The following is a 41,321-nucleotide window of genomic DNA, read 5'->3' as shown; positions in this document are numbered from 1 at the left end:
GTAGGTGATGAAGCCCGACGCGTCCCGGACGCCGACGTCGCCGGTGCGGTACCAGCGGTCCTCCGCGGCAAGGCGGGATCCCTGGTCTTTGTAGCCGGTCATCAAGCCGAGCGGGCGCGGCGAAAGCGAGAGCGCGATCTCGCCCTCGTCCCCCGGCTCACCGGTTGAGGGGTCGAGAAGCTCCACCCGGTACCCGGGCAGCGGGCGGCCCATGGACCCGGGCCTGACCGGCTGCCCCGGTGGGTTGCCCACCTGGGCGGTGGTCTCGGTCTGGCCGTAGCCATCGCGCACCACGATGCCCCAGGCCTGCTCCACCCGCTCGATGACCTCGGGGTTCAGCGGCTCCCCGGCGCTCGCCGCCTCCCGGAGGCCCACCCGCCAGCCGCCCAGGTCCTCCTGGATCAGCATCCGCCACACGGTGGGCGCGGCACAGAGCGTCGTCGCCCCGCCCTCGACGACCGCGTCCAGCACCCCCGGGGCACGGAAGCGGCCGAAGTTGTAGACGAGGATGGTGGCCTCGGCGTTCCAGGGCGCGAACAGCGAGCTCCAGGCGTGTTTGGCCCATCCCGGTGAGGCCACGTTCATGTGGACGTCCCCCGGCTGTAGGCCGAGCCAGTACATCGTCGACAGATGGCCGACCGGGTAGGAGGCATGCGTGTGCTCGACGAGCTTGGGCCGTGCCGTCGTCCCCGAGGTGAAGTAGAGCAGCAGCGGGTCGGACGCCGCGGTCTCTCCCGACGGCGAGAAGGCGGCCGCCCCGCCCGCCGCATCGTCGTAGGGCTCCCACCCCGCCGCCGGTGCCCCGACCGCGATCCGCGTGTAGTCGCCCGGCACCTCGGCGAACTTGCCGCAGTCCTCGGAGCGGACGACGACGTGGCGGGCGGCGCCCCGGTCCACGCGGTCGCGCAGGTCGGCGGGCGCCAGCAGCGGGGTGGCCGGGACGAGGACCGCGCCGAGCTTGATCGCGGCGAGGATCGTCTCCCAGAGTTCGACCTGGTTGCCGAGCATGACGATGACGCGGTCGAAGCGCCGAATCCCCAGGTCGCGGAGCCAGTTGGCGACCCGGTTGGAGCGCGCCGCCAGCTCGGCGAACGAGAGCCGGGTCTCCCGGCCGTCCTCCTCGATCACCCGGAGGGCGGGGCGGTCGTTGCCGGCGGCCACCGTGTCGAACCAGTCGAGGGCCCAGTTGAAGTGCCCCAGCTCGGGCCAGCGGAACTTCCGGTAGGCGGCCTCGTAGTCGGTCCGCAGCTCCAGCAGGAGGTCGCGGGCCCGGAGGAAGGCGTCGTGCGGCGAGCTCGTCACCCTAAGCCCGCGGCCAGGTCCGCGAGGAGGGCCTCGACCGCCTCGATGCCCACCGGCAGGCGGATGAGGTTCTCGGACACCCCGAACGGAGAGCCAGCGATAGTGGCATGGGTCATCGCGGCGGGGAGCTCGATCAGCGACTCGATCCCGCGGAGCGATTTGCCGAGGAAGAACAGGCTCGTGCCCTTGACCCCGCCGAGGTCCCGGCGCACGTGGATGGCCCTGGTCTCGAACCTCACGCCCGAGTCTCCATGACTGCTCACCATACTCAATCGGGTACCGGGCGTTCTCGCGGGCGGAAGGAGGGCCATGCCGCACGACTGGGACGCTTCCACCGGAACCGTAGGCCCACCGAGATAGCCCAGGCTGTCCGTTGAGCGATTACCCTCTGAGCCCAGACCCCCGTTCGCAGAGACAATTGCAGTTGGCCCGTGCTCGGACCCCCAAGGCCATTGACCCGCCCAGACCGCTCGGCACCGCTTTACAGCTGATGGACGCCCAGCCTCGCCGCCTACTCTCCGGGCCGGTGGTGATCACGGACCACGCCACGTAGGCACAAGGCCAGATTCGGAGTCGCTACCCAGAGGAGGAACGCGGCGGCAGTGATTCGCACCAGGCCCCCGTTCCCGACAGCGACCGCTGCACTGGCGAGGAACCCCATCGCCCATGCCACAATCTCCAGAGCCAAATGACGCCCACTGAGCCCAATCTCGGGACGCCTCCAGATCCGACGCACTTTCACGGGCAACTCACACGGAGCCGGGGCTCAATCAGACGCAGTCGCAATGATCTCTCCAGCTTTCCCGATGGACTCCACGCGCTCCGCTACCTCCGGCGGACCCACTCATGACGGAGCGCCCCCTGGTCTTCGTGGAATCTATCGGTCCCTCAACCGTTGCGCTTGAGATTCTTGCGATCCATCTCGAAGCCTCTGAACCGGCCTCTGGCGTGGCGTTCCCTGATCCCCGGCCGGCCTTGACAGCGGAGCACCTCGGCGAGTCGTTGCAATGACCGCCTGAAGCCAAGGATCCTTGAACCAGCCATTCCCATCGCACCTGAGCTGGGGACATCGCAGGGGAAGCAGGAGAAAGGAGAAACACGGATGTCGCGTTGGCGGGGGCTTGGGTTGGGACGAGGCAAGAAGGTCGGCGCGTTCTTGGGTGTCGCCGGGTTCGCCGCCCTCCTCGCAGGAACCGTGGCCTATGCCACCATTCCTGAGTCGAATGGCGTTATTCGTGGCTGCTACCTGAACAAGGCCGGTGGAGCCCTTCCACCAATCATCGGGGCGAGCCAGGGCACCTTGCGGGTCGTCGACCCGTCCAAGGGGCAGGCTTGCGACTCCAACGAGACCGCCCTGTCCTGGAACCAGGTCGGACAGCGTGGTCCGGCAGGTCCGCAGGGTCCGGCCGGGCCCGGAGTCTCCGTGTTCCGGAGGAGCGGCAAGTTCGTGGCCGCCCCTGCTGCCAGCCGCGTCCTCGTGGAGTCCTGGGGCGGCGGGGGCGGCGGGGGGGGTCGGCTTTGGAAACAACGCCGGCGGCGGGGGCGGGGGCCAGGGTGGATATGTTCGAGCGCTTGTACCGGTCATGCCCGCCTCTGTCTATAGCGTGACGGTCGGGGCGGGAGGCGCCGGCGGTACGGAGGCGTCCCCGGATGCCGTGAACGGAAAGGCCGGGGAGACCAGTGTGTTCGCGTCTTCCGACGGCAAACCTCTCGTCACCGCGACTGGCGGGAGCGGCGGTGGCACGGCTGCTGGTCTTGGTGTCTGCAAGAACCCGACAGGGGGGGCTGGAGGATCAGGTACCGTCAACTCCTCCCTCCAAGTGATGGGCACGACGTTGCAGGCCGGTGCGCCCGGAGGGGTTGGTGAGCCGTGGCCGTTCTGCATCCCGAATCCTGGCTCCGGCGCCGGTGGCGCCGGGGGTGGTCCCGTTGGATTCGCAGGTGCGGGCGGGGCAGGTGGAGAGGCTGCCCAGCCATCGGCTCCCGGGTTGATGGGCGTACCGGGCATGATCGCGATCACACCGCTCGACTAAATCCCGGCCGGGAGCAGTCGATCACAGGGTGCGCGCGGCATGCACGCCCGAGTTGACTGGCGCCGTCGGCATGTCAATCGACCGGTTGCTTGCTGCTGCTTTTCCGCTACTTTGATCTGGCGAGACCTGGCGATGAGTTTGGGGCTTTCACCCCGTCTCCAGAATGGATGTTCCTCAGCACGACGAGTCCCAGTCCGAGGAGGCCGATGACAGCACACTCCCCTCTCGCCATCGAGGCCACCGGCCTCGTCAAGTCGTTCGGTGCGACCCGGGCCGTGGAGGGCGTGGACCTGGCGGTGCGCGCCGGCTCCGTCTACGGCGTGCTCGGGCCCAACGGCGCCGGCAAGACGACGACCATTCGCATGCTGGCGACCTTGATCCGCCCCGACGCCGGCAGCGCTCGGGTCCTCGGACACGACATCGTGGAGGAGGCCGACGCCGTTCGCGCAGCTGTGAGTCTCACCGGCCAGCTCGCGTCGGTTGACGAGGATCTCACCGGTCGCGAGAACCTGATCATGCTGGGGCGCCTCCTTGGACTGAGGCGTCCCGCGGCCAGGGACCGAGCCGCCGAGCTACTCGATGCCTTCGGGCTCACCGAGGGCTCGGGCCGGCTCGTCAAGCATTACTCGGGCGGGATGCGGCGCAGGCTCGACATCGCGGCCAGCATCGTCGTCACGCCGGAGCTGATGTTCCTCGACGAGCCGACGACCGGCCTCGACCCGCGCTCTCGTAACCAGGTCTGGGGCATTGTCCGGGCGCTTGTGGCGGAGGGCACCACGATCCTGCTCTGCACGCAGTACCTGGAGGAGGCCGACCAGCTCGCCGACCGGATCACCGTGTTCGACCACGGCCTGGTGGTCGCGGACGGCCGGTCCGACGAGCTGAAGCGGCGAGTCGGGGGGCAGACACTGCAGGTGCGGCCGAGTTCGCTCGGCGACCTCGACACCGTCGACCGCATCCTCGGCGAGTTGACCGGTTTCAAGCCGGCCCGCAACAACGACACCGGCCTGCTGACCGTACCGGCGTCCGACCCGATCCTGCTGTCCACTTTGGTCAGGAAACTGGACGACGCCGGGATCGTCGCCGACGAACTGGCCCTGCGCCTGCCCAGCCTCGACGAGGTCTTCCTCGCGCTGACCGGCAAGCACGAAACCGAGCCCCAGCCCGAAAGGAGCCTGGCATGACCACCATGACACTCGACGCACCCGCGTCACCGCGCTACATCACTCCGGCGAAAGCCTTGCAGCACGGGCTTTCCCTGGCTTGGCGAAGCATCATCAAAATCCGGAAGAACCCGGAGCAGCTCGCCGACGTCACCCTGATGCCGATCATCTTCCTGGTCATGTTCGTCTACATCTTCGGCGGCGCGATCTCCGGGAACACCGGTGAGTACCTGCAGGTCGTCGTGCCGGGGGTGATGGCGATGAACATCCTGCAGGCCAGTATGACCATCGGGGTGGCGCTGAACACCGACGTCAACAAGGGCGTGTTCGACCGGTTCCGAAGCATGCCGATCGCCCGGTCGGCACCGCTGGTCGGCGCCGTCATCGCCGACCTGGTGCGCTACGCCGTGTGCATGGTCGTCCTGATGGTCGTGGCGACGCTCATGGGCTACCGGATCCAGACCGACGCCATGTCGCTGGTGGTCACCATCGCCCTGCTGCTCGCGTTCGGGATGTGCTTCTGCTGGATCGCGGTGTTCGTCGGCATGCTGGTCAAGACACCGGGAGCGGTACAGGGCTTGATGTTCGTGGTCGTCATGCCGCTCACCTTCGGCAGCAGCGTGTTCGTCCCGTCGAGCACGATGCCCGGCTGGCTGCGGGCCTGGTCCGACATCAACCCGGTCAGCCTGATGGCCGGAACCGCACGCGGCCTGATGAACGGTGGCGCGGTGGCCGGCCCGCTGTTCGGGACACTGGCCTGGATGGCCGGTATCGTCGCGGTGTTCTTCCCACTCGCGATGCGGGCCTACCGGAGGCGTGTCTGAACTCGTGAAGCACCAGGCCGGTTCTCACCGGCCGGCACACTCACGAGCGTGGTACCTGAGGAAACACTATCCAAGGCCGGCGTCGCGCAGCAACCACCGCGCGGCGTCCTCTTTGGACAGGGCCGAGCCCCGCTCGAACAGCTCGCCGTAGCGCTGGTCACCCAACTCCGTGGTGAGTTCGGCGACCAGCGCACGCAGGTTCGGGTTTCCGTGATCGAACGCGCCACGCATGACCTGGCTGACCCCGAGCAGGGTCGCCGCGGCTTCGGAATCCTCCTGCAGATGGCGAAGCCGGCCGAGCAATTCTGCCAGCTCTGCCAGATCCGGCAGGTCCCGTCGGTCCGAAATGGACTGTACGGCTCTGGCGAACTGGGACGCGGCGTCGTCGAGCCTGCCCTCCGCCATGGCCAGCCTCCCCTCGTATCGCGCGACCCACTCGCTTGCCATCTCCGCCGAAAACGGAAGGCCGTGGATGGACACCCGCATCCGGCCGATCAGTTCACGGACGACGTCGAGCTCATCGGACATCAGGGCGAGTTCGACCTTGCCGAAGATGATCATGTTTCGCAGCTGCGGGTTCCTGCTTCGCAGGGCGACAGCGTCAGCCTCCACCAGCTCCCGGGCCGCCCCGGCCAGATCGCCGGCACGGGACCGCTCCATGGCCAATCGGCACCGCTGCTGGATCATGTCGTCCTCGGAACCGAGTTCGGCGGCCAGCGCCAACCCCCGCTGGTAGACGCGGATCGCCTCCTCGCCTTGGCCCGCATGGGAAAGCTCGTCCGCGTACATGGCCAGGGTCATCGCCATGCCCCACCGGTCACCGACGGCTTCGAACCCGGCCAGCGCGTCCTTGCGGGCCTGCTCGGCTCCGGCCCGATCGCCCGCGTCGCTGAGCAGGAAACCCTCGACCCAATGCGCCGCGGCCCGCGACCAGGCGTCGGTACCGGCAAGTGCCCGCCGCACCTCGCGCGCCGCCAGTTCCACATCCCGGGAGAAGAACGCCAACATCGGCACGGCGATGGTGAGACCCGGAAATTCGTCGAAGGCCCCCGTCCGGACACACTGTTCGATCAGTGCGGCCGTATCGGTTGTCGTCAGGCTCGGCACCATGGTGAAGTCCATCGCCTTGATGACAGCGAACCCGGCGGCCGCGGCGGGTGGCACCTGGTCGCCGAACGCGACGACGGCCGCGACGAACTCGTTGACCTGAGCGTGGTTGCCGCGGATCAGCCAGTACCACAACAACGAGCCGGTCAGCCGGTACGCCGTTTCGACATCCGACGAGTCGATGGCGCGGCGCAGGACGTCCACGAGGTTGTCGTACTCGGTGTCGAACCAGCTGATCACCGACATTTGCCCGCCGGTGCGAAGCAGCGGTTCGTTGGGCTCCACGAGGTCGACGTAGTAGCGCGCGAGGACGGCTTGAACCGCCGCCCGCTCGCCTGCCTCGCCGAGCCGCTCGTCGGCATAAACGCGGATCGTCTCCAGCATCCGGTACCGGGGCTCGCCGTGTTCGTCGGTCACCGCGTCCACAATGGACTTCTCGACGAGCGAACCGAGCACGTAAAGCACGTCTTCGACGGGGACCCGCTGATCCGCGCAGACCGCCTCGACCGCGGGAACCTTGGCACCGGCGGGAAAGACGGACAAGCGGCGAGCCAGCACTCGCTCCGGTTCGTCGAGCAGGTCCCAGCTCCACTCGACGACGGCACGCAGCGTGCGCTGGCGCGGCAACGCGGACCGGCTGCCGGACGTGAGCAGGCGGAAACGGTCGTCGAGCCGGTGGGCGATCTGGCCGACGGTCATCGAGCGCAGCCGCGCGGCGGCCAGTTCCAGCGCGAGCGGCATCCCGTCCAGCCGACGGCAGATCTCCGTCACGGGCACCAGGCTGGCTTCGTCGAGCAGAAAACCCGGCCGGACCGCCTTGGCACGGTCCATGAACAACCGCACCGCGCCCAGCCCGACGGCTTCCGCGACCGACATCTGGTCTCGGGGCACCTCCAGCGGGCCGAGCGGGCACAACGTCTCGCCGTCGATCGCCAGCGGTTCCCGGCTTGTGGCCAGGACACGCAGCCGCGGAACGCGGGTGATCAACTCGTGGACCAGCGAAGCGGCCGCGCCGACCAGATGTTCACAGTTGTCCAGTACCAGCACCGGTTCGCCCGCGGCGAACACCTCGACCAGCCTGTCCAACGCGTCGGCAGCCGTCCACCGCGCCGCGTTCGCATCGACAAGCCGGAGGTCCCGCAGGCCGAGCGCGGTCGAGACGGCAGTGACGAGGTCACTCGAATCCCGGACGCCGGCGAGGCCCACGAACCAAACGCGGCCGCGGTCGGCTACGGGCAGTCGCGCCGCGGTTTCGGTGGCCAGGCGGGTCTTTCCAGCACCGCCGGGCCCAACCAGTGTCACCAGGCGTGAGCCTTCGAGCAGTTCACCGAGCAGTTTGAGCTCATCCTCACGACCGACGAAGCTGGTCAGCCGTACCGGCAGGTGGTCCACCACGACCGGCTGCGGCACGGGTCTGGGCAGGTCGCCGCGCAGAACGCCGAGATGCGTCTCCTGGAGTTCGGCCGACGGATCGAGACCGAGTTCGTCGGACAGCGTCTCGCGAAGGCTGCCGTAGACCGCGAGCGCGTCCGACTGCCGCCCGGCCGCGGACAATGCCCGCATCCGCAGCCCCGCCAGCCGTTCCCTGAGCGGCGACCGCAAGCCGGCGGAGTCGAGGTCGGCGAGGACGTCACCGTGCCGGCCAAGGCTCAGTTCGGCCTCGAACCGGTCTTCCGACGCCCGTAGCCGCAGCTCAGCCAACCGCGCGGCCGGCACCTGTACGAACGGCGCGTCGAACACGTCCGCGAAGGCGTCTCCGTTCCACAACGCGAGCGCTTCGCGGAGGGTCTTGGACGCCTCGGCGTACTGGCCGGCCGCCAACTCGCCGCGACCACGCGCGGCCAGCACCTCGAAGCGGTGGACGTCGACCTGATCGACGTCGAGTCCGAGCCGGTATCCGGTCGCCGTGGTTTCGAGGGTCGCGCCCGCTTCGCGGAGAACCTTCCGCAGCCGCGACACCAGCGACTGCAACGCGTTGCTCGCGTCGGCAGGCGGCTGCGCGCCCCACAGGCCGTCGACGAGGGCGTCGCTGGACACCGCGCGGCCGGCGTCGAGCGCCAGCCTGGCCAGGAGCATGCGCAAGCGGGCACCGCCGATGTCGACCGGCGTGCCGTCGTCGTCCAGCAGCCGGACCGGACCGAGCACTGATACCCGCACCTGTCCAGCCTTCCAGACCGAGCGCACCGCCGAACGCGCAATGCGTCCGACCGGGCAGACTGAAGTGGGGACTTTAAGGACAAATCACCCATTACGCGCACAAGTGCCCAGCTCGCGCGTTACGTTGAGCCGCCTTCTGCAGCCGAGACTCACCCTGGGAGCAACCATGACAACCCGCCATCACCGGCGCCGCCTGACAACGGTCTTCGTGGCCGTTCTCGCCTGCGCCGGCCTCGGCACCGGTGTGGCCGGAGCCGACGCCGGGTTCAACCGCGGTACGCCTGGCGCCGACGGAGCCGGCGACAGCTACTACCCCCAGGACGGCAACGGCGGCTACGACGTCGCCGACTACAACCTGGCGATCAACTACACCCCGGCCACGAAGCAGCTGATCGGGACGCAGCGGATCTCCGCCCGCGCCACCCAGTCGCTGAGCTCGTTCGACCTCGACTTCAGCGGCCTGACCGTCGACTCGATCGACGTCGACGGCCGGCATGCCGCGTTCACCCGCACCGGCGACCACGAACTGGTGATCACCCCGTCCCGCGTGCTGCGCCGAGGCGAGGTCTTCAACGCCAGGATCCAGTACCACGGCGTGCCCGAACCGATCAGCGATCCGCTGCTGGGCGACAACGGGTGGCAGTACTCGGCGTCCGGTGGGGCGTTCGCCGCCGGCGAGCCGAAGTCGGCGTCGACCTGGTACCCGGTCAACGACACCCCGCTGGACAAGGCGACCTTCCACCTCGCGGTCACCGTGCCGGACGAGTGGGGCGTGATCGCGAACGGCCGCGAGCGCGGCACCACGAAGACCGCCAACGGCACCACCCACTTCTGGGCGGAGGACACCCCCGCGGTGCCGTACATGACCACGGTCGCGATCGAGAAGTGGCAGTTCGAGCGTTCGCGGCTGGCCAACGGCACGCCCGTCGTCAGCGCGTACGCACCGGGAACGCCGGACGCCACGAAGACCGCCGAGGCGAAGTTGCCGGAGATCCTGGACTTCCTGTCGTCGAAGTTCGGGCCGTACCCCGTCGACGCGGCCGGCGGGATCTTCCTGGCCGAGCCGATCGGCTTCTCGCTCGAGACGCTCAGCCGCCCGATCTACTCCGGCCGGGCCGGCAACGTCGGCACGATCGTGCACGAGAACGCCCACCAGTGGTACGGCGACACCGTGGCCGTCGACAAATGGAAAGACGTCTGCCTGAACGAATGCTTCGCGTCGTACGCGCAGTGGCTGTGGTCGGAAGCCAAGGACGGCAAGGACCTCAACGCGCGGTACCTCTCGCAGGTCGCCACGGCCTCGGACAACTTCTGGTCGGGCAAGCTCTACGACATGGGCCCGGGCAACGAGTTCACGGCCGTCTACGCCAAGGGCCCGCTGGCCCTGCACGCACTGCGCAACACCATCGGCGAGAAGGCGTTCGACTTCGTGCTGAAGACGTGGCCGGCCCTGCACCGCAACGGGAACGCGAGCCTGCCCGAGTTCCAGGCGTACGCGGAGAAGATCTCCCACCAGAACCTCAAGGGATTCTTCGACGCGTGGTTCTACGGCAACACCAAGCCCGCCCCCGCCTACCTCTACCCCGGCACCCTCAAGCCCACGGCGTAAGCGGGGAGGCGGGTCACGTCACGGACCCCTCCGGGTCACCCTCGTGGCGTTCAACGCCACTGGGGTGGCCCCGAGGGAACGCCGAGCGGCACCTGGTGGAGGCCGAAAGCGACGGCGCTCTCGGGCTGGTTCTGGGTGGTCGGCGCGATGCCGAGTTGGTGTGCCAGCAACGTCGCCAGCAGCGGCATCCGGCTCGGGCCGCCGACGAGGTAGATGCCGCCGAGGCGGGCCGGCGCCAGACCTGCCCGCTGGATCGTCGCGGCGAACAGCTCGGCGCTGCGTAGGAAACCGGGACGCACCAAGGCTTCCAGCTCGGCCCTGGTCACCGGGACGTCCGGGAACGGCTCGGGCATCGGGACGTCCGTGCGCAGGTGTCGGGACAGGCTTTCCTTGGCATCACGGACGTCCTGCAGCAGGGCCCGGCGCACTCGCCGGTCCGACACCGTCTTAGGGCGGAGGATGCTTTGCCACCGCGCGGGGTCCGAATGCGACACCTCGCGGCCGATGTACATCATCAGCGCGCGGTCGATGTCGAGGCTGCCGAGGTCCGGCAGGCCCGCTTCGGCGAGCACGGTGAGTCCACGCTCGCCGAAGCCGACCACGGCGCAGTCGAAAGTGCCGGCCCCGAGGTCGTAGACCGCGATCGGGGCCATCGAGCGAACGGCACCGGAAGAGTAGTGCGCCGCGGCCGCGACGGGCTCGGGGACGAGCACCGGCGCCACACCGAGCCCAGCCCTGACCGACGCATCCCTGAGGACGGCCTGACGCTCACCGCCCCAGTTGGCCGGATGGGAGATCCGGAGCTGCCCGGCCGGACGGCCCAGCCGACGCTCGGCCTCTTCGCCGACCCGCCGCAGCACCGCCGCGAACAGTTCGACCACCGGCACGTCGCCTTCGCCCAGCCGCAGCGAACCCTCGTCGATCCGGCGCTTGGGGTTCGGCTCGAACCGGCTCGGATCCAGCCTCGCGCGGCGCTCGGCGTCCCGCCCGACGACGATCGTGCCGTCCTTGTCGGCATACACGGCCGACGACATCGTCGCCGAACCGTCCACCTCGAGCACGCTGGCTTCCTGCCCGTGTGCCGCGATTGTCGCCACCGTGGTCGAAGTACCGAGATCGACGGCCAGGACGTCCAAGATGTTCCCCCTCAGGAATTTTGGCCATCGTCTCACACGGTCAAACAGGCCCTAAACGCCACGAAGGCGACTCCCGGATGGGAGCCGCCTTCGTGTTCGTACCTAGTGCTTAGTCGCCTTCGACCTCGCCCGAGTCATCGCTGCCGCTGGCGGCACCGATGCTCACCGGCGGGGCGTCGGGGATCTCGGTCGGCCTGACTTCACCGCGGAAGGTGAAGTGCGCCTGGTCGTCCTTGTCCTCGACCTCGCCGCTCCAGCCTTCGACGTCCACCAGGATGATCTGGCCCGGCGCAACCTCGCCGAACAGGATCTTCTCGGACAGCTGGTCCTCGATCTCGCGCTGGATCGTGCGACGCAGCGGACGGGCACCGAGCACCGGGTCGAAGCCGCGCTTGGCCAGCAGCGCCTTCGCCTTGTCGGTGAGCTCGATCTCCATGTCCTTGGCCTTGAGCTGCTTCTCCACCCGCTGGATCATCAGGTCGACCATCTGGATGATCTGGTCCTTGGTCAGCTGGTGGAAGACGATCACATCGTCGATCCGGTTCAGGAACTCCGGCCGGAAATGCTTCTTCATCTCCTCGTTGACCTTTTGCTTCATCTTCTCGTACTTCGCGACACCTTCGTTGCCGCTCGAGAAGCCGAGGCTCACGGACTTCGAGATGTCCGAAGTGCCCAGGTTCGAGGTGAAGATCAGGACGGTGTTCTTGAAGTCCACCGTGCGGCCTTGGCCGTCGGTGAGCCGACCGTCCTCCAGCACCTGCAGGAGCGTGTTGTAGATCTCCTGGTGCGCCTTCTCGATCTCGTCGAACAGGACCACCGAGAACGGCTTGCGACGCACCTTCTCCGTCAGCTGGCCGCCCTCTTCGTAGCCGACGTAGCCCGGAGGGGCACCGAAGAGCCGCGAAGCGGTGTACCGGTCGTGGAACTCACCCATATCGATCTGGATGAGCGCGTCGTCCTCGCCGAACAGGAAGCCGGCCAGCGCCTTCGACAGCTCGGTCTTACCGACACCCGAGGGGCCGGCGAAGATGAACGAGCCCGACGGACGCTTCGGGTCCTTCAGACCGGCACGGGTCCGGCGGATCGCCTGGGAGACGGCCTTGACGGCGTCTTCCTGGCCGATGATCCGCTTGTGCAGCTCGTCCTCCATGCGGAGCAGACGCGTGGTCTCCTCCTCGGTGAGCTTGAACACCGGGATGCCGGTCCAGTTGGCGAGGACCTCGGCGATCTGCTCCTCGTCGACCTCGGCGACGACGTCGAGGTCGCCGTCCTTCCACTGCTTCTCCCGCTCGCCCTTCTGGCCGAGGAGGGTCTTCTCCTCGTCACGAAGGCGGGCCGCACGCTCGAAGTCCTGAGCGTCTATGGCGGACTCTTTGTCCCGGCGGACGTTGGCGATCTTCTCGTCGAACTCGCGGAGGTCCGGCGGAGCGGTCATCCGGCGGATGCGCATCCGGGCGCCCGCCTCGTCGATCAGGTCGATCGCCTTGTCCGGCAGGAACCGGTCGTTGATGTACCGGTCGGCCAGGGTGGCCGCGGCGACCAGCGCGGAGTCGGTGATCGACACGCGGTGGTGCGCCTCGTAGCGGTCGCGCAGACCCTTGAGGATCTCGATCGTGTGCTCGAGCGACGGCTCGCCGACCTGGATCGGCTGGAAGCGGCGCTCCAGCGCGGCGTCCTTCTCGATGTACTTGCGGTACTCCTCGAGCGTGGTCGCACCGATCGTCTGCAGCTCACCGCGGGCGAGCATCGGCTTCAGGATCGAGGCCGCGTCGATCGCGCCTTCGGCCGCACCCGCGCCGACGAGCGTGTGCAGCTCGTCGATGAACAGGATGATGTCGCCACGGGTCTTGATCTCCTTGAGCACCTTCTTGAGGCGCTCTTCGAAGTCACCGCGGTACCGCGAACCGGCGACCAGGGAACCCAGGTCGAGGGTGTAGAGCTGCTTGTCCTTGAGCGTCTCGGGCACCTCGCCCTTGACGATGTTCTGGGCAAGGCCCTCGACGACGGCCGTCTTGCCGACGCCGGGCTCGCCGATCAGGACCGGGTTGTTCTTCGTGCGGCGCGAGAGCACCTGCATGACCCGCTCGATCTCCTTGCCGCGCCCGATGACCGGGTCGAGCTTGCCCTCGCGGGCGGAGACGGTCAGGTTGCGGCCGAACTGGTCGAGCACCAGCGAAGAGGACGGCGTGCCCTCACCGCGCCCGCTGCCGGACTCCTGGGGCTCCTTGCCCTGGTAGCCCGAGAGCAGCTGCAGCACCTGCTGACGCACCCGGTTCAGGTCCGCGCCGAGCTTGACGAGCACCTGTGCGGCGACGCCTTCACCCTCACGGATCAGCCCGAGCAGGATGTGCTCGGTACCGATGTAGTTGTGGCCGAGCTGCAGCGCTTCGCGCAGGGACAGCTCCAGCACCTTCTTGGCCCGCGGCGTGAACGGGATGTGCCCGCTCGGCGCCTGCTGGCCCTGGCCGATGATCTCTTCCACCTGCTGGCGTACGCCCTCGAGCGCGATGCCCAGTGATTCCAGCGCCTTGGCGGCGACACCCTCACCCTCGTGGATCAGACCCAGGAGGATGTGCTCGGTGCCAATGTAATTGTGGTTGAGCATCCTGGCCTCTTCTTGGGCCAGGACGACCACCCGCCTCGCGCGGTCGGTGAACCTTTCGAACATTTGCACTCCCTCGACTGCTGCGCCGGCGGTCCGATTCCGTCGTGCTTTCACCGCGATGGATTCAGCACCGTAGGACCACTGTAGTAGCCAACCGGCAGCACCGGCGTACCACTACGCCTGATTGCGGTCCGATCGCGGCCTGGTCGTTCTCCTCGTCCAGTACACGTCCATCATCCGGTTGCGCTGCATGTTTACGTCAAGAAGAACGTGGCGAGGAGCATCCGGATTCCGCCCGGCCGGCCTTGTCCGCTCACCGCGAACACTCGGGAAAACCCGGGAATCATCCCTTCGGCCACCCGATTGGCGGAATGCCGCACCTTCTGTAAGGTAAGGCAGGCCTAAGCACAACACGGACGTGCAGACGGACGCGCGGTCGCGCAGGTCACGAAGTGAGGAGGGCCGCCGTGAACCACCAGCGGTCCTTCCGTGACGCCCGTGACGTGGGCGACGGCCTCGCCGCGTCGCTCGGCCGGGTCGAGGGACTCCAGTCGCGCGGCGAACTCCGGTTCGACATGCCGGGCGGTGAGGGCTGGCAGCGGTGCTCTGACCTGCTGGAAGACCCCGCCCGCTTCGACACGTGGCGCAAGACGCTCGGCGGCTGGCTGCACGAGCGCCACGGAGACTCCCCGGCCCGCACCACCGCCGGATACGTCATGTCCTGGTACCTCCACGTCCCCGCGTACGTCGGAGCCCTGCTGCTGCACCACGAGCGGCGCGTGCCCTCGCTGCGGCCCGGTGAGCTGGCGTTCCGCCTCGGCGAAGACCGTCCGCACCCGGTCGCGATGGCCGTTTTGGGTGAAGCGTTCTACTGCCTTCCGACCGACCCAGGCTCGGCACTGCCCGAAGCCACCGTCGTCCCCGACGAACACGCCCTCGCCGCCGTCCTGCGCGCCCGCTACATCGCGCACGCCGCCGAGTTCGTCCGCGCGTACGCCCCGACCAGCCGGCTCGGCAAGCGGATGCTGTGGGCGGGCGCCACCGACGCGCTCGACAACTGCCTCTGGTGGGCAGGCAAGCAGGGCGGTACGGCGGAGACCGAAGGCGCCGGAGTCGCCGACGCGGCGCTCGTCCTCGGGACCCGCTACGCCCCCCTGACGTCGGCGTCGACCCTGCGCGTCGTCACCGACGCCGCCGGACACCGCGAGTGGACCAGGCGCCGCGAGAGCTGCTGCTTCTCGTATCTCCTGCCGTCCGAAGACCTCTGCGACGGCTGCCCCCGCACCTGCCCCAAGCCCTAGCGCACCCAGGCGGGGTCTCGGCCCGACAACGAAAGGGTGCGGTCGAACAGGGATGCCGAGACCGGGAGCGGCACCTCAGGCCCGAAGATGCCCATGCCCCTCGCCTGCTCGGCGATGCCCGCGACGCCGTCGTGGGTGGCGGACACGACGTCGCCGGGCACGGTGAGGTCGCGGCCGGTCGCCCGGGCCAGGTCCCAGCCGTGCAGCACGAACTCCATCAGGATCATCGCGCCGACCGTCGCCGCCGGGAGCCCGGCCATCGTCGACGTGCCCTGCCACGCCTCAGGCGCGCTGTAGGCGTCGACGAAGGCGTCCGCCTGCCGCACGAGTATCGACGCCCAATCGCTGTGCACCAAGTCGGCCTCGGCCTCTCCGGCCGGGGTCACGGCCGGCACGTCCTGCTTCCTCGCGGCGGCCTCGAGCGCGGGCCCCCAGTAGAGAAGGTGGTTCACCAGGCCTCGGACGTCGTACTCGGAACACGGGGTCCGGGCAGTCAGCTCGTCCGGCTCGAGCGTGCGGACAAGAACGGTGAACTCACGTGCGGCGGAGGTCAGCGCCGGGTACAGGGTCGAGTACAGGTCAGCCATGCGTTCATTACGACACGAAACGGGCGGGCTGTATTGCACAAAACCGTCACTTCCACACCCCATAATCTGCACCTATGGGCCGAATACCCCGGGGCGTGGTGAACCAGCGACTGGCCGAGACGAAGTTCTCCCTCTCGCGCCACGCGCCGGCGCCCGCACTTCGGCAGTTCGTCGACTACTACTGGATATTGCGCTGGGACCTGCGCGGACAGCCACCCCCACGAACAACGGGTACTGCCCAACCTCGCGGTGACGGTGAGCCTGTTCCGAAAAGCGGCCGGCGTATTCGGACCGGCCCATGTCCCGTTCCGCTATGTCGTCGAAGATCAAGACCAAGGTCTCGGCGTGCGGTTCCGGCCCGGTTGTTTCCGGCCATTCCTGCGGCGGCCGGTGTCCACCATCGTGGATCGACACATCGGACTGGATGAGATCTTCGGCACATCGGGGGCCGGACTCGTCGATTCTGTTCACGCCGCCCGCGACGAAGAAATGGTGGCGATAGCCGACGAGTTGCTGTGTGCGAATGTGCCGGTCGCCGGTGCGGCCACTCGGCGGGCGGCCGACGCGATGGAGATCATCGCGGCCGATCCCGCAATTATCCGGGTGGACCAGTTGAGTGCGCGGACCGGTGCGACCCCTCGCTCATTGCAACGACTGTTCGCCGAGCACGTGGGGACCGGTCCCAAGTGGGCGATTCGCGTCTATCGGATCAACGAGGCCGCGCAGCGGATCGCCTCGGCGGCCGAGCTCGATTACGCGCGATTGGCCGCCGAACTGGGCTATACGGACCAGTCCCACTTCACTCGTGATTTCACCGCGATCGCCGGAATCTCACCGGCCGGATACCACAGGCTGGGCGCTGAGGAACGGTGAACACCGGTGCCGACATGAATCTGTAACCTGCAGCTGTGCGCCGCCCATGAAAGAAGCCGCCGGGCGAATACCCGACGGCTTCCTGCAACTTGCGTTCTGTGTCCGGAAGTCAGTTCTTCTTGTGGTAGGCCTCGACGACCTCGGACGGGATGCGTCCGCGGTCGGAGACGGCGAAGCCGTTCTTCCTGGCCCAGGCGCGAATGGCCTGGTTCTGCTCGCGGTCGACGGTCGCCGGACGGGCGGCGGCCTTGGCGGTGGGCCGCACGGCGGCACGCTTGCGGCCACCGGCGCGGCGGGCGTGCTCGACGTACTGGGCGAGCGCGTCACGCAATTCTTCGGCGTTGTCGGTGGACAGATCGATCTGGTAGCTCACGCCGTCCAAACCGAACTCGACGGTCTCCTCGGCTTCGGTGCCATCGAGATCGTCGACGAGTGAGACGAGCACCTTCTGTGCCATCAGTTTCCTCCTGCTTGGGGCTTGCTCGAATGATCTGGGTACGGGGCATGCCCCGGGACAGAAGCCATTGCCTAAGACATTAATACCCCCTGTCCCACCATAACGCAAATCTCGATTGGGGTTACTTCGAGCGAACCTATAGGGGCCGGACCGGCATCGGCATGCTGCCGATAGCCCATTCCGGCATCTCCGGTTCGGCGACATTCCGTACTCGAGCGCACGCGGAAAATCTCCATCGGCCGAGCATCGGTTCCTATCACCTTCACCGCGGTCCCACTTCCGCGCCAATCGAAGCCGGCCCGATACTGCCTGGTCAGCGGGTATGTTTCGCATGGAAAATCACGAACAAATGACAACGGCGGCCGACCGGGGACCCACCGACCGACCCACCACCACCCGCTACGGGAAAGGTCCGGGGACCACCGGCCGGAGTAGCACGCGACGTTTCCAATGATCGTGATCGTTCGGAGATACCGACGGCGGACTCGCCCGAAAGACCGCCAATGGGCACCCCTACACACCACTACCGGGTAAGGGCCGATACGCTCAGCGATACATGCGGGGGCAGTTGGGGCGGCGGGGACCGGGGCTGATCAGGGTCCTCGAGCCGGGTATAGGGGGATTTCGGGCATACCCACCAAGGCGTTGCCGGACGGAAATTCACCGTATTACGGTGGGCCTGGTGAACGAACCCACGATGGAATCCGAACAGGAACTGCGGGCCAGGCGGGCGGGCTCATTCGGCGCGCAAGCGGCCGCCTACGCCGAGCACCGCCCCGATTACCCGGTAGCGGCATTGCGATGGGCACTCGACGCCGTCACGCCGGCACCGAAGATCGTGCTGGATCTGGCGGCCGGCACGGGCAAGCTCACCGCCGGACTCGTCGAGCTGGGGCTCGACGTCACCGCGGTGGAACCGGACACCGGAATGCTCGCGGAACTGTCGCGGCTGCTCCCCTCGGTCACCGCGCTCGAAGGCCAGGCCGAACGGATTCCGCTGCCGGACGCCTCCGTGGATGCCGTTTTCGTCGGCCAGGCGTTCCACTGGTTCGACGTGGACGAGGCACTCGCGGAAATAGCCCGAGTACTCCGGCCGGGTGGCGTCCTGCTCGCGCTGTGGAACCGCGACGACGAGTCGGTGCCGTGGGTCGCCGGGTTCAAATCGCTGACCCAGACCGCCGCCAGCGCGAGCTGGACGCGCCACGAGTCCGGGATGCCGGAGAGCCCCGCCTTCGGCCCGTTCGAGGAGTCGACCTTTCCCCACGCGCACCGGCGGACCGCGGAAACCTTGGTCGAAACCGTCTCCACGCAGTCGCACATGCTGGTGGCGGACCCCGCGGACGCGGCGGAAACCCGGCGTCAGATGGCGGAGTACCTCGCCGCACAGCCGGAAACCTCGGCGGGCGAGTTCGACCTCCCGCTCCAGACGATGTCCCTCCGCGCCACCCGCCGCTGACTGGGGGCGACTCTAGGGGTGGCTCCAAAGACCCCTCGGGGCCACCCTTGTGGCGTTCAACGCCAGTGCGGCGGCCGCCATCAGATGGCCCCGAGGGAACACCAGCCAGCTAACGCGAGCGGCGTTCGAAAACCAGCCGGAGGCCGAGCAGGGTGAGGTCCGGGACGTGCTCGCTGATGGTCTCGGACTCGCCGATCACGAGCGGGGCGAGCCCGCCGGTCCCGATGACCGTGACCGGCTCGCCGTTCGGGGCGAGCTCGGCGACGATCCGCTTGACCAGGCCGTCGACCTGGCCGGCGAAGCCGTACAGGATGCCCGACTGCAGGCATTCCACGGTGTTCTTGCCGATCACCGACCGCGGCGGCACGAGTTCCACCTTGCGGAGCGCGGCGGCCCTGGCGGCCAGCGCGTCCACAGAGATCTCGATACCCGGCGCGAAGGCCCCGCCGAGGAACTCGCCCTTGGCCGAAACCACGTCGACGTTGGTCGATGTGCCGAAATCGACGACCACACACGCGGTCTTGTACAGGTGGAACGCGGCGAGGGTGTTCGCCAGCCTGTCCGCGCCGACCTCTTTGGGGTTGTCGACGAGCAGCGGGACGCCGGTGCGAACCCCTGGCTCGACAACGACCTTCGGCACCCCCGCGTAGTACCGCCCGAGCATCGTCCGCAGCTCACGCAACACCGCGGGCACGGTCGACAGCGCGCTGATTCCCGTGACCTCGTCGGCGTGCGCACCGAGCAAGCCCCGGATGGTCAACGCGAGCTCGTCGGCCGTCATGCGCGCGTCGGTGCGCATGCGCCAGTCACCGATCAGTTCGGCCGTCTCGTCCTGACCGGTGTACAACCCGAGCACGATATTGGTATTGCCGACGTCGATGGCTAGGAGAAGGCCGGCGGGCACGCAGTGACCTCCGTGGTGGGTGGTGGCGGGAGACGGGTGGGCCAAGTCAGCCCTCTGCGTGCAGCAGTGCGTCGAGCCGGGCCGCGTCGACGGTCTCGGCGACCGGGAAGGTGGCCGTGTCGTCGTCGCGCGGGATGATGACCGTCCCGCTGAGCAGACCCGACCCCTCGGGGGCGTAGCCGGCGTCGGTGCCGTTCTCCTTGACGTGGTTCGACGCGTCGACGAAAACGATGCGCGGCTGGTATGCCGCCGCCTCGGCTTCGTCCATTTGGCCGTACGAAATCAGGATGACGAGGTCGCCCGGGTGCACCAGATGGGCCGCGGCCCCGTTGATGCCGAGCACCCCGCTGCCGCGTTCACCGGCGATTACATACGTCTCGAGTCTCGCGCCGTTGGTGATGTCCACTATGGACACCTGCTCCCCCGCGAGCAGGTCGGCGGCCTCCATCAGGTCCTCGTCGACGGTCACCGAACCCACATAGTGCAGGTCCGCCTGGGTCACTGTGGCCCGATGGATCTTCGATTTCAACATCGTGCGGTACATGATGGACTCTCCCTTATTCCCCTGCGTCCAAGTCTTCCGGCACCGCGCCGTGCTCGACGGCGGCACCGAGCAGCACTGGCACGTTGTCGATCAGCCGGGTGCTCCCCACCCGGGCGGCGATCAGCAACCTCGCCTCCCCATCGACGGGCGCCGGCCCGAGATCGGTTCCCCTCAACTCCAGATAATCCACCGCGACTCCGGGTTTCGCGGCGAGCGTGCGCCTCGCGGCATCGAGCACCGCTTCGGCCCCCTCCCGGCCGAAGTAGGCGCCCGCGGTCAGCGCGGCCGAAAGCACGACCGCGTCCTCCCGCTGTTCCGCCGACAGATAGACGTTGCGCGAGGACAACGCGAGTCCGTCCCGTTCACGCACCGTCGGCACCCCGACGATATGGGTGTCGATATCGAGGTCCTTCACCATCCGCTTGATCAGGACCAGTTGCTGGTAGTCCTTCTCCCCGAAGAAAGCGTAGTCCGGGCGGACGATGTTGAGCAGTTTGGCCACCACGGTCAGCATTCCGGCGAAATGACCTGGCCGGACCGCGCCTTCGAGCTCATCACCGAGCGGACCCGGGTGCAGCGTCACCGCGGCGCCCTCGGCGTAGAGGTCCCCGACCTTCGGCGTGAAGGCCAATTCCACGCCTGCCTCGGAAAGAGCGTTCAGATCGTCTTCCAGCGGCCGGGGATAGGCCTCGAAGTCTTCGCCTTTGCCGAACTGCAAAGGGTTCACGAAGATCGACGCGGCAACGACGACGTTCGGGATCCGCTTCGCCCGGCGCAGCAACTCCAGATGCCCGGCGTGCAGCGCGCCCATCGTGGGCACCAGCGAAATCTTCCGCCCGACGGCCCGTAGCGCACCGGTCACGCGGTGCATGTCGTCGGGCGGCTGAAAGGTGTTCAGCGTGCCACGCGTGAATTTCGGGGTGGTCATCAGGGTTCTTTTCCTTTGGCGGGCTCGTCGAGAAGCTCGGTGAGTTCTTCGGCGGCGTCGGTGCTGAGCAGCCCGGCGCCGGACGCCCGGGTGACCGTGCGTTTGGCCAATGCGACGTAACCGGGCACGACCCCGGGAGCGCGTTCGGCGAGCACCTCGAGGTGCTTGCGAACGGTACCGAGATCGCCACGGGCGACCGGGCCGGTGAGGGCGCGATCGCCGTGTCGCAGGACATTATCCAATGCTGCCGACAGCAACGGCGCGATGAGTCGCTCCGCATTGCCGATTCCGGCGTCACGCAGCAACTCCGCGCAGTCGGCGACCAGGGTCATCAGGTGGTTCGCGCCGTGGGTGAGGGCCGCGTGGTAGAGCGCCCTGGCCTCTTCCGGGACGCGCACCGGCTCGGTGCCCATCTCCATCGCGAGGGCCTCGCCGACGTTCCACGCGGCTTCGTCGTCCCCCTCGGCGGTGACCCCGACGCTGCAGGACTCCAGCCGCTCCAGGTCCTCCGGCCGACCCGTGAAGGTCATCACCGGGTGCAGCGCGAGCGGCAGCGCGCCGACGTCGATCGCGGGCCGGAGCACTTCGATTCCGTGTGCCCCGGAGGTGTGCACGACGATCTGGCCAGGACGCAGCGAATCCATCGCGACCAGCCCGCGCACGATGCCGGGCAACGCGTCATCGGGCAGCGCGAGCAGCACCAGATCGGCCCCGCGCGCGACCTGGTCGGGCGGCAGCAGAGGCACCCCCGGCAGCAACTGGTCGGCACGCCGGACCGACGCCGCGGACAGCCCGGACGCCGCTGTCACCGAATGACCGGCCCTGGCCAGGGCCGCACCCAGCACACTGCCCACCCGGCCGGCCGAAACCACCCCCACCGCGAGGCGGGCGGGCCGCGTCATCGCGGGCCTCGGGGAACGCTCATGGCAAAAGACTCCCTTACTCGTTCCAGTCCCGCTTACTCGGCACGGGTACCGGACGACGGCGCGACAGTAGCTCTCATGCCGGGTGCAAGGCGCGCTCCCGTGATGAGCTTCACCCGTAGTGAGTCACCCTGCCGGGGGTTAGCCCCCGTTTTCCGCCAGCCGGACGGCTTCGGCGCGTGACGCTCTGAGCACGTTCAGGAGTTCGTCCTGGCGGCGCTTGGCATCCTCGGTGTGGACGTCGTTGCGCCGCAGGAAGGCCAGCTCGGTGACGCTGGACTGGTACTGCCCGACCGCCCGCGCGGCCTGCCTGCCTGACTGTTTGCGCGCCTGTTTACGCCATTCACGGCGACCGGACAGGCTGGCCAGCAGCTCGACCTCCGACGGTGCGATCCAGCGCGCGGCGGCCATCTGCGGCAAGGCCGCCGCGACGATCCGCTGCTCGCGCCGCCGCTGCATCAGCACCACCGAGAACACCCCGATGAACAGCGGCACCATGATCAGGAAGTAGACGTTGAGGAAGGTCTTCGCGCCACCGAGGATGGCCGCGGCGTTCCACAGCGCGTGCAGGCAGACCGCGGCGAGATAACCCCCCAGCGGTGCCAGAATCCGGAGCTGCCGGCTGGATGTCTTGGCGGCGAAACCGATCCCGATCCCGGTCATCACGGCGAACAGCGGGTGGGTGAACGGCGAGAGCAGCCCGCGGAGGACAAACGCGGCGAGCACCCCGGAACTGGTGCCGTTGCCGAACCCGGACTCCGCGAACGCGCGGCCGAAGTAGTAGATGTTCTCGGTGAAGGCGAACCCGGCCGCGCTGAACCCGGCGTAGACGATGCCATCGACGATGCCGTCGAACTCCTCGCGGCGCCGCCACAGCACGATCAGCACGAACGCGCCTTTCGCGGCCTCCTCGACCAGCGGCGCGGACACCAGCGCGCTGAGCTTGTTGCCGTTGCCGCTGCCGAGGAGCAGGTCTCCGACGGCCTCCGCGGTGCTGTTGATCAGCAGCGCGGTGACGGTGGCGATGCAGGCGCCCCAGACGAACGCCAGCAGCAGCATCTTGGCCGGTTCCGGCTCCCAGCGGTCGATCCAGAGGAATGCGGCGACCACCAGCCCGACCGGGACCAGCGCCGCGACCACCCCGATGACCACGGCGAGCACGCCGACCTTCGCGGTGGCCAGACCGAACAGGAGCAGCCCGCAGAGCGCGACCACGATCAACGCGACCACCGGCAGCAGCACGGTGATCCGGCGTGGCAGGGGGCCGCTGTTGGGGCCCGTCGCTGTGGTGGTGGATCCCCTCACGAGCGGTCACCCTACGCAGGCAGTCCGACAAACCCGTCGAGCGCCCGCTTTAAGAGCTCGTTAATCCTCGGCCCGACGCCGGCGCCGAGGCGTCGATTCGCCTGCGCCGTGGGCGGCGAGAAGCTCGGTGACCGAACGCCCTGCCGCGTGCGAACCGGCTTCGGGCTCCGGCTCGGCGGCGCGAGCGCCGTGGGCGGACCGATAGCCGTTCGTGCCGTTGCGCGGAGCCGACTCGCCGACGTCCGGCAGGGAGTGGCTACCGCTCGGGGTGTGGGCCGACGAACCGTTCGTCGAATGGGTCGAACCGTTCGTCGCACCGTTGCCGGAGTGCCTTGAGCCGTTTTCGTAGGACGACTCCGGCTGCCAGGACGGCGGCTCGCCGTCGGGGCGACGGCGACGGCCACCACTGACCGGGGCGGCCGACTCGACGACCGGAGCGTCATCGTCCTCGGCGCGGCGACGGCGTCCACCGGGCCGCGACTGCCCCGAACCGGACGCCGAATTCAGCGTCGAATTCAGGGGCGTGTCGTTCGCCACAACCGGTTCCGGCGCGACGACATCGGGGGCCGAACGCGACACATCGGGCAGACCCAGCGCGTCACCACCACGGTGTGCGCCGTGGCGCGAGTTCAAGGTTTCGGCGACCGGCGCGGGCACCGGCTGGATGTCCCGGCGGCTGCCGAACGCGGCGCTGAGATCGCTCGCCGGACGCTCCCGGTGTCCGTTCCCGTTCGCACTGCCGTGGCCATAACTCTGGCCATTCCCGTTGCTGCTGCCATTGCCGTTGCTGCTGCCATTGCTGTGCCCGTTGCTCTGGCCATTGCTCCAGGCGGGCTGCCACTCGGGCTCGGCCGCGCGCAGCGGCTCCTGCTCGACCGGCTTCGAAGGCGTGGGTACGTAGCTGGCCGCGCGTCCGACCTGGTCGAGCGCGGGCCTGGTGAACTCCGGTTCCGAGCGCGGCCGGTCGGGCTGGCGCTCGACCTGGTCGGTCTTGCGGGTCGACGACACGGGTGCGGCCTTCGCGGCAGCGGGCTGCGGCGGCTTGACCGGAGACGGCATGGCGGGGGCGGCCGGCTGGCGGCGTTCCGGCGTGGGCCGGTCGGCGGGCTTCGCGGTCGTTGTCGGCGGATGCTGAACACGCTGTTCAACGGGCGCCTGCTGCCGTCGGGTGGCCTCCGCGCGGCTGTTGTCGGCCGCGGGTTTGATCGGGCGGGCGACCCCGGCGACGTCTCCCTGCGGGCGGCGGCCGTTGTCGTCGGGCTTCTTGACCCGGACGGCCGGAGTGATCGGGCTGTACTGCGTGGTCTGGCTGGCCGTCTGGTTCGCCTGGACCTTGCGGCGCTTGTCGTCCGAGGTGGGCGCCAGCACGCGGTCCATCAGTTCGGTGCGCGGCTCGGGCGGATCACCGGCGCGCTTGCCCGCGGGCAGCTGCGCGGGAGCCTGCTTCGCCTTGGCGTCCGACGAGGCGACCAGGCGGTGGTCTTCGCCGACCGACCGCATCCGGGTCGCCTGCGCGGTCAGCGCCACCCGCTCCAGCAGCACTTCGCCGCCGAACAGCGACTGGAGGCTGTCCCGCAACGCGACGACCTCGGCGCGCAAGGCGTCGAGCTCGTCGCGGGAGTCCTCGTCGGCCCGCTGCCTTGCATCACTCTCGATCTCGAGCTCGTACTCGCGCCGGGCGGCGATCTCGCGCTCTAGTTCCAGCTCGTAAACGGCCTGTGCCTCGGCGACGACGTCTTCGCCGTGCACCGCGTCCTTCCGGTACTTCGCTGCGAGGAAGCCGCCGATGACGGCCGCCCAGAGCGCGGCGATGATGCCGAGACGCAGCCAGCGGAGGTCGTTACTGAGCACCAGAGCGAGGGTTGCGCCGATGGCGAGTGTGAAGCCGACAACGAGCCACGGCCTGCCTGCTAGGCGGCCGCGCGAGTCGTCACCCACGCCAGTCATGCCCAACACCGTACCTTCTAGTAATCCGAACGAGACCTAGTCGGTACCTCGAGCGGTGACTTTCCGTCGTTAACCGGTCGATCGCGGGGGCTCGTCGCGTTCTCCGGTGTCCGGATTGCGGCAGCAGTGCTCGAGCCACAGCGCCGCCGCGACCAACACCGCCGCGGACACCGCGCCGACGATGGCGCTGCGGCTGTCGGCGGCGGCCGCGATGAGGAGGTCGCGCTTCGGCAGGAGGTACACCAGCGCCCCGCCCCAGGCGCCGAGCATCAGCGAGCCGAAGACCGAAGAGGCCTTCGCGAGCGCCACGCTCCTCGCCACCGGCAGGGCTGCCACCACCCGTCCGTCACGGATCTTGCCCCGTACCGAAACGGCGATGATGACCTCGACCACCGCGAGAACGAACAGCGTCGCGCCGGCGAGCAGCGGAAGTCCGGGCAGCGAGTCGTAGAAGGCCTGCAGGCCGAGTAGACCGATGCCGAAGCCGATCAGCCCGGCGATGACCAGGTCGCGGGGCCGGGTGAAATGCATGGACTCCAGGTTACCGATCACCGCCTGCGATAGTTGACTCTCCAGTGACTGGAGGGTTCATCATGAAATCCGTGGCTGTCGAGGTGGTTTTCACCATCGGGGAACTCGCGAAGCGGACCGGGCTGCCGGTCAGGACGATCCGGTTCTACTCCGATGGGGGACTCCTCCCACCCACCGAACGGACGCACGCCGGTTACCGGCTGTACGACACCCGGGCGATGGCCCGGCTCGAGCTCGTCAAGACGTTGCGCGAGCTCGGGCTGAGCCTCCCGGACGTGAAACGCGCGCTGTCGCGTGAAGCGAGCGTGTCGGACTTGGCCCGGCAGCACGTCGACGCGCTCGACGAGCAGATCCGGCGGCTCAAGCTCCGCCGGTCGGTGTTGCGTGCGGTCGCCAAACGGGGATCCGAACTGGAGGAAGTGAGACTGATGAACAAGCTGGCATCGATGTCAGACGAGGAACGCAAACGTTTGCTCGACGAGTTCTGGGACGAGATGATCGCGGGGCTGGACCTCAACTCGGAGTTCCTGGCCCGGATGCGCTCGGCCAAGCCCGAGCTGCCGGACGACCCGAGCCCCGAACAGCTCGAGGCGTGGATCGAGTTCGGTGAGCTGATCGGCGACCCGGAGTTCCGGGCGCTGATCAGGCAACTGAGCGAGACCAACGCCGAGAGCGAAGAAGAAGGACGCTCGATGGCGCCGAGCGACTGGGGAAGCTGGTTCGCGCGGGCTTCGGAAGCCGTCGACGCCGGGCTGTCACCGGACTCGCCGGAGGGCAGGTCGCTCGCCGACGACATGTCAGCGGCGTCGGCCCCTGAAGGCACCGACTCGCACGATCCCGCGTTCCGGCTCGACCTCGTCAAGAAGTTCAGCCGCGGCGCCGACCCACGCGCTGAGCGTTATTGGCACCTGCTCGGCGCGATCAACGGCTGGCCGCCATTCCCCAGCCAGGTCGTCCCCGCCCAGTGGATCGCCGACGCCGTCCGCGCTTCTGCCGGTTAGAAATTCGCGATCCGCCGCCGAGTTGCGGGTCAGAGGGCGAGGTCGGGGCGGAGGGTGACGCCTTCGCGGTCGGTGGCGGGGAGGGCCTCGAGGAGGGCTCGGACCGGGCCGCGGTCGAGGAGGACGGCGTCGGGCTCGATGTCGAGCCAAGGAACAAGGACGGTCGCGCGGTCCGCGGTCCCGGGATGCGGCAACAGCAACTCGGGATCCGCGGACCGTACGGCGTCCACCGTCACCACGTCGACGTCGAGGGTGCGCGGACCCCAGCGCAGCTCACGCACCCGACCGGCAGCCTGTTCCAAGGCCTGACCCGCGCGCAGCCAGGCCCAGTGATCCCGATCGGGATCGTCGACAACACAGACGGCGTTGAGGTAGTCGGGCTGGTCCTCCACGCCCCACGCCTTCGTCTCGTACACCCCCGACACCGCGACCAGCCGGTCACGGAGTCCGTCGACGGCGAGCCGGAGAAAACCGTGCCGGTCCCCCAGATTCGAGCCCAGTGAAAGGACAGCGCGGCTCATCGCTGACGTTCGCGGTGCACGGTCACCGCGACGTCGTCGAAGGTCAGCGTGATCGGCGCGGACGGCTTGTGGACAGTCACCTCGACGGCGTCGAGCCGCCCGTCCGCAAGCACCTCTTCGGCGATCTTCCCAGCCACACTCTCGATGAGGTCATACGGTTCGCCGGCCACGATCCCGGCCGCGAGCTCGGCCAGCTCGCCGTAGTTCAGTGTCTGCTTCAAGTCGTCCGACGCGGCCGCCGGCGCCAGGTCGAGCCACGCGGTGATGTCGATGACGAACTCCTGCCCGTCCCGCTTCTCGTGCTCGAGAACCCCGTGCCTGCCGAAAACCCGCAGCCCGGTCAGCGTAATCCGATCGCTCACTCCGCACCTCCCCGTTCCCAGGCGGTGGCCACGGCCACCGCGTCCAGCGACGCGCCGACTTCGTGCACGCGCACGCCCCACACCCCGGCCGACGCGGCCAGCGCGGACACGGTCGCGGTGGCTATGTCCCGGCCGTCCGACGGCCTCGGCTCGCCATCCGCGTCAGCCAGCAGCCGGCCGAGGAACCGCTTGCGCGAGGCCCCGACCAACACCGGAAAACCTAGCCGCAGCAACATATCGAGCCGTTGCAGCAGCGTCCAGTCGTGCGAGGCGTTCTTGGCGAACCCGAGCCCGGGGTCAAGCACGATCGCACTCTCGGCGACCCCGGCGGCAAGCGCCGCGTCCACTCTGGACAGCAACTCGGACCGGACTTCGGCGACGACGTCCGTGTACGAAGCGAGCGCGTTCATGTCCTTGCTGTGTCCTCGCCAGTGCATCAGCACCCAGGGCACCCCGGCCTCGGCCGCGATCTTCCCCATATCCGGATCGGCCCGCCCGCCGGAGACGTCGTTGATGATCCGCGCCCCGGCCTCGATCGCGGCGGCGGCGACAGCGGCTCTCGTGGTGTCGACAGACAGCCGGACGCCTTCGGCCGCCAGTTCGCGAATCACTGGCAACACCCGGGAAATCTCGGTTTCGACGTCCACTCTGGACGCGCCGGGCCGGGTCGACTCACCGCCGACGTCGATGATGTCCGCACCTCGCGCCCACATCGCCCTGGCATGCCCGAGCGCGGCGTCGACCTCGTGGTGCCTGCCGCCGTCCGAGAAGGAATCCGGGGTCACGTTGAGAACGCCCATCACCACGCACCGGCCGGGCGAGGGCAGCCCCGCGGCCGTCGCTGCGGTCACCGGCGGCCCTTGATGAGCTCGAGAGCTTCCGCCCGTGAGGTCGCCGACGCCTGCAGAATCCCCCGGACCGCGGACGTGGTGGTGCGGGCGCCGGGTTTGCGGATCCCGCGCATCGACATGCACAGATGCTCGGCCTCGATCACCACGATGGCACCGCGCGGCTGCAGTTTGCGCACCAACGCGTCGGCGACCTGCGAGGTCAACCGCTCCTGGACCTGTGGACGTCGGGCATAGAGGTCGACGAGCCTGGCCAGTTTGGACAGTCCGGTGACGCGCCCTTGGGGATTCGGGATGTACCCGACGTGCGCCACCCCGTGGAACGGGACCAGGTGGTGCTCGCAAGTCGAGTAGAGCGGGATGTCGGTCATCAGCACGAGTTCCTCGTGCGACTCGTCGAAGGTCTTGTCGAGCACCGAATCAGGCTCGGCGTACAGCCCCGCGAACATCTCCTGGTAAGCGCGAGCGACCCGGGCCGGGGTCTCGATGAGACCGTTCCGATCCGGGTCCTCACCACAGGCGATCAACAGCTCGCGAACGGCCCGCTCGGCCCGCTCGACGTCGAAGGCCGGCCGGTCACCCGGACTGGCCGGCTCTTCGCCGTTACTTCTTGTCTTCTTGTCCATCCGAGTCACGCCGGTGCTGCCCCTCGGTCGGTCCCTGGTCCTGCTGACCACCGGCCTGACCGTCGAACCACCCCTGCTCGTTCGGAGCCGGGTTGCCCGGAGGGCGCCAAGGCTGGCCGGGCGTCGTCGGCGAGGTCGCCGGCGTCCATCCCGGAGGTGCCCCGTAGTTCGGCGGGCCACTGGTGCCGCCGGCGGACGGACCACCCTGGTAGCCGCCGGACTGGCCCGTCGACTGCTGCCCACCGTAAGCCTGCGGCCAGTGCCCGGCACCATTCGGGCCACCGTTGGACCGTCCGCCGTTCGGGTAACCACCCGCGGGCGGCGGCGCGTACGGGTTCGCGTTCGGGTCGGGCGCGCTGTAGGGCGGGCCGCCCGGCAGGTCGCTGCCACCGGGGACGGTGCCGACCGGTGTCGGAACCGGCTGCAGCAGCGGCTTGGGCTCCGGCGGAGGCCACGGCTCGCCGCGTTCGATCGCCAGCTCGCCGGGGGTCTTGATCGGCGGCTTGTCCGAAGGCGTCCGCTCACCGAACTCGTTGAACACGGTGATGTGCGGGCGCTTCTCGACCGAGGTGAAGATGCGCTCGAGGTCCTTGCGGTTCAGGGTCTCCTTCTGGAGGAGCTCGATGACCAGCTCGTCGAGGATGTCGCGGTAGGTGCTGAGCACGTGCCACGCCTCGGTGTGCGCGGTCTCGATGAGCTTGCGCACCTCCTCGTCGATCTCGTGCGCGACCTCGTGCGAGTAGTCGGCCTGACGGCCCGCGGAGCGACCAAGGAACGGGTCGCCCTGTTCCTGGCCGTACTTGACCGCGCCGAGCTTGGCGCTCATGCCGTACTCGGTGACCATCGCGCGGGCGATCTTCGTAGCCTGCTCGATATCGCTGGAGGCACCGGTGGTGGGCTCGTGGAAGACGAGCTCCTCGGCCGTGCGCCCGCCCATGGCGAACACCAGCCTGCCGAGCATCTCCGAGCGGGTCATCAGGCCCTTGTCGTCCTCGGGGACGAGCAGGGCGTGCCCACCGGTGCGGCCGCGCGGCAGGATCGTGAGCTTGTAGACCGGCTCGATATCCGGCATCGCCCACGCGGCGAGCGCGTGCCCGCCCTCGTGGTACGCCGTGATCTTCTTCTCCTTCTCGGAGATGATCTTGCCCTTCCTGGCGGGTCCACCGACCACTCGGTCGACGGCTTCCTCCAGTGCGGCATCGGTGATCACGTGCCCGTTGTGCCGGGCGGTGAGCAGGGCGCCCTCGTTGATCACGTTCGCCAGGTCCGCGCCGGACATGCCGACGGTGCGCTTGGCGAGTGAATCGAGGTCGATGTTCTGCGCGAGCGGCTTGCCCTTGGAGTGCACGGCCAGGATCGCGCGGCGGCCGCGCATGTCCGGGGCCGACACCGGGATCTGGCGGTCGAAACGGCCCGGCCGCAGCAGCGCCGGGTCGAGGATGTCCGGCCGGTTCGTGGCCGCGATGAGGATGACCCCGCCGCGGGCGTCGAAGCCGTCCATCTCGACGAGCAGCTGGTTCAGCGTCTGCTCGCGCTCGTCGTGCCCGCCGCCGAGGCCGGCGCCGCGCTGGCGGCCGACCGCGTCGATCTCGTCGACGAAGATGATGCAGGGCGAGTTCTGCTTGGCCTGCTCGAACAGGTCACGCACCCGGGAGGCGCCGACACCGACGAACATCTCGACGAAGTCCGAACCGGAGATCGTGTAGAACGGGACGCCCGCTTCACCGGCAACTGCTCGCGCGAGCAGCGTCTTACCCGTTCCGGGCGGGCCGTAGAGCAGCACGCCCTTCGGGATCTTCGCGCCCAATGCCTGGTAACGCGCCGGGTTCTGCAGGAAGTCCTTGATCTCGAACAGCTCTTCGACGGCCTCGTCCGCACCGGCGACATCGCCGAACGTGGTCTTGGGCATGTCCTTGTTCAGCTGCTTGGCCTTGGACTTGCCGAAGTTCATCACCCGGTTGCCGCCGCCCTGGGCGTTGTTCATCATCCACATCAGCAGGAGCAGCAGGATGCCGAGCGGGACGATGAACACCAGCATCTGGGTGAACCAGCTCTGCTGGCTGACCGTGGTGCCGAACTTGATGGGCTGGTTGCCGGCGCTCTTGTTGGTCGCCTTGATCAGCACGTCGTAGATCTGCGGCGTGGCGCCGGCGGGGTACTGCGTGATGATCTGGTCGACCTGCTGGCCGTCGACGTCGATCTTGGTGTTCAGCGACAGCTTGAGGAGCTGCTCCTTGTCCTCAAGGTTCGCCTCTTTGACGTTGCCCGAGGTGAGCTGCTGCACAGCCTGTGAAGTGGGTGTCTGCGTATAACCACGATTGCTGTCAAACAGTGAGCTGAACGCCAGGTACAGCAAAACGGCGACAGCGATCCACAGCAGTGGGTTCTTGAGAAGGCGCTTCCGGTCCATACGACTCGGCCCTGGTGGCCTCGACCCTCCCTGTTTGGGCGGTAGATGTGATATCCGCCGTCACGATCTTGACAACTCGCGGTGCACTCGACACCCGTCCCACCAGGGTACCGCCCAGTCCGAGCGGCCACCCCGTGAGTCTCTCGCTGGTCAACGGTCGATACGTCCCGTGGGTTCCCAGCAGCCGTTTCGCCGTCGTGACACTTGGTGCCACCTCGGACGAGCTCAACCGGCCGACTACGGCGCGTCGAGCATTTCACCTGGTGAGAGCCTTGTTATCAAGGAAGCTACGGTTACCGGCCGGCAGAGACGGTGGCGACCATCTCACCGAGCCGGGTGCGCAGGGTCTTCGCATCAGCGGGTGAAATCGTCACCCATTCCCGGCCATCGGTACCGGCGCGGGAAAGACTGAGATAGCGGCCGGTCGCGGTGTCGAACCAGGCCAGCACGCGGGACCGCTGCTTGCCGCCGAGCCCGTTCCGGCTGTTCGCGGCGAGCTGACCGCCCCGCAGCCGAGGCTGGCCGGAGAGCTTGCCGTACGCCTCGCGGGGGTCGGCGGTGATCCGCTCGCTCAGCGAAGGGCGCGGGGTGCGCTCGGTGCGTTCACGACGCTTCGGCTTGCTGTCGGCCGGCGCCTCCTCCCGCTGGGCACCCGCCGACACCGGGACCCGGATCGGGGCGGTATGCAGGGCCTCGTCGAGCGGAAGGGTGATGGACGCCTCCGTGCCGCGGCGACCGGCGGGAAGGACGTCGACGACAGCGGAGACCAGCCCGTCGACCGGAGCCGACCGGAGCCAGATGCCGTTGACGTCCTGGATCGCGATAACCCCGGCGCGGCCGTCGGTGCCGGCGAGCACCGCGATCGGCGGCTGCCGGAACTCGGGGATGTGCTGGGCGTCGATCGACACCGTCGCGCGCGCGAGCAGCGTCATCCACTCCTCGATCTGCGGCTCGAGGCGGCCGTGGTGGTCGCGGAGTCCCCGCGCCTTGAGCTCGGCCTGGACCCGGTGCCGCAGCGACACCCGCTCGTCCTCCGTCGCGCCGTGCGACCGGACTTGCAGTGGGTACGGCAGCTCGCCGATTTCCATCGACTCCCACAGGAAGTCGAACGCGACCGGCGTGAAGAACTCCTGCGTGCCCACCCGTAACCCTCCAGATCGGTTCTCTCGCTCAGCGTAACGCCTGACGGGCCATGTCCGCCGCAGTGGTCGCCGTCAAAAGACCCCTCGGGGCCACGACATGGCGACCCTCGCAGTGCCGTTCAAGGCCACTGCGTGGAACTTTAGGGGGTCGGGGTGGTCGGTTCTGTCCAGAGCCGCAAGGACCGGGGCGAGTGGGTGCTGGTGACTGTTGGGGCTCCTGAAGGCAGTCTCGGTAGGGCAGGGATGTTGTGAAGGCCTAGTTGAGTGCGCCTTACGCAGTGAAGGTGGCCTTCACGTCACGTCACAGCGTCACACCAGCGCGGCGGCGTCAGCGGACGCCGGCGCCGGTGTTGGCGGCAGTGGCGAGCATCTCGCCAAGGCGGTGGCGCAGCGTCGCCGGGTCGGCGGGGGCGATGGTGATCCAGTCGCGCCCGTCGTGGCCGCGGGAGGCCTGGGTGAAGTAGCGCCCGGTTTCGGTGTCGAACCAGCTCAGCACCGGCGACCGGGACTTCCCGCCCATCCGGTTGCGCGCGTTGGCCCCGATCTGGCCACCGCGCAGGCGCGGCTGGGCGTGCAACCTGGCCAGCGCCTTGCGGTCTTCGTCGGTGCTGGCCCGGCCTTGGCTGTCCGCCGGGCCGCGGCGCTGCATGAAGTCCACGCCCGAGCCGGAGAGCAGTTGCTCCAGCGGCACGGTCACGGACTTCTCGGTGCCCCGCGGCGCGCCGGGGAGCAGCGAGATGATGGCGCTGGCAACCCCGTCCGTGGCGATGGGCTGCAGGTGCAGTCCGCGTTCGTCCTGCACCGCCAGCAGGCCCTGGCCGCCCAGAACCCCGGCCACCGCGAGCAACGGCTCGGCGCCCGGGTCGTTGATCTGCACCGAGTCGAGGCTGAACTCGGGCAGGGCCAGCACTTCGAAGAATTCCTCGAGGTGGGGCTCGAGACGCCCGGAGGAGTCCGCGAGCCGTCGCTGGCCCAACGTGCCGAGCGTCTGCTGCCGCAGGACCGAGCGCTCCTCCATGGTCGCGCCATGGGATTTCGCCCGCAGTGGGTACGGCAGCTCACCCCGCCCGGCGGACTCCCACAGGAAGTCCAGCTCGAGCGGCGTGAGCAGCTCACCGGCTGCCATCAGTGTTACCCCCGGCCCGGTCGTGACCGCGCGGCCGGTCCGGGCCGCGCGGGGTGTGCAAGAAGGACTAGCGGTCGTCGTCGTCGGTCCAGGCGCCGATCACCGGCGGAGGCGTCGCCTCGTTGGCACCGAAGGTGTCGTCCGGGTCCGGCTCGATGAGGAAGGACGCGTGCGTGTGCGTCTCGTCCTCTTCCAGCTGGTGCCCGCCGCCGCCCATACCGCCCATGCCGCCCATCGGCGGCGTGGAACCGCCCCCGATGGTGCCGCTCGCCGACACGACGCCCTGCTGCTGCGGGCCGCCGACCGAGGCCGCGCTCTGCGCCTGGTTGTTGTTCGACGCCGCGGTCGTGGTGTCGTCCTCGTCCTTGCTGCCGCTCTTGTTGCCCTGGCCGAGCGCACGGCTTCCGGCGATGCCGAGGCCACCGCCCACGACACCGAGGCCGAGCGCGGAACCGATGTTGCCACCGGCCCCGCCGGCCCCGCCGGCGCCACCGGAAACCGGTGCGGGCGGAGCGAACGAGCCGCCACCAGCACCGCCACCGGCACCCAGGCCGGGAGCCGCTGCGGGGGCGGGAGGGGCGACGTAGGACGACGCGCCGAAGTGGCCGCTGTCCGGTGCGTAGGAACCGGCAGCCGCTGTGCCGTGCACGCCGGCGGGGCCGTTCATCGAGTTCACCGAGCCGACCGAGCCGACGGCGCCAGGACCACCCGAGGCGATCCCGCCCGCACCGACTCCGCCGACATTGCTGTAGCTAGAGACGGAGTTGTGGCCGGCGGTCGGCTTCATGCCGAGCGATTCCGGGCCGAAACTCGGGGTCGTGCTGTCGACCTCGGCCATCGACTTCGTGTACGCGTTGAAGAACGCGACCTGCTGGGCCTTGACGTCGGCGGCGGCGTCGGACTGCGCCTTCTGGTCGGCGACCATGGCGGCGGGACCGCCGGCGAGCGACGCGGCCATCGCGCTGGCCGGGTCGTAGTTCTTGGGGGCCGGCATCTTCTTGACCTCGGCGGCCGCGGCGGCCTGCTGCGCCAGCCGGGTGGCCATGGTGTGCGCGGCTTCCGACGCCTGCGAGCCGGAGTTCGCGATGCCGACCAGCGCGCCCTGCGCGGCGGCCGCACCCTCGCCGACCCACACCGCGCCGAGCTCGGAAATGGCGTTGTACAGGTCGTTGGAGGCCTGGCTGAGCTCAGTGCCGTGCTTCCCCCAGGCCTGGCCGGTGGCCTCGGCCGTGGCGGGGTCGTTGTTGTTGACCGCGCCCTGGTAAAGCTGGTTGCTGTCCTGGTAGTTCCAGTTCGGCGGGTTCGAGATCGCGCGGTCGCCGCCGACCTCGAAACCGTCGGACCGGCCGCGGGCCTGGTTGACGATGTCCACACTGGCGGTGTTGTCGCCGAGCGAAGGCGAGCCGCTTTTGCCGCTGCTGTTCGATGTCATGATGTCGAGTTCCCCCTCGTAACTCAGGCGTGGTTGAACGGGTCGGCGCCGGCTTCGTCGACTTCCTTGTACGCCGCCATCGCCGACACGATGCCCTGCTCAGCCTGTGCGTACTGGTTGTAGAGGTTCTGGAGCGCGGCCGCGTATGAGTCGCCGCCGCCGTCCGCCCGCTGGGAGAACTTCGCCGCCATCGCCTGGCCGACGGGGTTCGCGCCGAGCTTGGGTGCCTCCGCGAGCGCGCCGGCTCCCCGGAGCAGTGCCTCAACCGAGTCCTTGCCGGTGCGGATCTTGTTCAAGACCGTCTGCGCGGCATCGGGATCGACGGCCACCTGGCCGGCTACGGCCGCGTTCTTGAACGCGTTGGCGTCCGCCACACTGCTGTTGCCCATCTCAACTCTCTCCCTGTCCCCCGACCACCGCGTCGGCTACGCGGCGATCACGTCTGTGGAGCCTTATCGGCCTACGCGTGGCGTGCGTTTCAACCCAGGCTCTTCGCATAGGTTAACGCACTCGACGCCGACCTATGACGCGTTCGGTCAGGTCAGGGTTCCCGAATCCCCGGCTCGTTCGCAAGCCGTGTCCGCCGAAATTCACCCTAACCTGTGGGAGGAGGCGTTACGGGGTGTAGATCTTCGGCTCGAGGGTGCCGATATAGGGCAGATCCCGGTACCGCTCCGCGTAGTCGAGGCCGTAACCGACGACGAACTCGTTCGGGATGTCGAAGCCGATGTACTTGACCGGGACGTCGACCTTGATCGCTTCGGGCTTGCGCAGCAGCGACACGACCTCGAGTGAGGCGGGGTTGCGGCTGGCGAGGTTCTTCAGCAACCAGGACAGGGTCAGCCCGGAGTCGACGATGTCCTCGACGATCAGGACGTCACGGCCGGCGATGTCGCGGTCGAGGTCCTTGAGGATGCGCACGACGCCCGAGGACGAGGTGGCCGAGCCGTAGGACGAGACGGCCATGAACTCGAGCTGGGTCGGCAACGGCAGCGCGCGGGCGAAGTCGGTCATGAACATGACCGCGCCCTTGAGCACCCCGACCAGCAGGAGGTCCTTGGAGTTCGCGTCCGTGGCGGGCGCGTAGTCGGCGGCCACCTGGGTGGCCAGATCGGCGATTTTGTCTTGGATCTGCTGCTCGGTGACGAGCACGGAGGCGATCTCGCCTTCGTACACGGTTCAGTCCCCTCTGGTGGTGGATTCGGGTGAACTGTCGGGTGAACTGAGGGAGAGCCTGCCATGGCACCGCTTGGCCTCCAAGTGGCCGGGCAGCCAGACGCCGCCCTGCCCGTGCCAGTCGGCGATCAGCGCGTCGATCCCGCGCAGGTGCCCATCGGTGAGTTCGCGGACTCCCGCGTCCAGCAGCCACCTGCGCAACGTCCTCCGCCGGAGCGCCGCGGGGACGGTGGCCAACACCGCCGTGTCGAGGCCGTCCTCCGCCCGTGCTCGGGTCAGCAGGTCGGCGGCAAGTGTGTCCAACGCCTCGTTGTCCTCGCGCAGATGTGCCGCCGTACGCGCCAATGCGGCCGCGACACCGCCCGCGAGGACGTCCTCGAGCAACGGCAGCACTTCCGTGCGAAGACGCACTCTCGTAAAGCGCGGGTCGGCGTTGTGGGGGTCCTGCCATGGCTCGACACCGAGCGCGAAACACGCTTCGCGAGTGATCGTCCGCGGCACCCCGAGGAGCGGCCGTCCCCACGGAGGATCCAGCGACCGCATGCCCGACACCGAGCGCGGACCCGAGCCGCGGCCGAGGCCGAGCAGCACGGTTTCCGCCTGGTCGTCGAGGGTGTGGCCCAGCAGCACCAGCGTCGGCTGCGCTCCCCGCAACGCGGCATAGCGGGCACGGCGAGCAGCGGCCTCGGGCCCGCCTACGCCCGCGACTTCGACGGTGAGCACTTCAGCGCTGTCGACGCCGAGACGCAGCGAAGTGTCCGCAGCAGTACGAGCGACGTCCGCAGAGCCGTCCTGGAGCGCATGGTCGACGACGAGTGCCCGGACGCGCAGCCCGAGATGGTGACCGACGTACGCCGTCGCCTCGGCGAGAGCGAGCGAGTCCGCCCCGCCGGAAACCGCCACGCAGACCTCGCCGCCGAGTCGCTCCTGGACACCGGGTTCCTCAACGAACCGCTTGACGGCCAGGCGTACGGCCGCGACGGCCGGGGCCGGACGAGTGCTCACTTGTGGATCCGGCGCACCCAGCTCGCGGGGTCGGCGATCTCGGCCTTGGTCGGCAACGTGTTCGGAGAGGTCCACACGGCGTTGAAGCCTTCCATGCCGACAGCGTCGACGACGTGCCTGGTGAACGCCGCGCCTTCGGCGTACTGCCGCATCTTCGCGTCGACGCCGAGGAGGCTGCGCAGGAGCCTGTCGAACAGCCCGCCGCCCTTCCGCCGCTCGGTGAAGCGCTGCCTGATCATCTCGACACTCGGCACGACCGAAGGCCCGACGGCGTCCATCACGTAGTCCGCGTGCCCTTCCAGAAGCGTGGACAGCGCGAGCAGCCGATCGAAGATCTGCCGCTGTTTCGGCGACTGGACCAGGTCGGCGAGCCCGGCCGAGCTGCCTGCCTTGCCCCGCCCGACCTGCTTGAGCGTCTCGGGAAGGCGACCGAGCAAATCGGACAAGCCGTCTGCGTCCTCCCCGGCGAACCCGCCGACCAGCCGCTCGACCTCGTCCGAGAAGTAGTCCCGCAGCCAGCCGACCGCGGTGAACTGCAGCCGGTGGGTGCATTCGTGCAGGCAGACCCACATCCGGAACTCGGTCCCCGGCACCTTCATCGCCTGCTCGGCGGCGACGATGTTCGGCGCGACCAGCAGCAGGCTGCCCTTGCGCTCGGGACCGGCGAACGGGTCGTACTGGCCGAGGACCCGCGAAGCGAGGAACGACAGCAGCACCCCGGTCTGCATCCCGGCGCCACCGGCCAGCAGCGGCCCGAGCGGGCCCATCTGCGTCCGCGGCAGCGCCTTGCTCGTCAGCGCGTCCAGCCCGGACGCCGCCGAGCGCACCCACCCCGGCCTGTCGACGACCTCGCCGGGCAGCAATGGCAGGCCGAGGCCGAGGCCGGTCAGCTCGCGGACATGGCCTTCGGCTTCGACGGTCAGCTCACGGAGCTCCGCGACAGCCCTCTCGGCCTCCTCGCGGGGCACGACCGGCCCGCCGCGCACCAGGTAGGCGCCCGTCGACGCGGCGACCGACCAGTCGACCAGCGGCCTCGGCGTTACCTGCGTTTCCTGAGTCACCCCTCCGACGCTACCTGCATTCCCCGTAGAGGACCGCTATCTGCAGCCGCAACCTCGCAGGGTTGCGGCAATGGTGTCCAAGGCGTCGCGGCTGGGCCCCGGATCCGGGTTCGACGACTCGGACATCAGCGCGAACACCAGCACCCGGCCGTCGGTGTCGAGGACCACCCCGGCGAGGGTGTTGACGTTGGACAGCGAGCCCGTCTTGGCGCGCACCCAGCCGGCGCCGGCACTGTTCTGCGACTTGGTGTAGCGCGGCGGGGAGAGCGTGCCGCTGACCGCGGCGATCGGCAGCCCGGCGATGATCGGCCGGAGCTTCGCCGTCCGGGGGTCCTTCCCGTCCGGGCCCGCGATGACGGCCAGCACCGAGCTGAGCACCTTCGCCGGGATCTTGTTCGACCTGGACAGCCCGCTGTTGTCCTGCAGCGTCACCCCAGTGAGGTCGAAACCGTTCTCCTTCAGCACGTCCATGGTGGCCTTGACCGCACCGGCGTACGAGGGCTCGTCGCCCTTCGCGATGGCGACCTGCCGCCCTATGGTGTCGGCGAGGTTGTTGTCCGAGTTGGTCAGGAGCGTGTCGACGAGCTCGGTCAGCGGCGCGGACTTGACCTCGCCGAGGACCGTGGCCCCGGTGGGAGCCTTCGCCATCCCGGACGACTGCGCGCCGAGCCCCTGCGCCATCGCCTTCACCGCCGCGGTGGCGGGATTCGCGACGCGCGAGACATCGTTGCCGGTCGGGTCGTTGCGGCCGCCGTCGAGCATGATCGGCACCAGGTTCGTCGCCGAAACCGACGGCGCGTCGTTGGAGTCCCAGCCCGGCGCGGTCGTCGGGCCGACGTATGCGCTCAGGTCGAGCTGCACCTTCTTGACGCTGGGATTCGCCTTCTTGACCTGCGCGATGAGGTCGTCGAAATGCGCGGAGCCGGGGTAGATCGACTCCTTCCCGGCCGGGAGCGAGTTCAGCGTCATGTCACCGCCGGCGACGAGGATCACCGTGCCGGGCTGACTGCCCTGGACGACCTTCGTCGTGAGCTGGAGGCCGTGGTCCAGTGAGAGCAGCGCCGCGGACACGGTGAGCAGTTTCGTGGTGGACGCGGGAGTCAACGCCGTGCCGGCGTTGCGGTCCCAGAGCTCGGTGCCGGTCGTCGCGTCGAGGACACTGCCGGTCAGTTTACCCAGGTCGGAGCTTCCGGCGGGGCCTTTCAAGATCGACGCTACCGACCCGGCGAGCGGCTCGGGCGACGAGTCCCGCGGGCCGTGCAGTTGCGTGGTGACCGCGACGAGCGCCGGTTCGTCGCCCTTCGGCGCGTTGGGCGCCCACGGCAGGCCCAGGCGATTGGACACCTGCGGCAGCGCGGCAGCGACGCCGAGCGCGATGACCAGCAGCAACGCCACCAGACTGCCGATCAGCAGCCCCTTGCGCCGACGCTTGGTCTTGACCGGAGGAGGAGGCGGCGCCGGCTCCTCGTGGTGCGTCTCGGCTACCGGCTCGGGGTCGTAGTCGGCGAAGTCGGGGTCGTACTCGGGCTCGGGCTCGGGCTCGGGCTCGACAGGCCGGTCGGGCGGCGGGACGGGCCGGGTGCGCGGGACGCCCCGATCGGCGCCGGTGGTCGCCTCCGCCGGGTGTAGCTCCCCGGTCGGTTCGATCCGCATCGGCAGGGCGTGCGGCGACTGCGGGATCTGCGGGAGTCTGCGCTGGTCGGGATACTGCTGGTCGGGATACTGCTGGTCAGGACGCTGCTGCTGACGCGGTTCCGGCGGAGCCTGGAACGGCCCGCGGGGGTCGTCAAGGCGGCCTTGTTGCTGTTGCTGGCTCTGCTGCTGGTCGAACCGCTGGTCAGGGCGCTGCGACGGCCGTTGCGGCTGGGGAGGCCTTGGCGGGCCTGACCGCTGCTGCTGAGGTTGCTGCGGTGGCTGAGATTGCCGCTGGGGCTGCTGCTGCTGGGCAGGCGGCTGGGCAGGCTGGGCCGGGCGGAACCAGGAAGTCTCGGCGTCCGGTCGCGGTTGCGGCGTGACGTTTGGCACTGCGAGCCGGTCGGTGCGCCCGTTGCCGGAGCCTCCCCGGGGCGGCCCTGGGACAGGCAGTTGGGCTGTCGCGCCGCCGTCAGGGACGCTGTATCCCTGGTCGGAGGCCGGTCCGGACGTCGAGTCCTCATCGGCCGACGGCCAGCCGGGTTCTTCCTGCTCGGGCACGCACTGCTCCTTCTGTCTGCCCCGGGCAGGGGCGAAACTCACATACCGCCGAGCCGACATCAGTGCGACTCACCAGGGGTACGTAGTCCACACTAGTGAGGTCAAGAGCGGGATCACGGTGAGCCGCCCACGATGCGTGGGTACCTGATGAGAGCAGCGAGGAAATCGTGGACTTCGACGTCACGATCGAAATCCCCAAAGGGGAACGCAACAAGTACGAGGTGGACCACAAGACCGGGCGCATCAAGCTGGACCGCACCCTGTTCACCGCCACCCAGTACCCGGCCGACTACGGGTTCATCGACGACACTCTCGGCCAGGACGGCGACCCGCTGGACGTGATGGTCCTCGTCCAGGAGCCGACGTTCCCCGGCTGCCTGATCCGCTGCCGCGCGATCGGCATGTTCCGGATGACCGACGAGAAGGGCCCGGACGACAAGGTCATCGCCGTCCCGGCCTACGACCCTCGCCTCGAGCACCTGCGCGACATCCACCACATGAACGAGTTCCACCGCCTGGAGATCGAGCACTTCTTCCAGGTCTACAAGGACCTCGAGCCCGGCAAGAGCGTCGAAGGCTCCTCGTGGACCGGCCGCGTCGGCGCCGAGGAAGAGATCCAGCGCTCCTACCAGCGCGAGACCGACCGCCTGGCCAAGGAAGCCGCCGAGCACTGACCGACCCGCTGCTCCCGGCTGGTGAGTGTTGCGGCCCGTTGCAAACCGCCGC

35 protein-coding genes and 1 pseudogene are annotated in these 41,321 nt (G+C 68.8%); 9 read left to right on the top strand and 27 right to left on the bottom strand.

Annotation, left to right across the window (positions count from 1 at the left end; genetic code table 11):
- Together JWQ81_RS40745 and JWQ81_RS40740 are read right to left on the bottom strand one after the other, a co-directional pair.
- The coding region (locus tag JWQ81_RS40745; RefSeq protein WP_297550456.1) for an AMP-binding protein at nt 1–1,302 on the bottom strand (1,302 nt) is incomplete at its 3' end.
- Nucleotides 1,299–1,541: a PLP-dependent transferase gene (locus JWQ81_RS40740; RefSeq protein ID WP_297550454.1), complete on the bottom strand. Its 243-nt coding sequence runs from the start codon at nt 1,539–1,541 to the stop codon at nt 1,299–1,301. The genes JWQ81_RS40745 and JWQ81_RS40740, both read right to left, overlap by 4 nt.
- 1,020 nt (nt 1,542–2,561) lie before the next feature.
- On the opposite strand from JWQ81_RS40740, the gene JWQ81_RS45195 reads away from it, so the two are divergent.
- The 3 genes from JWQ81_RS45195 to JWQ81_RS40730 all read left to right on the top strand — a co-directional run bounded on the left by JWQ81_RS45195 (nt 2,562) and on the right by JWQ81_RS40730 (nt 5,322).
- Nucleotides 2,562–3,335 (top strand): glycine-rich domain-containing protein, encoded by a 774-nt coding sequence (locus tag JWQ81_RS45195; protein WP_366942380.1) that lies wholly within the window; start codon nt 2,562–2,564, stop codon nt 3,333–3,335.
- A gap of 206 nt (nt 3,336–3,541) precedes the next feature.
- Nucleotides 3,542–4,519 (top strand): ATP-binding cassette domain-containing protein, encoded by a 978-nt coding sequence (locus tag JWQ81_RS40735; protein ID WP_297550452.1) that lies wholly within the window; start codon nt 3,542–3,544, stop codon nt 4,517–4,519.
- Nucleotides 4,516–5,322: an ABC transporter permease gene (locus JWQ81_RS40730; protein ID WP_297550450.1), complete on the top strand. Its 807-nt coding sequence runs from the start codon at nt 4,516–4,518 to the stop codon at nt 5,320–5,322. Before JWQ81_RS40735 ends, JWQ81_RS40730 begins: the two co-directional genes overlap by 4 nt.
- 66 nt (nt 5,323–5,388) lie before the next feature.
- On the opposite strand, the gene JWQ81_RS40725 is transcribed toward JWQ81_RS40730, so the two are convergent.
- Nucleotides 5,389–8,586, bottom strand: coding sequence for a BTAD domain-containing putative transcriptional regulator (locus JWQ81_RS40725; RefSeq protein ID WP_297550448.1), 3,198 nt, complete (start codon nt 8,584–8,586; stop codon nt 5,389–5,391).
- Between the two features lie 166 nt (nt 8,587–8,752).
- Between JWQ81_RS40725 and JWQ81_RS40720 the strand changes: the two genes are divergently transcribed.
- Entirely contained in the window at nt 8,753–10,195 is a 1,443-nt protein-coding gene (locus tag JWQ81_RS40720; RefSeq protein WP_297550446.1) for a M1 family metallopeptidase, read from the top strand.
- A gap of 86 nt (nt 10,196–10,281) precedes the next feature.
- Here JWQ81_RS40720 and JWQ81_RS40715 read toward each other — a convergent pair.
- Together JWQ81_RS40715 and JWQ81_RS40710 are read right to left on the bottom strand one after the other, a co-directional pair.
- Nucleotides 10,282–11,331 (bottom strand): annotated as a pseudogene (locus JWQ81_RS40715) (Hsp70 family protein); the annotation flags it as partial.
- A 109-nt stretch (nt 11,332–11,440) separates the two neighbouring features.
- A complete protein-coding gene (locus tag JWQ81_RS40710; protein WP_297550444.1) occupies nt 11,441–13,999 on the bottom strand; it encodes an ATP-dependent Clp protease ATP-binding subunit in 2,559 nt (852 codons plus the stop codon).
- 404 nt (nt 14,000–14,403) lie between these two features.
- On the opposite strand from JWQ81_RS40710, the gene JWQ81_RS40705 reads away from it, so the two are divergent.
- Nucleotides 14,404–15,237, top strand: a complete 834-nt coding sequence (locus JWQ81_RS40705) for a (2Fe-2S)-binding protein (protein WP_297550442.1) — start codon at nt 14,404–14,406, stop codon at nt 15,235–15,237.
- On the opposite strand, the gene JWQ81_RS40700 is transcribed toward JWQ81_RS40705, so the two are convergent.
- A complete protein-coding gene (locus JWQ81_RS40700) occupies nt 15,234–15,824 on the bottom strand; it encodes a TIGR03086 family metal-binding protein (RefSeq protein WP_297550440.1) in 591 nt (196 codons plus the stop codon). The genes JWQ81_RS40705 and JWQ81_RS40700 overlap by 4 nt on opposite strands.
- 255 nt (nt 15,825–16,079) lie before the next feature.
- Between JWQ81_RS40700 and JWQ81_RS40695 the strand changes: the two genes are divergently transcribed.
- The gene (locus JWQ81_RS40695; RefSeq protein WP_366942379.1) at nt 16,080–16,697 is read left to right on the top strand and encodes a helix-turn-helix domain-containing protein; all 618 of its coding nucleotides are present in this window, start codon (nt 16,080–16,082) and stop codon (nt 16,695–16,697) included.
- Between the two features lie 109 nt (nt 16,698–16,806).
- On the opposite strand, the gene JWQ81_RS40690 is transcribed toward JWQ81_RS40695, so the two are convergent.
- Nucleotides 16,807–17,154: an Lsr2 family protein gene (locus JWQ81_RS40690; protein ID WP_297550437.1), complete on the bottom strand. Its 348-nt coding sequence runs from the start codon at nt 17,152–17,154 to the stop codon at nt 16,807–16,809.
- 682 nt (nt 17,155–17,836) lie between these two features.
- On the opposite strand from JWQ81_RS40690, the gene JWQ81_RS40685 reads away from it, so the two are divergent.
- Entirely contained in the window at nt 17,837–18,610 is a 774-nt protein-coding gene (locus JWQ81_RS40685) for a class I SAM-dependent methyltransferase (RefSeq protein ID WP_297550436.1), read from the top strand.
- A 109-nt stretch (nt 18,611–18,719) separates the two neighbouring features.
- Here JWQ81_RS40685 and JWQ81_RS40680 read toward each other — a convergent pair whose 3' ends face one another.
- From JWQ81_RS40680 to JWQ81_RS40650, 7 genes are all read right to left on the bottom strand, one after another.
- Nucleotides 18,720–19,514 (bottom strand): type III pantothenate kinase, encoded by a 795-nt coding sequence (locus JWQ81_RS40680; RefSeq protein WP_297550434.1) that lies wholly within the window; start codon nt 19,512–19,514, stop codon nt 18,720–18,722.
- Nucleotides 19,515–19,560: 46 nt separating this feature from the next.
- On the bottom strand, nt 19,561–20,058 hold the full coding sequence (panD, locus tag JWQ81_RS40675; RefSeq protein WP_297550431.1) for an aspartate 1-decarboxylase: 498 nt from the start codon (nt 20,056–20,058) through the stop codon (nt 19,561–19,563).
- A 13-nt stretch (nt 20,059–20,071) separates the two neighbouring features.
- Nucleotides 20,072–20,986, bottom strand: a complete 915-nt coding sequence (gene panC, locus JWQ81_RS40670) for a pantoate--beta-alanine ligase (RefSeq protein ID WP_297550429.1) — start codon at nt 20,984–20,986, stop codon at nt 20,072–20,074.
- Nucleotides 20,986–21,888, bottom strand: a complete 903-nt coding sequence (locus JWQ81_RS40665) for a DUF2520 domain-containing protein (protein ID WP_297550428.1) — start codon at nt 21,886–21,888, stop codon at nt 20,986–20,988. Before JWQ81_RS40665 ends, panC begins: the two co-directional genes overlap by 1 nt.
- A gap of 162 nt (nt 21,889–22,050) precedes the next feature.
- A complete protein-coding gene (locus JWQ81_RS40660; RefSeq protein WP_297550462.1) occupies nt 22,051–23,151 on the bottom strand; it encodes a PrsW family intramembrane metalloprotease in 1,101 nt (366 codons plus the stop codon).
- 123 nt (nt 23,152–23,274) lie between these two features.
- On the bottom strand, nt 23,275–25,161 hold the full coding sequence (locus JWQ81_RS40655) for a DUF6779 domain-containing protein (protein WP_297550426.1): 1,887 nt from the start codon (nt 25,159–25,161) through the stop codon (nt 23,275–23,277).
- A gap of 69 nt (nt 25,162–25,230) precedes the next feature.
- Complete coding sequence (locus tag JWQ81_RS40650) at nt 25,231–25,692, bottom strand: DUF3180 domain-containing protein (RefSeq protein ID WP_297550424.1); 462 nt, start codon at nt 25,690–25,692, stop codon at nt 25,231–25,233.
- A gap of 62 nt (nt 25,693–25,754) precedes the next feature.
- Here JWQ81_RS40650 and JWQ81_RS40645 point away from each other — a divergent pair, with 62 nt between their 5' ends.
- Nucleotides 25,755–26,693: a MerR family transcriptional regulator gene (locus tag JWQ81_RS40645; RefSeq protein WP_297550422.1), complete on the top strand. Its 939-nt coding sequence runs from the start codon at nt 25,755–25,757 to the stop codon at nt 26,691–26,693.
- A gap of 29 nt (nt 26,694–26,722) precedes the next feature.
- On the opposite strand, the gene folK is transcribed toward JWQ81_RS40645, so the two are convergent.
- The 13 genes from folK to dacB form a co-directional block, all read right to left on the bottom strand.
- Complete coding sequence (gene folK / locus JWQ81_RS40640) at nt 26,723–27,214, bottom strand: 2-amino-4-hydroxy-6-hydroxymethyldihydropteridine diphosphokinase (protein ID WP_297550420.1); 492 nt, start codon at nt 27,212–27,214, stop codon at nt 26,723–26,725.
- Nucleotides 27,211–27,576 (bottom strand): dihydroneopterin aldolase, encoded by a 366-nt coding sequence (gene folB, locus JWQ81_RS40635; protein WP_297550418.1) that lies wholly within the window; start codon nt 27,574–27,576, stop codon nt 27,211–27,213. The genes folK and folB overlap by 4 nt, the downstream gene beginning before the upstream one ends.
- The gene (gene folP, locus JWQ81_RS40630) at nt 27,573–28,376 is read right to left on the bottom strand and encodes a dihydropteroate synthase (protein WP_297550460.1); all 804 of its coding nucleotides are present in this window, start codon (nt 28,374–28,376) and stop codon (nt 27,573–27,575) included. Before folP ends, folB begins: the two co-directional genes overlap by 4 nt.
- A 47-nt stretch (nt 28,377–28,423) precedes the next feature.
- Complete coding sequence (folE, locus tag JWQ81_RS40625) at nt 28,424–29,050, bottom strand: GTP cyclohydrolase I FolE (protein ID WP_297550416.1); 627 nt, start codon at nt 29,048–29,050, stop codon at nt 28,424–28,426.
- Nucleotides 29,028–31,460 (bottom strand): ATP-dependent zinc metalloprotease FtsH, encoded by a 2,433-nt coding sequence (ftsH, locus tag JWQ81_RS40620; RefSeq protein WP_297550414.1) that lies wholly within the window; start codon nt 31,458–31,460, stop codon nt 29,028–29,030. Before ftsH ends, folE begins: the two co-directional genes overlap by 23 nt.
- Before the next feature lie 293 nt (nt 31,461–31,753).
- Nucleotides 31,754–32,602, bottom strand: coding sequence for an ESX secretion-associated protein EspG (locus tag JWQ81_RS40615; RefSeq protein WP_297550412.1), 849 nt, complete (start codon nt 32,600–32,602; stop codon nt 31,754–31,756).
- 328 nt (nt 32,603–32,930) lie between these two features.
- A complete protein-coding gene (locus JWQ81_RS40610; RefSeq protein ID WP_297550410.1) occupies nt 32,931–33,728 on the bottom strand; it encodes an ESX secretion-associated protein EspG in 798 nt (265 codons plus the stop codon).
- Between the two features lie 67 nt (nt 33,729–33,795).
- Entirely contained in the window at nt 33,796–35,160 is a 1,365-nt protein-coding gene (locus tag JWQ81_RS40605) for a hypothetical protein (protein ID WP_297550408.1), read from the bottom strand.
- A 23-nt stretch (nt 35,161–35,183) separates the two neighbouring features.
- The gene (locus JWQ81_RS40600) at nt 35,184–35,549 is read right to left on the bottom strand and encodes a hypothetical protein (RefSeq protein WP_297550406.1); all 366 of its coding nucleotides are present in this window, start codon (nt 35,547–35,549) and stop codon (nt 35,184–35,186) included.
- Between the two features lie 226 nt (nt 35,550–35,775).
- Entirely contained in the window at nt 35,776–36,336 is a 561-nt protein-coding gene (hpt, locus tag JWQ81_RS40595; protein WP_297550404.1) for a hypoxanthine phosphoribosyltransferase, read from the bottom strand.
- Nucleotides 36,337–36,339: 3 nt separating this feature from the next.
- Nucleotides 36,340–37,341 (bottom strand): tRNA lysidine(34) synthetase TilS, encoded by a 1,002-nt coding sequence (gene tilS / locus JWQ81_RS40590; protein ID WP_297550402.1) that lies wholly within the window; start codon nt 37,339–37,341, stop codon nt 36,340–36,342.
- Nucleotides 37,338–38,369: a zinc-dependent metalloprotease gene (locus JWQ81_RS40585; RefSeq protein WP_297550458.1), complete on the bottom strand. Its 1,032-nt coding sequence runs from the start codon at nt 38,367–38,369 to the stop codon at nt 37,338–37,340. Before JWQ81_RS40585 ends, tilS begins: the two co-directional genes overlap by 4 nt.
- Nucleotides 38,370–38,438: 69 nt before the next feature.
- On the bottom strand, nt 38,439–40,595 hold the full coding sequence (dacB, locus tag JWQ81_RS40580) for a D-alanyl-D-alanine carboxypeptidase/D-alanyl-D-alanine-endopeptidase (RefSeq protein WP_297550400.1): 2,157 nt from the start codon (nt 40,593–40,595) through the stop codon (nt 38,439–38,441).
- 167 nt (nt 40,596–40,762) lie between these two features.
- Here dacB and JWQ81_RS40575 point away from each other — a divergent pair, with 167 nt between their 5' ends.
- Entirely contained in the window at nt 40,763–41,269 is a 507-nt protein-coding gene (locus tag JWQ81_RS40575; protein WP_297550398.1) for an inorganic diphosphatase, read from the top strand.
- Nucleotides 41,270–41,321: the final 52 nt, after the last annotated feature.

This window comes from Amycolatopsis sp. (assembly GCF_025464955.1).
Lineage (GTDB): Bacteria > Actinomycetota > Actinomycetes > Mycobacteriales > Pseudonocardiaceae > Amycolatopsis.
Note: the sequence above shows the minus strand (reverse complement) of the source record. Positions and strands in the feature narration are given on the sequence as shown.

What these genes read in the sequence shown, in the direction of transcription:
- JWQ81_RS40690 (WP_297550437.1), bottom strand. Translation starts at nt 17,154, where the DNA reads ATGGCACAGAAGGTGCTCGTCTCACTCGTCGACGATCTCGATGGCACC.
- ftsH (WP_297550414.1), bottom strand. Translation starts at nt 31,460, where the DNA reads ATGGACCGGAAGCGCCTTCTCAAGAACCCACTGCTGTGGATCGCTGTC.
- JWQ81_RS40700 (WP_297550440.1), bottom strand. Translation starts at nt 15,824, where the DNA reads ATGGCTGACCTGTACTCGACCCTGTACCCGGCGCTGACCTCCGCCGCA.
- JWQ81_RS40650 (WP_297550424.1), bottom strand. Translation starts at nt 25,692, where the DNA reads ATGCATTTCACCCGGCCCCGCGACCTGGTCATCGCCGGGCTGATCGGC.
- JWQ81_RS40610 (WP_297550410.1), bottom strand. Translation starts at nt 33,728, where the DNA reads ATGGCAGCCGGTGAGCTGCTCACGCCGCTCGAGCTGGACTTCCTGTGG.
- JWQ81_RS40720 (WP_297550446.1), top strand. Translation starts at nt 8,753, where the DNA reads ATGACAACCCGCCATCACCGGCGCCGCCTGACAACGGTCTTCGTGGCC.
- JWQ81_RS40645 (WP_297550422.1), top strand. Translation starts at nt 25,755, where the DNA reads ATGAAATCCGTGGCTGTCGAGGTGGTTTTCACCATCGGGGAACTCGCG.
- JWQ81_RS40600 (WP_297550406.1), bottom strand. Translation starts at nt 35,549, where the DNA reads ATGGGCAACAGCAGTGTGGCGGACGCCAACGCGTTCAAGAACGCGGCC.
- folK (WP_297550420.1), bottom strand. Translation starts at nt 27,214, where the DNA reads ATGAGCCGCGCTGTCCTTTCACTGGGCTCGAATCTGGGGGACCGGCAC.
- JWQ81_RS40665 (WP_297550428.1), bottom strand. Translation starts at nt 21,888, where the DNA reads ATGACGCGGCCCGCCCGCCTCGCGGTGGGGGTGGTTTCGGCCGGCCGG.
- folP (WP_297550460.1), bottom strand. Translation starts at nt 28,376, where the DNA reads ATGGGCGTTCTCAACGTGACCCCGGATTCCTTCTCGGACGGCGGCAGG.
- JWQ81_RS40655 (WP_297550426.1), bottom strand. Translation starts at nt 25,161, where the DNA reads ATGACTGGCGTGGGTGACGACTCGCGCGGCCGCCTAGCAGGCAGGCCG.
- panD (WP_297550431.1), bottom strand. Translation starts at nt 20,058, where the DNA reads ATGTACCGCACGATGTTGAAATCGAAGATCCATCGGGCCACAGTGACC.
- JWQ81_RS40730 (WP_297550450.1), top strand. Translation starts at nt 4,516, where the DNA reads ATGACCACCATGACACTCGACGCACCCGCGTCACCGCGCTACATCACT.
- JWQ81_RS40735 (WP_297550452.1), top strand. Translation starts at nt 3,542, where the DNA reads ATGACAGCACACTCCCCTCTCGCCATCGAGGCCACCGGCCTCGTCAAG.
- folE (WP_297550416.1), bottom strand. Translation starts at nt 29,050, where the DNA reads ATGGACAAGAAGACAAGAAGTAACGGCGAAGAGCCGGCCAGTCCGGGT.
- JWQ81_RS40605 (WP_297550408.1), bottom strand. Translation starts at nt 35,160, where the DNA reads ATGACATCGAACAGCAGCGGCAAAAGCGGCTCGCCTTCGCTCGGCGAC.
- panC (WP_297550429.1), bottom strand. Translation starts at nt 20,986, where the DNA reads ATGACCACCCCGAAATTCACGCGTGGCACGCTGAACACCTTTCAGCCG.
- JWQ81_RS40710 (WP_297550444.1), bottom strand. Translation starts at nt 13,999, where the DNA reads ATGTTCGAAAGGTTCACCGACCGCGCGAGGCGGGTGGTCGTCCTGGCC.